The 57671-nt window shown below is 61.2% G+C and carries 48 protein-coding genes and 1 pseudogene (1 of these 49 running past the window's edge); 23 read left to right on the forward strand and 26 right to left on the reverse strand.

The window, feature by feature from the left end:
* On the forward strand, positions 1–209 hold a 209-nt coding region (locus R2R70_RS06005), incomplete at its 5' end, for a hypothetical protein (RefSeq protein ID WP_410977578.1).
* 212 nt (positions 210–421) lie between these two features.
* On the opposite strand, the gene R2R70_RS06010 is transcribed toward R2R70_RS06005, so the two are convergent.
* The 3 genes from R2R70_RS06010 to rihA form a co-directional block, all read right to left on the reverse strand.
* A complete protein-coding gene (locus tag R2R70_RS06010) occupies positions 422–649 on the reverse strand; it encodes a glutaredoxin family protein (protein ID WP_077376078.1) in 228 nt (75 codons plus the stop codon).
* Positions 650–820: 171 nt separating this feature from the next.
* Positions 821–2536: a GMC oxidoreductase gene (locus R2R70_RS06015; RefSeq protein ID WP_410977579.1), complete on the reverse strand. Its 1716-nt coding sequence runs from the start codon at positions 2534–2536 to the stop codon at positions 821–823.
* Between the two features lie 118 nt (positions 2537–2654).
* Entirely contained in the window at positions 2655–3596 is a 942-nt protein-coding gene (rihA, locus tag R2R70_RS06020) for a pyrimidine-specific ribonucleoside hydrolase RihA (protein WP_410977580.1), read from the reverse strand.
* 516 nt (positions 3597–4112) lie between these two features.
* On the opposite strand from rihA, the gene R2R70_RS06025 reads away from it, so the two are divergent.
* From R2R70_RS06025 to R2R70_RS06035, 3 genes are all read left to right on the forward strand, one after another.
* Positions 4113–5414, forward strand: a complete 1302-nt coding sequence (locus R2R70_RS06025; RefSeq protein ID WP_303568094.1) for an MFS transporter — start codon at positions 4113–4115, stop codon at positions 5412–5414.
* A gap of 1 nt (position 5415) precedes the next feature.
* On the forward strand, positions 5416–7941 hold the full coding sequence (locus R2R70_RS06030; RefSeq protein ID WP_410977581.1) for a glycoside hydrolase family 3 C-terminal domain-containing protein: 2526 nt from the start codon (positions 5416–5418) through the stop codon (positions 7939–7941).
* Between the two features lie 65 nt (positions 7942–8006).
* Positions 8007–8660 carry a TetR/AcrR family transcriptional regulator gene (locus R2R70_RS06035; RefSeq protein ID WP_303568092.1) on the forward strand — a complete coding sequence of 218 codons (654 nt, stop codon included), beginning with the start codon at positions 8007–8009 and terminating at the stop codon, positions 8658–8660.
* A gap of 44 nt (positions 8661–8704) precedes the next feature.
* Here the strand turns inward: R2R70_RS06035 and R2R70_RS06040 are convergent, their stop codons facing one another.
* The 6 genes from R2R70_RS06040 to R2R70_RS06065 form a co-directional block, all read right to left on the reverse strand.
* Positions 8705–9355 (reverse strand): DsbA family oxidoreductase, encoded by a 651-nt coding sequence (locus R2R70_RS06040; protein WP_410977582.1) that lies wholly within the window; start codon positions 9353–9355, stop codon positions 8705–8707.
* 223 nt (positions 9356–9578) lie between these two features.
* Positions 9579–10595: a homocysteine S-methyltransferase gene (gene mmuM, locus R2R70_RS06045; protein WP_410977583.1), complete on the reverse strand. Its 1017-nt coding sequence runs from the start codon at positions 10593–10595 to the stop codon at positions 9579–9581.
* Entirely contained in the window at positions 10585–12009 is a 1425-nt protein-coding gene (locus tag R2R70_RS06050) for an amino acid permease (RefSeq protein WP_410977584.1), read from the reverse strand. Before R2R70_RS06050 ends, mmuM begins: the two co-directional genes overlap by 11 nt.
* A complete protein-coding gene (locus tag R2R70_RS06055; protein WP_410977585.1) occupies positions 12002–12148 on the reverse strand; it encodes a hypothetical protein in 147 nt (48 codons plus the stop codon). Before R2R70_RS06055 ends, R2R70_RS06050 begins: the two co-directional genes overlap by 8 nt.
* Positions 12149–12503: 355 nt before the next feature.
* Positions 12504–13775 carry a 4-aminobutyrate--2-oxoglutarate transaminase gene (gene gabT / locus R2R70_RS06060; protein ID WP_410977586.1) on the reverse strand — a complete coding sequence of 424 codons (1272 nt, stop codon included), beginning with the start codon at positions 13773–13775 and terminating at the stop codon, positions 12504–12506.
* A 104-nt stretch (positions 13776–13879) separates the two neighbouring features.
* Positions 13880–15373, reverse strand: a complete 1494-nt coding sequence (locus R2R70_RS06065; RefSeq protein ID WP_317292026.1) for an NAD-dependent succinate-semialdehyde dehydrogenase — start codon at positions 15371–15373, stop codon at positions 13880–13882.
* Positions 15374–15613: 240 nt separating this feature from the next.
* Here R2R70_RS06065 and R2R70_RS06070 point away from each other — a divergent pair, with 240 nt between their 5' ends.
* The gene (locus R2R70_RS06070; RefSeq protein WP_410977587.1) at positions 15614–17170 is read left to right on the forward strand and encodes a PLP-dependent aminotransferase family protein; all 1557 of its coding nucleotides are present in this window, start codon (positions 15614–15616) and stop codon (positions 17168–17170) included.
* A 52-nt stretch (positions 17171–17222) separates the two neighbouring features.
* Here the strand turns inward: R2R70_RS06070 and R2R70_RS06075 are convergent, their stop codons facing one another.
* The 4 genes from R2R70_RS06075 to R2R70_RS06090 all read right to left on the reverse strand — a co-directional run bounded on the left by R2R70_RS06075 (position 17223) and on the right by R2R70_RS06090 (position 21255).
* The gene (locus R2R70_RS06075; protein WP_339927117.1) at positions 17223–18308 is read right to left on the reverse strand and encodes a hypothetical protein; all 1086 of its coding nucleotides are present in this window, start codon (positions 18306–18308) and stop codon (positions 17223–17225) included.
* A gap of 213 nt (positions 18309–18521) precedes the next feature.
* A complete protein-coding gene (locus R2R70_RS06080) occupies positions 18522–19544 on the reverse strand; it encodes a patatin-like phospholipase family protein (protein ID WP_107334707.1) in 1023 nt (340 codons plus the stop codon).
* Positions 19545–19846: 302 nt separating this feature from the next.
* The gene (locus R2R70_RS06085; RefSeq protein WP_107334708.1) at positions 19847–20701 is read right to left on the reverse strand and encodes an SDR family oxidoreductase; all 855 of its coding nucleotides are present in this window, start codon (positions 20699–20701) and stop codon (positions 19847–19849) included.
* A 200-nt stretch (positions 20702–20901) separates the two neighbouring features.
* Complete coding sequence (locus R2R70_RS06090) at positions 20902–21255, reverse strand: hypothetical protein (RefSeq protein WP_410977588.1); 354 nt, start codon at positions 21253–21255, stop codon at positions 20902–20904.
* 443 nt (positions 21256–21698) lie between these two features.
* Between R2R70_RS06090 and R2R70_RS06095 the strand changes: the two are divergent.
* A pseudogene (locus tag R2R70_RS06095) lies at positions 21699–22379 on the forward strand (spermidine synthase); the annotation flags it as partial.
* A gap of 356 nt (positions 22380–22735) precedes the next feature.
* Here the strand turns inward: R2R70_RS06095 and R2R70_RS06100 are convergent.
* Entirely contained in the window at positions 22736–23176 is a 441-nt protein-coding gene (locus tag R2R70_RS06100; RefSeq protein WP_107334709.1) for a hemerythrin domain-containing protein, read from the reverse strand.
* 266 nt (positions 23177–23442) lie between these two features.
* Here R2R70_RS06100 and R2R70_RS06105 point away from each other — a divergent pair, with 266 nt between their 5' ends.
* The 4 genes from R2R70_RS06105 (at position 23443) to R2R70_RS06120 (ending at position 28482) form a co-directional block, all read left to right on the forward strand.
* Entirely contained in the window at positions 23443–25881 is a 2439-nt protein-coding gene (locus tag R2R70_RS06105; RefSeq protein ID WP_410977589.1) for an FdhF/YdeP family oxidoreductase, read from the forward strand.
* A 489-nt stretch (positions 25882–26370) separates the two neighbouring features.
* Positions 26371–27675 carry a cytosine permease gene (codB, locus tag R2R70_RS06110; RefSeq protein WP_410977590.1) on the forward strand — a complete coding sequence of 435 codons (1305 nt, stop codon included), beginning with the start codon at positions 26371–26373 and terminating at the stop codon, positions 27673–27675.
* Between the two features lie 169 nt (positions 27676–27844).
* Positions 27845–28138 (forward strand): type II toxin-antitoxin system RelE/ParE family toxin, encoded by a 294-nt coding sequence (locus R2R70_RS06115; protein ID WP_248378087.1) that lies wholly within the window; start codon positions 27845–27847, stop codon positions 28136–28138.
* Between the two features lie 14 nt (positions 28139–28152).
* Entirely contained in the window at positions 28153–28482 is a 330-nt protein-coding gene (locus R2R70_RS06120; RefSeq protein ID WP_348470936.1) for a HigA family addiction module antitoxin, read from the forward strand.
* A gap of 144 nt (positions 28483–28626) precedes the next feature.
* Here the strand turns inward: R2R70_RS06120 and R2R70_RS06125 are convergent, their stop codons facing one another.
* The 4 genes from R2R70_RS06125 to R2R70_RS06140 all read right to left on the reverse strand — a co-directional run bounded on the left by R2R70_RS06125 (position 28627) and on the right by R2R70_RS06140 (position 32299).
* Positions 28627–29619 (reverse strand): DMT family transporter, encoded by a 993-nt coding sequence (locus tag R2R70_RS06125; RefSeq protein ID WP_410977591.1) that lies wholly within the window; start codon positions 29617–29619, stop codon positions 28627–28629.
* A gap of 120 nt (positions 29620–29739) precedes the next feature.
* Entirely contained in the window at positions 29740–30840 is a 1101-nt protein-coding gene (locus tag R2R70_RS06130) for a DMT family transporter (protein ID WP_410977592.1), read from the reverse strand.
* Between the two features lie 198 nt (positions 30841–31038).
* On the reverse strand, positions 31039–31773 hold the full coding sequence (locus R2R70_RS06135) for an AraC family transcriptional regulator (protein ID WP_348470932.1): 735 nt from the start codon (positions 31771–31773) through the stop codon (positions 31039–31041).
* Positions 31774–31837: 64 nt separating this feature from the next.
* Positions 31838–32299, reverse strand: a complete 462-nt coding sequence (locus R2R70_RS06140) for a carboxypeptidase regulatory-like domain-containing protein (RefSeq protein ID WP_234368172.1) — start codon at positions 32297–32299, stop codon at positions 31838–31840.
* 586 nt (positions 32300–32885) lie between these two features.
* Here R2R70_RS06140 and R2R70_RS06145 point away from each other — a divergent pair.
* From R2R70_RS06145 to R2R70_RS06160, 4 genes are all read left to right on the forward strand, one after another.
* Complete coding sequence (locus tag R2R70_RS06145; protein WP_131432111.1) at positions 32886–33434, forward strand: sugar dehydrogenase complex small subunit; 549 nt, start codon at positions 32886–32888, stop codon at positions 33432–33434.
* A 179-nt stretch (positions 33435–33613) separates the two neighbouring features.
* Positions 33614–35227, forward strand: a complete 1614-nt coding sequence (locus tag R2R70_RS06150) for a GMC family oxidoreductase (RefSeq protein WP_348470929.1) — start codon at positions 33614–33616, stop codon at positions 35225–35227.
* Positions 35228–35229: 2 nt separating this feature from the next.
* Positions 35230–36759, forward strand: coding sequence for a c-type cytochrome (locus R2R70_RS06155; RefSeq protein ID WP_410977593.1), 1530 nt, complete (start codon positions 35230–35232; stop codon positions 36757–36759).
* A gap of 389 nt (positions 36760–37148) precedes the next feature.
* Positions 37149–37682 carry a hypothetical protein gene (locus R2R70_RS06160; protein ID WP_054556587.1) on the forward strand — a complete coding sequence of 178 codons (534 nt, stop codon included), beginning with the start codon at positions 37149–37151 and terminating at the stop codon, positions 37680–37682.
* Positions 37683–37815: 133 nt separating this feature from the next.
* On the opposite strand, the gene R2R70_RS06165 is transcribed toward R2R70_RS06160, so the two are convergent.
* The 8 genes from R2R70_RS06165 to rbsD all read right to left on the reverse strand — a co-directional run bounded on the left by R2R70_RS06165 (position 37816) and on the right by rbsD (position 47563).
* Positions 37816–38862, reverse strand: a complete 1047-nt coding sequence (locus tag R2R70_RS06165) for a hypothetical protein (protein WP_410977594.1) — start codon at positions 38860–38862, stop codon at positions 37816–37818.
* A gap of 344 nt (positions 38863–39206) precedes the next feature.
* Positions 39207–40418: a dicarboxylate/amino acid:cation symporter gene (locus R2R70_RS06170; RefSeq protein ID WP_348470922.1), complete on the reverse strand. Its 1212-nt coding sequence runs from the start codon at positions 40416–40418 to the stop codon at positions 39207–39209.
* A gap of 310 nt (positions 40419–40728) precedes the next feature.
* Positions 40729–41871 (reverse strand): MFS transporter, encoded by a 1143-nt coding sequence (locus tag R2R70_RS06175; protein WP_410977595.1) that lies wholly within the window; start codon positions 41869–41871, stop codon positions 40729–40731.
* A 362-nt stretch (positions 41872–42233) separates the two neighbouring features.
* Positions 42234–43259, reverse strand: a complete 1026-nt coding sequence (locus R2R70_RS06180) for a LacI family DNA-binding transcriptional regulator (RefSeq protein ID WP_410977596.1) — start codon at positions 43257–43259, stop codon at positions 42234–42236.
* Positions 43260–43427: 168 nt separating this feature from the next.
* Positions 43428–44330 carry a ribose ABC transporter substrate-binding protein RbsB gene (gene rbsB, locus R2R70_RS06185; protein WP_054556592.1) on the reverse strand — a complete coding sequence of 301 codons (903 nt, stop codon included), beginning with the start codon at positions 44328–44330 and terminating at the stop codon, positions 43428–43430.
* Between the two features lie 145 nt (positions 44331–44475).
* On the reverse strand, positions 44476–45453 hold the full coding sequence (gene rbsC, locus R2R70_RS06190) for a ribose ABC transporter permease (RefSeq protein WP_107334720.1): 978 nt from the start codon (positions 45451–45453) through the stop codon (positions 44476–44478).
* Positions 45453–47084, reverse strand: coding sequence for a sugar ABC transporter ATP-binding protein (locus R2R70_RS06195; protein ID WP_410977597.1), 1632 nt, complete (start codon positions 47082–47084; stop codon positions 45453–45455). Before R2R70_RS06195 ends, rbsC begins: the two co-directional genes overlap by 1 nt.
* Positions 47084–47563, reverse strand: coding sequence for a D-ribose pyranase (gene rbsD, locus R2R70_RS06200; protein ID WP_410977598.1), 480 nt, complete (start codon positions 47561–47563; stop codon positions 47084–47086). Before rbsD ends, R2R70_RS06195 begins: the two co-directional genes overlap by 1 nt.
* Before the next feature lie 385 nt (positions 47564–47948).
* Between rbsD and fliD the strand changes: the two genes are divergently transcribed.
* The 9 genes from fliD to cheA form a co-directional block, all read left to right on the forward strand.
* Entirely contained in the window at positions 47949–49391 is a 1443-nt protein-coding gene (gene fliD, locus R2R70_RS06205; RefSeq protein WP_410977599.1) for a flagellar filament capping protein FliD, read from the forward strand.
* Positions 49392–49564: 173 nt separating this feature from the next.
* Positions 49565–49966, forward strand: a complete 402-nt coding sequence (gene fliS / locus R2R70_RS06210; RefSeq protein WP_410977600.1) for a flagellar export chaperone FliS — start codon at positions 49565–49567, stop codon at positions 49964–49966.
* A gap of 2 nt (positions 49967–49968) precedes the next feature.
* On the forward strand, positions 49969–50334 hold the full coding sequence (locus R2R70_RS06215) for a flagellar protein FliT (protein ID WP_192838854.1): 366 nt from the start codon (positions 49969–49971) through the stop codon (positions 50332–50334).
* 192 nt (positions 50335–50526) lie between these two features.
* Positions 50527–52455: a hypothetical protein gene (locus tag R2R70_RS06220; protein WP_410977601.1), complete on the forward strand. Its 1929-nt coding sequence runs from the start codon at positions 50527–50529 to the stop codon at positions 52453–52455.
* Between the two features lie 926 nt (positions 52456–53381).
* The gene (flhD, locus tag R2R70_RS06225; protein WP_054556599.1) at positions 53382–53714 is read left to right on the forward strand and encodes a flagellar transcriptional regulator FlhD; all 333 of its coding nucleotides are present in this window, start codon (positions 53382–53384) and stop codon (positions 53712–53714) included.
* A complete protein-coding gene (gene flhC, locus R2R70_RS06230) occupies positions 53711–54277 on the forward strand; it encodes a flagellar transcriptional regulator FlhC (protein WP_054556600.1) in 567 nt (188 codons plus the stop codon). The genes flhD and flhC overlap by 4 nt, the downstream gene beginning before the upstream one ends.
* A 299-nt stretch (positions 54278–54576) precedes the next feature.
* Complete coding sequence (motA, locus tag R2R70_RS06235; protein WP_176677172.1) at positions 54577–55446, forward strand: flagellar motor stator protein MotA; 870 nt, start codon at positions 54577–54579, stop codon at positions 55444–55446.
* A 161-nt stretch (positions 55447–55607) separates the two neighbouring features.
* Positions 55608–56582: a flagellar motor protein MotB gene (gene motB / locus R2R70_RS06240; protein ID WP_303592414.1), complete on the forward strand. Its 975-nt coding sequence runs from the start codon at positions 55608–55610 to the stop codon at positions 56580–56582.
* Positions 56583–56664: 82 nt separating this feature from the next.
* Positions 56665–57671: the 5' portion of a chemotaxis protein CheA gene (gene cheA / locus R2R70_RS06245; RefSeq protein WP_410977602.1), read on the forward strand. The gene runs 1285 nt beyond the window's last position; the window shows 1007 of its 2292 coding nt (coding positions 1–1007); the start codon lies at positions 56665–56667; its stop codon lies beyond the right edge, outside the window.

Below are 57671 nucleotides of genomic sequence, written 5' to 3' on the forward strand. Positions count from 1 at the left end.
TGCTGAGTTCTGAGTATGACATGAGCGCAATACCTTACAGGGAAACTCAGGTGTTGCACTCAGAATCTGCGGCCAAGACCTATTGGAAGGAGATGATAGAAATTTGGGATGAGATTTTACCAGAAGTAAGAAGAATTAGTAGATATGAGTCCCCATTTGGAATGATGAGTTTTACTAGCACTTTTCGTGATATGATCGAAAGTAATTAATAGCATTTTTTCGATTTTATGATAGCTGAATTTAGGTTTAGTTATAACTTGCTGCTAGCAATTAAGTATTGAAGAATGTTGCATATCATATTGATTTATGACAGAGGCATGACAACCATTTCTGCGATAATGGTTGTCATGATCATGTGGTAAGAATGCACAGGGATGCCAAAGTATATCTTGCGTTGCTGTCGTTATAGATGATGACTCACTCAACCCTTATACAACTGATTGAAGCCCTTCACGCTGAACCCCTTCAGGAATTGATCGCCAATCTTCAGGACAGGCACGCTGCGAAAGCCGGTCTTGGCGAATTCCTTCTGTCCCGCAGGGGATCGGACATCCACCAGGCGGAAGCCGATCTTCTGCTGCTCGAGATACTGCTTGGCTGTCTGGCAGTGCGGGCAGTTCGCCATGGTGAAGAGTGACACCCGTTTCATTGCTGTTGCTCCCGTGTTGATCGATCTCGCGTGTTGTAGGCACCTGGCCTGAGATGCTGGTGGGCAATGATACCAGCCGTCGCTTTCTCTCTATACCAGCACTTCCTGCGCCAGCACCTTTTGCACCAGTACTTCCTGCACCAGCACTTTCCACACCGGGCCTTGTGAAGGTCAGTCCTTGCGCGGGATATGGCTCATTGCATGTTCCGCCAGGGCGGTGATGGTCAGGCTGGGATTGACGCCCAGATTGGCGGCGAGCATCGAGCTGTCACAGATCAGCATGTTGCGGTAATGGAAGACGCGGTTTTGCCCATCGCAGACGCCGTCCTCGGGGGAGGCCGCCATGGCCGCGCCGCCCATGCAGTGCGCTGTGGTGGGGATGTTGAAGAGTATTTCGGGGATGCTGCTGCCGGGGATGGCGCCGATGGCCTTTGCACCACGCGTGACGAAATCATTCGCCTCGGGGATGAAGGTCGGGATGCGCTTGCCCTCGGTGACCAGCGCCTTGCGCAGCGGCCAGTACCACAGGCGTTTGAGCTTCATGTTGAGGTGGCCATCTGCCGTCTGCATGCACAGAAAGATGATCGTCTCCTTCGCGAAGCCCCACGGCAGCTGGAATTTCAGCGCCCGCCGCGGATTGGCCGCCACCACCTTCGCCATCGCTCCCAGCCACGAGAAGGGCCGTGTCCAGCCGGGCTTGCCCCTGGCCATCGCGGTGAACAGCAGCCCCATGAAATCGGAGCCCGCCGGATAGCGCGTGGCTTCGATATGGGTGTGCTCATCGATATGAATGCCGGAGCCGATGGCGATGCCCTTGGACATGTCATCGTGACTGTCTGGCATGCGACAGCTGATCAACGACTCCGCATTGGTGCGCACCCGCTTGCCCAGCGCGTTCGAGATATTCGGCAATGAGCCCCTGTCCCTGAGGTGGAACAGCAACTCCTGGGTGCCGAGCGACGAGCCTGCGAAGACGATGGACTGGCAGGTGACGCGGCGCTTGCCCAGCCCGAGATAGAGCCCGGCGAAGGTGGAGGGCACCGTCGTCACCGCATAGCCATCGGCCCCATCCGCCTTGCCATTGAGCGGCACGACATCGATCACCTTGGTCTCGGCGTGTACCTGGGCACCGTGCTTCTCGGCCAGATACAGATAGTTCTTGTCGAGACTGTTCTTGGCGCCGTGCCGGCAGCCCATCATGCAGCCACCGCAGCCGATGCAGCTGTGTCTTTCGGGGCCTTCGCCAGCGAAGTAGGGGTCTGCATGCGCGCTACCGGCGGCTGACGTGGCGCTTTCTCCCTCGGGGCCGAAGAAGATGCCGACCTCGGTGGGGTACCAGGTGTCTTCGCAGCCGGCGACCGCCGCCATGCGTTTCAGGTGGTGATCCGCTGGCGCGATGATCCGATTGGTCGTCACGCCGAGCATCTGCTTCGCCGTGGCGTAGTGCGCCGGCATCACCGCATGCCAGTCATTGAGCCCCGCCCACTGGCCGTTGTCCCACACCCTGTCGGGCGGCACCAGCAGCGTCTGCGCATAGGTGATGGAGCCGCCGCCCACCGCGTTGCCATGCAGCACGATGACATGGCGGAAAAAGCTCATGGTGAAGAAGCCGCGCAGCCCTAGCATCGGCCGCCACAACCAGCGGCTCAGCCGCCAGTTGGAGCGCGGCATGTTGTCCGGTGTCCAGCGCTTGCCCTGTTCCATGACCGCCACGCGATAGCCTTTCTCGGTCAGGCGATGCGCGCACACCGAGCCGCCAAAGCCCGAGCCCACGATGAGGTAGTCATGATCGTGCGTATGGCTGTGTTTAAGGCTGTGCTTATGGCCGTGCTTATGGCCGTGTGTCTGCTGCGCGGTGTCACTGGCATGGCGATCGGTCTCTGACATGGCGGCTCTCTTCAGGGAAGCGCTGCTCTCAGCAGGAAAGAGCGCCTCGCACGGCGCTGGCTGGGCGACTGCCTTCTGGATGCTGGTGAGCGGGCTAGCGAGGGGGCTAGCGAGGGGGCTAGCGAGGGAAATGCAGCGCCAGCTGCCGGACGATCAGGTCGACGAAGCCCTGGCGCTCGATATCGAACAGCACTCTGGCGTTGTGCGGCTTGCCGGTGAGCTGATAGCGGTCCACCACCGTCATGCCCTGGGTGTGCTCGCCCTGTGTCTCGACCCCGACCCAGCAATCGACAGCGGTGAACAGCTCAGGCTTCAGCAGCCAGGCGATGGTGCAGGGGTCATGCAATGGCGCACCGCTGAAGCCCCACTTGGGGTCACGGTGGTAGATCATGAAGAAGTCGAGCAACTCGGCGACACACTGGGCGACGGGATTGTCGATGGCGCGGATGCGCTCGATGTCCTCATCCATGATCTGCGCCTGATGGGTAACGTCCAGCCCGCACATCACGATGGGCAGGCCGGACTTGAACACCATGTCGGCGGCTTCGGGGTCGACGAAGATGTTGAACTCGGCGGCGGGCGTCCAGTTGCCGACACCGGCCGCGCCGCCCATCAGCACGATGCTGTCGATGCGCGAGTGCAGCTCAGGATAGGCTGAGAGAAACAGCGCGATGTTGGTCAGCGGGCCGGAGGGCACCAGCGTGACCTTCTGCTCACAGGCGCGGACCTTCTCGGCCATCAGCTCGATGGCGCTCTGTGTGACAGGGGCAAAGCCGGGGTTCGGCAGTTCAGGGCCATCCAGGCCACTTTCGCCATGCACGTTGTCGGCGATGATCAGCTCGCGCGCCAATGGCTTGGGCGCACCGCCCGCCACCGGGACATCGTGGCGGCCCAGCAGGGTGAGCACCCGCAGCGCATTGTTGAGCGTCTTGTCGGGCGTCTGATTGCCGGCGCTGGTGGTGACGGCCAGTACATCGAGCGCATCTGAGCTAAGGGCCAGAATCAGCGAGATGGCATCGTCGTGGCCGGGATCACAATCGAGAATGATGGGGCGCGGCATGCGGCAGTCCTTGTCGTGAGTCGTCTTGTTGTCGTGGCTTGCCTCTATAAGCTTTTCCTTTATGCCTGAACGCAAAACGACACGCCATCCTTGCGAAGGGCGTGTCGTTTCGCGTTGCGGGGGATGCTGATGATGTCAGCCAGTACCTGTTGTTACCCGACATCCTTGGCGCCGTGGAGGTAGAAAAATCGCGCAGCATTTTTTCAAGAGGATCTCTTGCCCGAGAGTGAGTCATGAAAGCCGTGAGAGGTTGTGGATGTCGAGCACCATTCAGAGGCTGAGAACCTGAAGAGTGCAGAGTTATCAGTTTATTATCTTTATTAAATATATAGATAGATCATTTCACGTTTATTCTTCGGTTTGATGTTTGTCAATAGTTTCCCCGCGCTGTCATGTCTTAAGTCGTAAAGACGTTAGGAGTAAATACTTTTTGTTAATAGTTACTGTTAACTATTCGCTGCTAATGTTGCTTTACCAGCCTGGTGCCGCTGTGATTTCTCACATAGGAGCAAGGAAATGGCTTACAGCAACAATAATATCTATGTCCCCAGTCGTAACCAGAGTCGTTCTCTAGTCAAAGATGATGCCACTGCCATAATACCCAAGGGCGCAATATTCATAGCAGCTTTGGGATTTGCACAATTCTGCCTGTTCGTTGCGTTATTGGGTCCTGTCATGGTGTCAATGGTCTTGAAGGCAGAAACACTCTCTGGCGATTCGCTGGCAATTACCAATATCGTCGGAAATGTACTCGGGGTAGGTGCTATAGCAGCACTGATAGGCAATGTATTGTTTGGTTATCTTTCAGATCGTACCCGGTCAAGGTATGGACGTAGACGCCCTTGGATCGTGGGCGGTGTGCTTTTCATGGCGTTATCTCTTTATATGATAAGCCTGGCGGATAGCGTAGCTGTATTATTGATCGCATGGTTTTGTGCTCAGTTGGGGGCGAATGCCGCATTTGGGCCTTTCATCGCAACGCTATCCGATCAATTGCCACGAACACAGTATGGTAAAGCGTCTGCTGTGATAGGCATTGCACAGAATGTCGGTGTGCTCGCCGCCACCTGGTTGGCCAGCAAGCTGTCGGGAGACATGTTCTTGCTGTTCATGGTGCCGGCTTTCATCGGGGTTGCTGGAATGTTGGGGTATGCCCTGATATTGAAAGATCCACCCAGTGAAGAACCGGCGACAGAATTTCAACTCAAGAATTTGCTAAAAGCGTTCTGGGTCAACCCTGTCAAGCACTCCGATTTTGGCTATGCCTGGCTTTCCCGTTTCCTCGTTATCTTCTCTACCTTTCTTTTTACGACCTATCGATTGCCGTACGTCATAGAACACTTCAGTTCAGAAAGCAATGCCGTGGATATAGTGTTCAATGGAGTATTGGCTTATACCATTTGCCTGGTCATTTGTGGCTATCTGGCAGGCAAGATATCAGACAGATTGGGGAAGCGGAAAGTCTTTGTCTTTGCGTCTCTCGTTATCTTCTCGATAGGCACGTATTCATTGATCCATCTTGATTCCATAACGCAGTTTTATATTGCCGAAGCCTTGTTAGGTGCAGCCTTTGGTATTTATACCAGTGTCGATATGGCACTTGTATTGGAGGTGCTGCCTAATCCAGATCGGTGTGGCAAAGACTTGGGTGTATTCAACATAGCAGGGGTGTTGCCTCAGTCATTGGCTCCTCTGACCGGCGCAATACTATTGAATATGACCTCAGGAGATCCGAATTATCATCTTCTGCTGATCGTGGCTGGTGTCTCCGGTTTATTGGGGGCTATTACAATACTTCCGATTAAAAAGGTGAAATGATATGAATTCCAGTGTCCTGGTTGATAAAACTTCCCTCAAGTATGCGGACAAGATAAAAAAGCTGTCACTTGCGGAAAAAGTCGAGCTATTGAGCGGCAAGTCAGCATTCACACTGCACGGCAATGCCTCAATAGGCTTGCAGCCGCTGGTATTTTCAGATGGACCGACAGGTGTGCGCGGGCTGAAGGCTCTCAATGGCGACAAGGTCGCACTGTTGCCCAATGCTACCTTGATCGCGAGTGCGTGGGATGATGATGTTGCAAGAGAAGTCGGCGAGATCCTCTCCGAGGAAGCGTGGCGTCAAGGGGTCGATGTGGTGCTTGGGCCTACCATCAATTTGCATCGAACGCCTTTGGGCGGAAGACTTTTTGAAGCCTATTCTGAAGATCCCTACCTGACAGGAAGGACCGCCACCGCCTATGTGCAAGGTATGCAGGACAATGGGACTGGCGCGTGTCTGAAACATCTTGTCGCCAATGAATCAGAAACTCTGCGCAATTTCGTGAACTCGGTCGTTGACGAATCCACCCTTCGGGAGTTGTATCTTCTCCCCTTTGAAATGGTGGTAAAAGATGCCAATGCCTGGTCAATCATGTCTGGTTACAACGATGTCAATGGCTTGCCGGCATCGTCTCAGGACAAGATCAAGAATACCATCGTGAAAGGTGAGTGGCGGTGGGACGGATTGATAATGAGTGATTGGTATGCGACCAAATCAACTGTTGCTTCCGTCAATGGCGGATTGGATCTAGTGATGCCAGGCCCTGGTGGTCCCTGGAAGCAACGGCTGATATCCGCCGTGGAAAGCGGGGCTGTGCTTGAAAGCACCGTGGATGAGCATGTCAGTCGATTGTTGTTGCTGGCTGATCGAGCGGGCAAGTTGGACTCTGATACCAGAATCGGCCCTCTTGACTCATGTCTCGCTCCTGATTCTGATCAAAGAAGACAACAATTGCGCCGTATCGCGTCTCGTGGCATGACGCTGCTTTACAATAATGATGTGTTGCCGCTCAACAATGCCCTGTCGAAAGCCGACAAGAAGATATCTTTGATAGGGCGACATGCCATCGATACGGTTTGCATGGGAGGAGGGTCTGCCAAGGTCAATCCCCCTCACCAGATATCTCTGGCTGATGCGCTAGCTCAGCAGCTTGAAACTGAACCTGCAATCGTCGATGGGGTGGAGGTTCGTGAGCGACCCTTGCCTGCTGATACACAGTACATTTCTGACCCTCAGAGTGGGCAGCCGGGGATGCGTGTCGTTTTTCTGGACGAAAATGATGAGGTGATGAGGTCCTGGTCAGAAGACAGCGCTGCGATTACGCTGGAACGCGAAGATGGCGTGAAAGAATTTCCGCATAGAATCATCTTTGAAGCCCGGTTATCGAATACATGTTCTGACTGGGAGGTGGGAGGTATCGGTGCAGGTTCATGGAGCATCACGATTGATGATGAATCTTATTCTGAAAATCTCTCATACAAGAGTTTTGACCCTGGTGAATCTGTCATATGTCCTGCGTCTACCACACGTCTTTATACCCAGGTTGGCGGAAAGATTCTCAAAGCAACTCTGGAACTCAATGTCATCGATTGGCGTCATGAACTGGAACAGAAACTAAACATCTCCATTCCTGATGAAAGTCACATGTTTGAAATGACGTCTCAAGGACTGTTTGCACTGGCGGCAACTCCAAGAAGGCATACTGATGACGAGGCCCTGATCGCTGCCGAAGAGAGTGCGAGAGCGACAGATGTTGCTATCGTCATGGTGGGGCTTACGGATGAGGCGGAGACAGAAGGTACCGACAAGGAAACACTTTCGCTACCAGGACGACAGAATGAAATGGTCGCTCGTGTCGCCAATGTTGCCAAGAAGACCATTGTCATCGTCAATGCAGCCACCCCTGTCTTGATGCCATGGGCAGATGATGTTGATGCCATCCTGATTGCCGGCTTGCCAGGCCAGGAGGGTGGACATGCGATAGCAGATGTTATCGTCGGCCGCAGTGAACCTACGGGCAGGCTCGTGACTTGCTACCCCATTGAGGATGGGGCATCTCCCGCGTGGTCAGTGCAACCCGATGACAACTTGAATCTGGTATATGAGGAGAAATCCTGTATAGGTTATCGTGGCTATGACAAGGAAATTTCGCCAGCCCCCCTGTACTGGTTTGGCAGTGGATTGGGATATGGCGTATGGAACTACGAAAAAGTGAAGTTATGTTCTTATATTCCCGGCAGTGAATGTGTCCTGAAGGTAACGCTATCGAATACAGGTGCCATGGATTCTCGGGAAACGGTGCAGGTCTACTTCAGACCAGAAGATAATGATCAACCAATACGCCTGGTGGGTTATCAAGGCGTGGATGTGTCAGCGGGCCATCAAGAGACTGTTTCCATAAAATGTGATCCCCGTTTATTCAATTCCTGGGATGCATCAACTGGTCAGTGGAATATACTGGCACAAGGAGAACTGATCATTGCACGTGGACTGGGAGACAAGCGGCTGAAGATTGCATTGACTTGAGAAACTAAGTAAGTTGAAAAGGAGGTAGCCACAGCTACCTCCTTTTCATAACAAGAGTTTACAAGATGAATTCTTCCGTGAATGGTCGCAGAACCGTCGGACGACCGCGCAATACCGATAGCGACGCTCGACGTGAAAGGATTCTGGAAGTCGCAACTGATATATTCTCACGCGATGGATATAGAAGTACTGCCATGACGACGATCGCCAGAGGGGCTGGCTTGAGTCAGACAGGCCTGTTACATCATTTTCCCAACAAGAATGCATTGTTGAACGCAGTCATGACGCGTCGCGATTCTCTTGACTGGCTAAAGATTGATCTGGCTGGCACTCGTGCACGCGGATGGGACTATATCGAAAATCTTGTTTCCCTAGTGGAAAACAACCAGGAAAACAAGAGTATCGTGAAGCTTTTCACCACGCTTTCCGGTGAGGCAGTGGATATTGATCATCCTGCCAATCAGTGGCTACTGGAACATCATCAGTCCTTCTCTGATGCGATATGTCAGGCCTTGAAGGAAGCCATGAGCGATGGAGTTATCGATGCCAATGCCCCTGTTGAATCCATTGCCAGAACCATCATGGCAGTCATGGATGGACTGCAGATTCAATGGCTCTCGAATGCAGACTATACAGACATGTCTCACGACTTTTCCCTGTATATCGACACCGTCCGCCAACAATGGCAGGCGCCTTGCAAGGCAGAACAAGACACATGAACACACCTGCAACAGGCGTGTTTTCCTGACGTATCATTCTTCTCTCATGCCTGCTGGGCACGCGCCTCATTGAGCATCTGCACCAGCACTTCCACCGGCTGCGCGCCGGGCACGTAGTACTGGCCGACAATGGTGCTGGGCACCGACTGGATACCGGCGTTGCGCAGCGCCTCCTGCTGGGCGGCGACTTCCTGCTCGCCCGCGTCGGAATCAAGGAAGGCCAGCGCCTGTTCGATGCTCAGATCGTCATCGTGCTGGCTTGCGATCTCGGCCAGCACCTGGCGGTCACCCACGTCCTTGCCATCGTGGAAGTAGGCGCTGAACAGGGCTTCCAGCAGCGGGCGCTCCGCCAGACCCTTGGATTGCTGGCGCCAGACGATGCGCTGGGCATCGGTGGAGTTGGGCGTGCGCTCCATCAGGGCATGGCGGAAGGTGACGCCACTCTGCGCGCCGGCCTGGGCCACCTGGGCATCCAGTTCCGCGCCGCGCTCGACACTGCCGAACTTCTGCGCGCGGTAGTCGGCCCGCAGCATGCCTTCACGTGGCACCCACGGATTGAGCTGGAAGGGCAGGTAGTTCACACGCACCTCATCCTTGAAGTCGAGTTGCGCGATGGCGTCATCGAGATGGCGCTTGCCGATCCAGCACCAGGGGCAGACCACGTCGTAGGCGACCTGGATATCGAGCTGTGCCATGGGATTCTCCTGCTGATCTCTCATGCGCTCTTTACTACAACGTAAAGGCCACGGTGAGAGCATGTCGAAATGATTTTGAGCAATCGCTCATCAGTGTCCTGCCATCCTAGCGATTTGGGGCGTGGGACGCTACCGAAAACGCCCTGTCCGATCATGTGTCATGACCGGACAGGGCGTTCGTGTTCAGTGCTGTGTAATTACTGCACCGGGCTCAGCAACTCAATCAACTCAGTGCCTTGCGCAGATCCGACAGGGCGCGGATGTCGTCCGGGCCGGTGCGGCAGCAGCCCCCGATGGCCGTGGCGCCGGCGGCCAGCCAGCGCGGTGTCCAGCCGGCGAGGTCATGGTCGTGGTCATAACCATGTTCAGAGCCATGCTCAGAGCCGTGGCCATCGGCATCTGAGACGGCGCAGGCGGCAGACCAGGTCTTGGTGACTGGGTCATAGACCTCGCCGGAGTTCGGGTAGATGACGATGTCCTTGTCCGTCTCGCCGCGAATCTCGCGCACCAGCGATTCGATGTGCTCAAGCGCGGTGCAGTTGACGCCGATGGCGACCACCTGCTTGCAGTCGGCGATGACGCGCACGGCATCACGGATCGGCGTGCCGTCGCTCAATTCGGTCGCGTTGCGCGCGCTGAAGGCGACCCAGGCACGCGCCGTCGGGAAGTCATCGCGCAGCAGGTCACACACGGCCAGTGCTTCCTCGGCGCAGGGGAGTGTCTCGACGGCGAGCACGTCCGGCTTGGCATCGAGCAGCGTGGCGAGGCGGGCACGGTGGAAGTCGCGCAGGCCGGCGCGGTCCAGCACGTAGCCACCACGGTATTCGCTGCCATCGGCGAGCCAGGCGCCATAGGGGCCGACGGAGGCCGCGACCAGCGGTGGGCAGTCCAGGCGCTCTGGGTGCGCTGCCAGATAGTCGCTGCGGGCCTGCGCCGCCAGGGTCACGGAGCGCTGGATCAGCGCGCTGGCCTGGGTCTCGCTCAGGCTGCGTGCCATCAGGCCTTCGAGCGTTGCCTGGTAGCTGGCCGTGGTGGCGACATCGGCACCGGCCTCGAAGTAGGCGCGGTGGACATCGACGATCGCCTGCGGATCATCGGCGAGCACCTTGGCCGACCACAGCGAGTCGTTGAGATCGAACCCGGCGCGCTCAAGCTCGGTGGCCAGGGCGCCGTCAACGATCATGAAGGGCTGGCGCGCGGTGATGGCGTTCAACGGGTTGCGGGTGGCATCAGCGGGCATCGAGGGCCTCCTGCGGGGTCGGGTTTGCAGAATTCGCGGCGTCACCAGACGTGCGATGGGTCAGATAGTGCACCAGATAGCACAGCGCCACGAAGGGCACGCCGAAGTAGAGCGCGATGCGCTGGTTGGGATCGAAAGCGATACCGATGCAGGCCAGCGCGCAGAACAGGAAGGCGGCAATCGGCACGACGGGATACAGCGGCGCGCGGTAGGTCAGCTCGCTGGCGCTATGGCCGGCCTTCAGCCACTGGCGGCGGAAGCTGAACTGACTGGCGGCGATCGCCATCCACACCAGTACCACGGCAAGCCCGGAAATCGACACCAGCGCCAGATAGAGGGTGTCCTCGGCATACACGCTGGAGAGCAGCGACAGCAGGCCGCCGAGCATGGTGATCAGCAGTGCGGGCACCGGAATGCCGCGCTTATTGACGCGACTGAACACGCGCGGCAGCGTCTTCTGGTCCGCCAGGGTCCACAGCATGCGCGAGGCGGCGTAGAGGCCGGAATTGGCCGCTGACAGCAGCGCGGTGATGATCACGAAGTTCATGATATCCGCCGCGTAGGGAATGCCGGTGAGCTGGAAGACCGCCACGAAGGGGCTTTCCTTGAGGCCGGCGCTGTCCTGCGGCAACAGGGCGGCGATGACGATGATGGTGCCGATGAAGAAGATGATCAGGCGCCACAGAGTCGCGCGGATCGCCAGGGGCACGTTCCTCTCGGGGTTCTCGCTTTCGCCGGCGGCGATGCCGATCAGCTCGGTGCCGGAGAAGGCGAAGCTGACGGCCAGCAGCGTCATCAGAATCGGCATCACGCCGTGATCGAACACGCCTTCCTGCAGGATACGCGTGACGCCCGGGGCCTCGACATTACCCGCCAGGGGCGTGAAGCCGAACATGGCGGCGGCGCCCACCGCGATGAAGACGATCACCGCGGCGACCTTGATCAGTGACAGCCAGAATTCGGATTCGGCGAAGAAGCGCGCCGAGACGATGTTCATGCCGAACACGATCAGCGAGAAGATGCCGCACCAGATCCACGGTTCGACGCCGGGGAACCAGCGCCCCATGAACACGGCGGAGGCGGTGAATTCCGAGCCCAGCGCCACGGCCCAGGTCAGCCAGTAGAGCCAGGCCACGGTATAGCCGGTGGCAGGGCCCAGATAGCGGCTGGCATGGGCGCTGAAGGCGCCGGGTTCCGGGTGATGCACGGCCAGTTCGCCGAGGCACATCATCACCAGATAGACCACCAGGCCGCCGATCAGATAGGCGAGTACTGCACCCGCAGGCCCCGCCTGCTGGATGGTATAGCCGGAGCTGAGAAACAGGCCGGTGCCGATGACACCGCCCAATGACAACATCACCAGATGGCGCTGCTGCATGCTGCGTTTGAAGTCGGTGGCGTTGCTGTCAGACATGGTGGGTGTCACTCGTGGAGCTGATGATCTGACTGTCGCTCAGGCTGGTGACCAGACTGTCGATCATACTGGTGATCAAAGCGTGCTCGTGCAGGCCGCGCTCGTACAGGCAGGGCGGATGGATGGACACATGTGGCATGGCAGAAACCGGCTGGAGGTGGGAGGGGAAACAGGCCGGATATGATAAATGAGCGATAAAGTCTATCCCAACGAATCATCAAGCCGATTGGCTATATATTTAGATGGGCAACTAACGGTGAGGTGCGCGATTGGTGGTTGAAGAACCCCGCAGTGGCAGGGCTTGGCGCGATAATTCATCTCATGCCTTATGGAATGGTCGTGCTGCATATCGCCAGCCTTTTCACAATGATGTCGTTGCCATCTGTCGTGTCATATTGTGCGATGGCAGATTGCAGAAAACGCAAAACGGCCACCCGAAGGTGGCCGCTGTTTTTCTGCATGCCTGCGCTATACGTTCTGCGCCAGGCAAGCGATCAGGCGAGGCTTTCCAGCGCCTGCTCGATGATGGCGAGACCTTCCTCGAGCACTTCCGGCTCGACGGTCAGCGGCACCAGGATACGGATGGTGTTGGAGTAGAAGCCACAGGACAGCAGGATCAGCCCCAGCTCCTTGGCCTTGGCACATACGGCGGCGGTCGCGGCGGCGTCCGGCTGGCCATTGGCATCCACCAGCTCGAAGGCGGCCATGGAGCCCTGGTTGCGCGGGTGAGCGACATGCGCAAAGCGCTCTTCCCACTTGGCGAAGCGCGCGGCCAGCAGCTCGCCCATCTGGGTGCTGCGCTCGAGGATGTTCTCTTCACGGATGACGTCGATGACGGCCAGCGCCGCGGCGCAGGACAGGGCGTTACCGCCGTAGGTGCCGCCCAGTGAGCCCGGGCCGGAGGCATCCATCACCTCGGCGGTACCGACCACTGCAGACAGCGGCATGCCGTTGGCCAGGCTCTTGGCCATGGTCATGATGTCGGCTTCGACACCGCTGTGCTCCATCGCGAACAGCTTGCCGGTACGCGCGAAGCCGGACTGGACTTCATCGGCGATCAGCAGGATGCCGTGCTCGTCACACAGTTCACGCAGCGCGGTCAGGAAGCTCGGCGAGGCGATATAGAAGCCGCCTTCGCCCTGCACCGGCTCCAGAATGATGGCTGCGGTACGGCTGGCCGGGATGTCGGTCTTGAACAGGGTGCGGATGGCGTTCAGGGACTGCTCTTCGCTGATGCCGTGCTTCTCGTTCGGGTAGGGCGCGCGGTAGACGTCACCCGGCATCGGGCCGAAATCACCCTTGTACGGTACGACCTTGCCGGTGAGGGCCATGGTCATCATGGTGCGGCCGTGGAAGGCGCCGTCGAAGGTGATGACGCCGCTGCGGCCAGTGGCGGCACGCGCGATCTTGATGGCGTTCTCGACCGCTTCCGCGCCGGAGTTCATCAGCAGTGCCTTGCGCTTGGGGCCACGCACCGGCGTCAGTTCACACAGCTTCTGGCTCAGTTCGACGTACAGCGGGTGGGACATCACGCCAGCGGCGGTGTGCATCAGCTTGTCGAGCTGCGCCTTGACGGCAGCGACGATCTTCGGGTGACGGTGGCCCAGGTTGAGCACGCCGATACCGCCGGCGAAGTCGATCCAGCGGGTGCCATCCGCGTCCCAGATTTCCGCGTTCAGTGCGGTGTCGGCTGACTGCGGGGTGGCGGTGGCGGCACCACGTGCAACGTACTTCTTCTTGAGAGTTTCGAGTTGAGCGTTATTCATCTTGTTCTCCGTACGGATTTCATCGGCATGCGCTGTGCACGCCTGTCACTGTTCGGGGCCCGCACGCCGTGGCGTGCGGGAATCTTGTCGAGAGTTGCCGCGCCTCAGAGGCCGCCGATGCAGACGTACTTGAGCTCGGTGAACTCTTCCAGACCGTGGTGTGAGCCTTCGCGACCCAGACCGGATTCCTTGATGCCACCGAAGGGCGCGAGTTCGGTGGAGATCAGGCCTTCATTGACGCCGACCATGCCGTATTCCAGCGCTTCCAGCGTGTGCCAGATGCGGCGGTAATCGTTGGCGTAGAAATAGGCGGCCAGACCGAACGGGGTGTCGTTGGCCATCGCGATGGCTTCCTCGTCCTTGCCAAAGCGGAACACCGGCGCCAGCGGGCCGAAGGTTTCCTCATCCGCGACGACCATGTCGGTAGTGACATCGGCCAGCACGGTCGGCTCGAAGAAGCTGTGACCGAGAGCGTGCTTCTTGCCGCCAGTGACCAGGCGCGCGCCCTTGTTGACGGCATCATCGACGTGGCTCTGCACCTTGTTGACCGCCGCATCGTTGATCAGCGGGCCGATGGTGTTGCCTTCGACCAGGCCATCACCGACCTGCATGCTCTCGACACGTGCCGCGAGCTTCTCGACGAAGGCGTCGTAGACACCGTCCTGAACCAGGAAGCGGTTGGTGCACACGCAGGTCTGGCCGGCGTTGCGGAACTTGGAGGCGATGGCGCCATCGACGGCCGCATCCAGGTCGGCATCATCGAAGACGATGAACGGTGCGTTGCCGCCCAGCTCCATCGCGGTCTTCTTGACGGTGGAGGCACACTGCGCCATCAACGTCTTGCCCACCGGGGTGGAGCCGGTGAAGGACACCTTGCGGATGCGCGGGTCGGTGGTCAGCACTTCCCCGATGGCGATCGGCTTCATGGCGGTGACGACACTGATCAGGCCCTTGGGCAGGCCGGCTTCCAGCGCCAGGTCCGCCAATGCCAGTGCGGTCAGCGGCGTGGCTTCGGCCGGCTTGATGACCACCGCACAACCTGCGGCGATCGCCGGGGCGCACTTGCGGGTGATCATCGCCAGCGGGAAGTTCCACGGCGTGATCGCGGCCACCACGCCGATCGGCTCGCGCAGCACCATCAGGCGCTTGTCGGCGCCGTGGGACGGCAGGGTCTCACCGGCCATGCGCTTGGCTTCTTCGGCGAAGAATTCGATGAAGGAGGCACCGTAGGTCACCTCGCCACGCGACTCCGCCATCGGCTTGCCCTGTTCCAGCGTCATCAGCTGGGCGAGGTCTTCACGGTGCGCCAGCACCAGATCGAACCAGCGACGCAGCAGTGCGGAACGCTCCTTCACCGGCACCTTCTTCCAGGCGTTGCCGGCGATCTCGGCTGCGGCGACGGCGTCACGGGTGTCATCGGCGCTGACCTCGGCGACACGCGCCAGCTGCTCGCCGGTGGCTGGATTGGTCACGTTGAAGGTGGTGCCGGTCTCGCGGTGCTCGGTACCGATGAGCGCCGGGACGAAGACGTCGCTGCTGGTTTCCGAATTGACGTAGCGCTTCAGGAAGTCGCTGATCGGGAGGGCGGAACGGGACATGTGAAGCTCCTGCTGCTGGCGATGGTCGTTGGACACGAATACGGGGCTGCGGGGTTGGTCGCGCTACCCGCCTGACTGATGAAACACACGCTACCAGCGCCATGCACGATGGCGAATAGACCAATTTTGCGTTTGACTGGACCAATCGGCAGGGGCTGCGGATAATCAGGGCTGAATGGGCGCTGCGCGCCGCCTGTCAGGCGAGTAGCTGGCGGGGGGTGGACAACCTCGGGAAGCTGCGTGACAGCACTACGACAACGGGAGACCGGGATGGAAATGGCCGCGCTTGAGCCGCTGATCGAATGTTATCGCCGCCAGTCCGAGACGCTGGGCAAGCAGGTACGGCTGGAGCAGGCGTTGCTCGAGGTGATTCGTGAGCAATGGCCACTGGGCGCGCGGCTGCCGCCGCATCGCAAGCTGTGCGAGGCGCTGGGGGTGGCGCGCAATACGCTGGCCTTGGCGATCAAGTCGCTGATCGAGGAGGGCTATCTGCACACCGGCCAGGGGCAGGGCACCTGGACGCGTCGCCCGCATGCGCGCAGGGCAAGTACTGGATCGGGGGAGTCAGGGGCGGCGGAGTCAGGGCCGGGCGCGACGGGGGCAGCACCGGCACCGCTGCCGTTGTCGGCGCGGGCCCGCAAGGTGCTGGGCGGGCAAGGGGCGAGTCTGATCCAGAGTGGCGCCTTCGTGCCGGGTATCCCGGACATCGCGCGCTTTCCGATGCGTAAGTGGCGTCAGCTGTATGCCAGCGTGACGGTGCCGCACAACGCGCTGCTGCTGTCCTACTCCAGCGGCGGCTATGGTCCGCTCAAGCGTGAGATCCGCGATTTTCTGCGTCGTTGGCGCAATATCGATTGTGATACCCAGCAGATCATCATCACCGAGGGCACCCACCACGGCATCGAGCTGTGCGCGCTGGCGCTGGCGGATGCTGGGCAGCGGGTGGTGATGGAGTCACCCTGCTATTGGGGCGCGCGCAATGTCTTCCTGGCCGCAGGCCTCGAGACCCGGCAGATTCCCTGGCGGCCGGTGGGCGATACGACGAGTGATACGACAAGTGAGGCAGGACACGATCTCACCTCGCTTGGCGAGGGACCGGTGCAGATCGCCTACTTCACCGGCTCGCATCACTATCCGCTGAGTGTGCCCACCTCGCGGCGTGACAAGCAGAGACTGTGCGAGGCCTGTCAGCCCGCCTATATCCTCGAGGATGATTACGAGTTCAGTGGTGATGATCACGGTGAGCTGCTGTTTGATCCCGATTCCGGCAATCGCCTGCTGGTGGGATCGTTCTCCAAGCTGATGTTCCCCGGGCTGCGGCTGGGCTATCTGGTGGTGCCGCGCGCGCTGGCCGGGCCGATGAATCGCCTGCGCAGCGAGGTGTTCCGTGAGGGGCGCATGCTGGATCAGGCGGTGCTGGCGCAGTTCATCGCCGATGGTGATCTGGACGCCTGGTATCAGCGCATCCAGCGAGATTATCTCGGCCGACAGCAGGTGGTGCATGACCAGCTGTGTCAGGTGAAGGGCGTGATCAGCGTCTCGCCGCCGTCGCGCGGCATCAGTCTGTGCGTGCAGTTCGCCCCCGAGATCGACGACCAGCGCGTCGCGCAGCTGATGGTCAAGGAGCATCTGATCGTGCGGCCACTGAGCATGGTCTGCAGCAGCGAGGATTCACGACGCGGGCTGGTACTGGGGGTCGGCATGCTGGCGGGTGAGAGTCTGGTCAGCGAGGTGGCGCGCCTGAGACGCACGTTGGAGAGCATTCTGAGCATGCGGGATATTCGTCGCCACAACTGAAAACGCCTTCGCTGGCAGGGCGAAGGCGTGGTATCGACACCGGTTGCGTGCGTTATTTTGCCTGCTGCATGCGCTCGGTCAGCTTGCGGAATTCCTCGCGCATGGCGCTGTTCTCGAAGCTGGTGGCGACCGGTACCTGCAGGCCGGCGAGGGTGTCGAAGGTCTTGACGCCCTGGCGGATCAGGTCGGCGACGTGGGCGCTGAGCTTGACGGTGCGATAGGTATTGGTCGCCACTGCAAGCTCGCGCTGACTCTTGGTCAGAGAGGTCGTGACGCGGTCGCGCTGCTCGGTCACCAGCGAGCGATACAGGTTGATCGTCTTGAGCGTCAGCGCATTGGCGCGGATGTTGTTCTCCAGACTCTCGCGTGATCCGCCTTGCTTGATCAACGTACGGGCTTCGCGCGTGGTGGCCTCGGCTTCGTCGGCGAAGCCTTGCAGTTGCGGCAATACCTCGTCATTCACGCGCGTGATGAAGTCCTGCTGCATGGTCACGATCATGCGGTGAAGCATGACGACCATGCCGTAATAGCGCCGCGCGTAGTCGAGGTTCTCGCCGCTGTCGCGGGTCAGCTCGGCGAGCTGCTGGGCCACCGACTTGATGCTGGCGAAGACGACACTCATGGTCAGCACATCATCGCCGACCACCGAGGACAGCCACACTTGGACCTGGTCCGGCGTCAGGGTGATGCCGATCTCCTCGAGTCGCGCGGCCAGCTTGCCTTCCAGCGTGGTCAGCTCGCCTTGATAGGCGGCGATGTTCTTCTCATGCGCGGCGATCAGCAGATCATAATCGCCGCGCGTGCTGGCGGTGAATTCGCGCAGGGTATCGGTGGGCGTGAGGCGCGTCAGCGTCGAGACATCAGTGTCCGGCGCGAGGATGCGCTTTTCCTTCAACTCGGAAATCTCGCGGCGCGATTCGCGAATCTTGTCCTCGACCTGGCGATAGGTGCTGCGCAGTGTCGAGAGTTGTGGCACGTCGAGGGCCTGCATGGCTTCCTCGATCATCTCGTCCATATCGCTGCGCGCAGACGCTTGATCGCGGCTGATCCAGGCCTCTTCCGGCAAGGTATCCATTTCATCGAAATAGCTGACCGCCTTCTTCAGGGTGGCGAAGGCTTCCGGCTGGTCAAAGCGCATATCATCGTCTGACTGCGCTGTAGTGGGTACGAGAATCGCCAGAGATAAAGTGAGAGTTACCAGCATTCGCCATGTTGAGGTGGCGGGGCGAATGCGAGTGTCTTGCGGTGTGCCATGTGTCATTAAATAAACTCGGGTCAGCGTGAAGCACGGCAGCGCAGAGTAGCAAAATCGCTGACAGACGTCTCCGAGTGCAATGTGTGAAAGGTTTGGTCAGTGCGGTTGATAGGCTTGCGGCCGGCCGGTGAGGGGATCGATGCGATCAAGCGACGGCCCTTGATAGCGGTCGGTGATCAGGGCCACCACGGCGTCACCGTATTGCTCGAACCAGAAATCGCCCATGGCCTTCAGATGCCTGATGTTGGTGGTGCTGATGTCGTCCATCGCGTCATCAGGTGCCTTGAGCATGCCGGGTTGTGGGCGCATCTCGGCATTGACGCGGATGTAGCTGCCCGGCGGCGAGATGGTGATGGCCTGATAGCCGACCACCTTCTCATCGGAGAGCACGTCGATGAGGCTGCCTTCCAGTACCCACTGCACTGCGCCCCAGTGCTGGGAGTCCGGGCCATTGATCTTGCGCGTGCGAGTTCCAGTGCCGATCGACAGCACGCGACGCGGCTCATGCGGCCACAGGCGACAGGCTTCGGCGATGGCGCACATGGTGGGGTTGTTGGCGATGACGCCGCCATCGATCAGCCAGGTCTGCTCGTTGTCCGGCCCGAGCTTCATGTCACGGGTCGGGAAGTAGGTGGGCGCCGCGCTGGAGGCGTCCGCGACCTGCCAGGCCAGCAGCTTGTGATGCTCGCGCTTGCTCGACTTCAAGACATGCGGGCGGCGTCTCTCTATCCCGTAGGTGACGACAAGTACCTGCTTGCCAGCGGGGACATCCCTGAGCTTGGCCTGACCGAGGTGCTTCTTGAGCATCGTGCTCTTGCCCTTGGCCTCGTACTTGGGCGCATTGATGCCATCGAGTTCGAACCAGCCGCGGTTGTCGGCGAAGATCTGCCTGGCACTGGTCGCGCTGTAGAGCCCGCTTATGTCCTCGAGGCTCATGTTGGTGGTGGCCAGCGCCAGCGCGATCAGGCTGCCGGTACTGGTGCCCGCATAGAAATCGACCCGCTCACGCAGACTGGTCTGGTGGTCATTTCTGAGTGTCGCGTCGACACGCATCAGAAACTGCGCGGTGGCCGCCCCGCGTATGCCGCCGCCATCCAGTGAAAGAATCAGCTTGGACATGCTTGTCTCCTGCAGAGCGGATAACGCTCAGTCCTGTCCACAGACAACGACTGTGGTTGCTACCAGAATAGAGAGGCCACTGGTTTTCAGCCGACTGAAATGACTGATACGGACAAACAGCAGGCCCTGATACTGGCAGGGAGAGCAGAGGTGATGTGAACGCGGATCAAGCGCTGAGGCGCGGCGCGTCTTCCATGAGCAGACCTCTATGCGAAACAGGCCGCCCAAGATGGGGCGGCCTGTTTCGTATCGAGCATGTCGCATCACACCGGCTTGCTCAGGTGTGTGCTGAAGGTCTGCGATCAGGTGTTGAGCACGACGCCACCATTTAGGTGAATCGTCTGGCCTGTCATGTAGCTTGAGTCTTCGCTGGCCAGATAGACGTAGGCCGGGCCCATTTCGCTGGGCTGGCCGGGGCGTTCCATCGGTACCTGCTGGCCGAAGTTGGCGACCTTCTCATCCTCGAAGCTGGCGGGGATCAAGGGGGTCCACACCGGCCCGGGGGCGACGGCATTGACGCGAATGCCGCGGTCCATCAACGTGCCGGACAGTGAACGTACCAGTCCCTGGATGGCGCCCTTGGTGGCGCTGTAATCGATCAGGCTGTCATTGCCCTTGAAGGCGTTGACGGACGAGGTGGCGATGATGGAATCGCCTTTGGAGAGGTGCGGCACGGCGGCCTTGATCATGTAGAAGTGACTGAACAGATTGGTCTTGAAGGTGCGCTCGATCTGCTCGTCATCGATCTCGGTCACGTCATCCCAGTCGTACTGCTCAGCGGCATTGTTGACCAGAATATTGAGCTGTCCGAATTCCTCCATCGCGCCCTCGACGACCTTGCGGCAGAAGGTCGGGTCGCCGATATCCCCAGCGATGCGGCGTCCGCGTCTGCCTTCGGCTTCGATCAGGCGGATGGTCTCCTGGGCATCGACTTCTTCACTGCCCAGGTGCGTGATCAGACAATCGGCACCCTCGCGTGCGAAGTGCACGGCGGCGGCGCGACCGATACCGCTGTCACCACCGGTGATGACTGCCACCTTGCCCAGCAGCTTGCCGCTGCCGCGATAGCTCTCGCGGATGTATTCGGGCTTGGGGTCCATGCGATGTTCATCGCCCGGTTGATGGTTCTGATGCTGTGGGGGCTGTTGCTGAGTCATGCCGTCACCTCCGGTTCGTTGATCGTGAATGCGCTGATGCGCGTTCAGACGCTGAACGTCTCCCCACAGATCTGTGGACGATCGTGGCGGATTAAACCCCCTTGATCATGATTTTCTTGTTTAGCGATATAAAAACGCCCAGCCCCGTGTGAACGGAGCTGGGCGTCAGAATGTCTCGTCATCGGCAAGCCTGACGGTTGTCAGGAGGCGATATCCTCATGCTTGTCATGCATGGTGGCTGGCGTACTGGCGCCCGCTGCTATGGCCTGCGCAAGCGGAACACGCGGCTCGCTTTCCTCGGTCTGTTCTATTCCGTGCAGGCTCGGCAGATTGGCAGGATCATGCCCGGGGCCGGTTTCGAGGCTGGGCAGTGCCTTGCGAATGATGCTGGCGCACAGGGCACGGTGTGCATGCAGTGTCAGACCTTCCCGTTCGAGGAATTGTAGCAGCCGAGTGGCTGAGACCAACGCCACGATGGGATGGAGATCGCGAAAGTGTTCCTCGACCTGGCTGGCACTGATCGTCGCGAGTCGCTCCGGGTGGGTATGCGGCATCGAAATATCCTCTTTTCGGGTTCCGATGAGTCGGAATCTTGGGTGCTACTTCAGGTGTCACGCTGCCTCGACGGCGGTGGGGCTTGCCCATCTGCCGGCGTGACCGCTGCGCTTTCCTTGGCCCAGCGGTCATTGGTCTTGCGGTGACAGCTCGTACTGAGAGTGTTCGTGCTGAGAGTCTTTGCTTTACGACGGTGTTGCGTTCTTCAAAAGCTAGTATTAGAGAATTCGCGAATATCTTCCAGCCTTGATGCGCGCATGCTCTCATTTTTATCGTGCTTTCGCGAAACTTCATGCCTTCGCGCAGGCGGATACCTGCCACGGGGTTCTGACTGTTAGACTAACGCTTCCCCATGTCGTACAGATGTCCGTCATGTTGAATATAGTCAGGATGGCCACGAAGCCACCTGACAGATGATCATTTTTCCTTCTATGGATGTGCCATGAAACGCTTTGTGCTGCTCGATACCGCGCCGATCCCCGGCACGACGGATTCGTTGTGTCTGTTCGAGTATGGCGAGGACTTCGTCATCAAGATCGAGAGCGGCAAGGGCGGGCAGCTGATGAATACCCGCATGCATGGCTCGGAAGATGCGCTGGCAGAGATTCCGGCCGGTCTGCTCAAGAGTCGCGGCACGGCCTCGGCGCCGCAGCGTGTATTGATCGGCGGGCTGGGGATGGGCTTCACGCTGGCCGCCGCACTCAAGCACTTCAAGGCCGATGCCGAGGTGGTCGTCGCCGAGCTGGTGCCGGGAGTGGTGGCCTGGAATGACGGCCCGCTGGGGGCCAAGGCGGGCTACCCGATTCGGGATCCGCGCACGACAGTCGAGAATCGCGATGTGGCCGAGGTGCTGCGTGAAGCGCCCGGCGGCTTCGATGCCATCATGCTGGATGTGGACAATGGCCCGGAAGGCCTGACCGCGGATGACAACGACTGGCTCTACAGTGCAGAGGGGCTGGCGGTGTGTGCCAAGGCATTGCGACCGGCAGGCATTCTGGCGGTGTGGTCGGCCACGGCCGATGCGCGCTTCTCACAACGCCTGTCGCGGGCCGGGTTCAAGGCCGAGGCACGTCAGGTCTACGCGCATGGCACCTCGGGGGCCAAGCATACCATCTGGATCGCGCGTTACGTGGGGCGTGCGGAGAAGCCTGATGACAAGACGAAGGCCGGGAAAGGCAATGGCAAGCGCTCAGGCAGCCCGAGCAGAAAGCCGGCATCGAAGGGTGCCGCACGGCCGCCGCGCCGCAAGTAAGCTGAGTGTCTCGTTGCTGATGACGTGATGGATGACTCTTCGCCTCACGCGCTTACACACGCTGTGAGAGACAGTAGCGCCTTCGCCGCAGGGCGAATGCATGACAAAACGGGCTGGCCACATGATGTGGTCAGCCCGTTTTGGTGTGCGTCATCGGCGCTTATCGATAGCGTTCAGCCTGTCACAGCGCCAAGCGCTTTCAACTAGGCCCGATGCTGGATTCTGGCTCAGGCCGCTTCGCGTGCCTTCATGTCCTGGTGATATTCCTCGGCGAGGCGCTTCTTGGTGGCGTCATCGAAGACGCGGCCTGCCAGCTGGAAGACTTCCTGCTCTTCCTCATCCAGGTGGTGGGTCACCAGGTGCTCGAGCTGCTTGGCAGTGGCCAGCCAGCCCGGTGAGCTGTAGTCGGTCGCCTCGAGCTTCTCGACCAGCTCATCGATCTCATGGTGCTCGGCGACACTGTGACGCGCCTTCTCCTGCGTCATGTCGTGCTCCATCATCGGCATGTAGAGCGCGCGCTCCTCAGCGCCGGCGTGATTGGTGAGAGATTCCTTGAGGCGCTTGAACAGGTCATCGCGCGGCTCGCTGTCACCTTCGGTCTGCAGCAGCATCTCCAGCAGGCGGCGCTGTTCGTCGTGGGTCTCGCGCAGGGCTTCAAATACGGTCATGTTCCAGCTCCTCATCATGTCTGGCGTGTTGAGTGGCGGGTCTGCTTGTGTGCGGTCTTGCTCAAGAGCGGTCTTGCTTGTGTCAGGTCTGTACAGCTCTGGTGGCGGATCGGCGGAAGTTCAAGTGCGCAACGCCGATCGGCCTTGAAAAAGCCTTGGCGCGAGGCAAGGAAACAAGGGTGACCCTTGAATTCTTTGCTCGGTGGCGCGTCCGCACGGTGTCTGATCGATGCCAGCTGCCGGCCGCCACCGTCAGGAGCCCCGACATGTCCCAAGACCAGACCACGCCAGTCGATTCCTTCAGCCCCAAGGGGTCCCACGCACCGGCGTTATCGGCGTCGCTGTCCGGCAGTCAGCTGGACCGGCCGCCGGGCGGTGGCTGGCCGTCGATCAAGGCGGTCGAGAAGTTCATCTGGCAGGAGCATCTGCCCATCGAGGGCCATCGCAGCCTGATGAAGATGAACAAGCCCGATGGCTTCTACTGCCCGAGTTGCGCCTGGCCGAATGGCGACAAGCCCAAGGGCGCCAACTTCTGCGAAAACGGTGCCAAGGCGCTGGCGTGGGAGGCGACACGTGAACGTGTCAGTGATGAGCTGTTCGCCAACAACACGCTCAGCGAGCTGCGTGAGTGGTCGGATCACCATCTGGAGAAGGAAGGGCGCTTGACGCGGCCCCTGCGCTACAACGCCCAGACGGACCGCTACGAGATCACCAGCTGGGAAGCGGCCTACGCGGAGATCGGCCAACGCCTCAAGCGCTATGAGGACCCGAACCAGGTCGAGTTCTACACCTCGGGGCGCACCTCCAACGAGGCGGCGTTCCTGTTTTCCCTGTTCGGGCGCATGTACGGCACCAACAACTTCCCGGACTGCTCGAACATGTGCCACGAGACCACCTCGCGGGCGCTGCCGGAGTCCATCGGCATCGGCAAAGCGACGGTCAATCTCGAGGACTTCAAGCAGGCCGATGCCATCTTCATCTTCGGCCAGAACAGCGGTACCAACAGCCCGCGCATGATGGGTGATCTCCACGAGGCGCGTGGCCGAGGGGCCGAGGTGGTCAGCTTCAACCCCCTGCGCGAGCGGGCGCTGGTCAGCTTTGCCGACCCGCAGTCGCCCAAGGACATGCTGAGCGGCAAGGGTGTCGAGATCAGCAGTCAGTATCATCAGCTGCGCATCGGCGGGGACCTCGCTGCCGTGCAGGCGATGTGCAAGTACGTGATCGAGGCCGACGATGCGCTGCGCGAGCGCAATCCGCATGCGGTGGGCTATCTGGATCACGACTTCATCGCCCAGCACACCCACGGTTTTGATGCCTTCGCCGAGCATTGCCGCAAGCTCGAGTGGCAGGACCTGGTCGCCATGTCTGGCCTGTCACGTGAATCGCTGGAACAGGCGGGGCAGACCTATCTGGAGGCCGAGCGCGTGATCTGCTGCTGGGGCATGGGCATCACCCAGCATGCGCGCGGCGGCGACACCATCCAGCAGATCATCAATCTGTTGCTGCTGCGCGGCAATATCGGCAAGCCCGGCGCGGGTGCCTGCCCGATACGCGGCCATTCCAATGTACAGGGCGACCGCACCGTCGGCATCGAGAATCTGCCCAATGACGCGATGCTGGATGCCTTCGATCGGGTCTTCGACATCAAGTGTCCGCGCGAGAACGGCCATGATGTCGCTGAATGCTGCGAGGCGATTCTGCGCGGTGAGGTACGCGCCTTCATCGGCATGGGCGGCAACTTCTTTCGCGCGATTCCCGATCAGAAGCGCGTGGTCGAGAAGGTGCACGAGATGGACATGACGGTGCATATCGCCACCAAGCTCAATCGCAGCCACCTGCACCCCGGCAAGCATGGTTGGGTGCTGCCCACGATCGGCCATAGCGAGCGTGACCTGCAGGCCGGTGCCGATGGCAAGGGCGCGGAGCAGGTCTCCAGCGCCGAGGACGGCATGTGCAACGTTGCGCCGTCGCGTGGCGTGATGGCGCCGGCGGACCCAAGTCTGCACTCCGAGATCGCCATCACCTGTCAGCTGGCCAAGGCGACGTTGCCGCCGCATCCCACCCTGGATTGGGATTGGCTGCAGGCGGATTACGCGCGGATTCGTGATCGTATCGAAGAGGTCTTCCCGCAGATCTTCCCCGACTACAACGCGCGCCTGGCTCAGGGCGGCTTCCATATCCGCATCGCCCCACGCGAGCGCATCTGGCATACCGACTCGGGGCGTGCCAACTTCCTGTTCCCCGAGGGGCTGGGCACGGATGAGGAGGGCCTCGACAAGGTCACCCATGAGACCCTGAACATGGATAGCACCTTCCTGCTCATCACCATGCGCGGTCACGACCAGTTCAATACCACTGTCTATTCAAATGACGACCGCTATCGCGACGTCTATGGCACGCGGATGGTGGTGATGATCAGCCCGCAGGATCTCGAGACGCTGGGGCTGAGCGAGGGTCAGCGCGTGACGCTGGAAACGGTCAGCGAAGACGGCGTCGAGCGCAGCATGGCAGGCTTCAAGCTCAAGGAATACGACATCCCGACGGGCTGTCTGGCAGCGTACTATCCGGAAACCAATGACCTGATTCCGCTGGATCACCGCGATGCGCGCAGCAACACGCCCGCCTCGAAATCGGTGCCGGTCCGGTTGCGCCTGATGGACAGCGAAGAGGTCAACGCCAGCGAAGGGGTGCTGGCGAGCAGCTGAAGGGCTTCAGCATGAACCGCTAAACAAGGAAAGGCTGAAAAAATTTGCATCCTGTACTTGGCGTCAGGTTTTGATGTCAGTGAAGGATGGCGGGAGCCACGCCACGCGCTGCACTGAAAGAGTGCGCCGCGTGGCGTTCTGGTGTCTGGCGCTCAAGATGATGCCAACGTCGGCGTACCTGATGGGTTCGTAGGTGCTGCGCTGGACTTGTCGCAAAATCATTTCTGGAGGCAGTCTTGCGCCCAACCGCGCCTGTTGGCAGGCCGGATCCTGACGCCTGTGTCAGCTTCATGGCACAGGCGGCGAGCTGGCGTCTTGCACGGTTTGAGGATGGGTGGCGTGAATCTTGCGTGGTGGTAGGGTAGCGACCGCCGCTCTGACCTCCGCCCTGCCCGCCACCTTGCCCGCAGGGGGCGGTGGCCGGCGTTCAGGCAGGCTGACACCACCACAAGACTCGACGACTCACGACCGAGCTCCAGGAAGGCACTCATGGCAGAACACTCCTCACCTCATTCCGCAGACCAGGCAACGATGGCAGGCGAATCCGGCAATGATTATCCCTTGAGCGAAGTGCCCGCCTCGGCACGACGGGGACTGCTCTCCACCTCGATGGTGTTGCTCGGCTTCACCTTCTTTACCGCCACCATGTGGGCGGGTGGGTCATTGGGTGCCGCGTTCGCGCTCAATGAACTGCTGTGGATCATCGTGATCGGCAATCTGCTGCTCGGCGGTTACGCCGCCGCCCTGACCTATATCGCCTGCAAGAGTGGCCTCAACTCGGTATTGATGGGCCGGCTGTGCTTTGGCGAGAAGGGCAGCCGCCTGTCTGACTTCGTGCTCGGGTTCACCCAGATCGGCTGGTACGCCTGGGGCACCGCGACCATCGCCATCGTGCTGGTCAAGACGCTCGGCTTGCCGGAGTGGCTGACCACGCCGCTGATGGTCATCTTCGGTTTCGCCTTCTGTCTGACGGCGATGATCGGTTATCGCGGGCTGGACATGCTCTCGCGCATCGCCGTGCCGGCCATGCTGCTGTTCATCCTGTTCAGTCTCTACACCGGCATGGTCGATGTCGGTGGCGTGGCAGGCCTTGCGGCACTGACGCCGACGGATTCCATGAGCTGGACGGCCGCCATTACCGCGGTGATCGGCACCTTCATCAGTGGCGCCACCCAGGCGACCAACTGGAGCCGCTTCGCGCGCTCGCCGAAGATTGCCGTCATTGCCACCTTGGCGGCCTTCTTCGTCGGCAATGGCCTGATGGTGCTCACCGGCGCGCTCGGCGCGATGATCTACCAGCAGGCCGATATCGTCGATGTGATGATCGCCCAGGGGCTGGTCAGCCTCGCCGTCCTGATGCTGTTCCTCAATATCTGGACCACCCAGGACAACACCATCTACAACTTCGCGATCGCCGGCTGCAATCTGCTGCGCACCCCACATCGTCAGCGTGTCACCCTGGGCGGCGCGGCCATCGGCACAGTGCTGGCGGTACTCGGCATGTATGAGTGGCTGATTCCGTTCCTGATTCTGCTCGGCACCTTCATCCCGCCGATCGGCGGCGTGATCATGGCCAACTTCTGGCTCGGTCACAAAGGGCAGTATCCGCGCCTCGCCGAGATGCCCAAGGTCGATTATCACTGGCCGGGCCTCGCCGCCTACGCCATCGCCTGCCTGTGCGCCTGGAGCTCACCCTTCATGCCGCCCGTCGTGGGTGTCGTGGTCGCCTTCGTCGTCTATGGCGGACTGATCAAGCTTGCCAAGGTCGAGCTGGCCAACAAGACGGCGGCATGAGTCGTTGAGTGTCTGATGTGAAGGGCAGAGGAATATGAAACGCCCAACGAGTCCTGGACTCGTTGGGCGTTTTTCATGGGGGGAGAAGCGTCTGGGGAGAGCCACTTCAGGGTAGAGTCACTTGATGCACAATATGGTTGTGCATAGAATAGGGGGAAAAGGTGCTGCCATGGCGGTGGAATTCAGGGATGTGTGGCTCGAGAGCTTCTACGAGCAAGATGTTGGCCACCGCAAGATACCTGCGGCGCTCTCCAGTTCGCTCTATCGCAAGTTGCAGATTCTCGATGCCGCAAGTCAGGAGTCTGATCTGAGGATTCCACCGGGCAATCGATTCGAGCATCTGCAGGGCAATCTCGCAGGTTATTGCTCGATTCGTGTCAACAAGCAGTATCGACTCATCTTCCGATGGGAGGCAGGGATTGCCCATCAAACATATCTAGACCCGCATGCTTACAAGGGCTAGAGGAGGTAGCAGTGATGAGAAACACCCAGCGGCGCCCACTGACGGTAGGAGAGATGTTGACGGCAGAGTTTCTGGAGCCGATGAACATCGACATCCGCACCCTGGCCGAGGCGATGGGAGTGCACAGAAATACCCTGAGCCGTATCGTGCATGACAAGGGGACCTTGACGGCCCCGATGGCCATCAAGCTGGCGGCTGCGTTAGGCAATACGCCGGAGTTCTGGCTCAACATCCAGCATGCCGTGGAGCTTTGGGATGTGCGTCATCGTGCCTATGCGCAGGATGCCAAGGGCGTACGCCGGATAACTCCGCACGTTGATGCCGCCGAGCTTGCCTCGCACTGACGTCGTGCGCTCTTCACGGCGAGTGATTGAGATGGCGTGAGCCCGTGAGTACATGCCCGGCAATGCAAAGCCCCAGCCTGAAACTCAGGCTGGGGCTTTGTGCTTTTCGCATTCGGTAACACCTCGTCGTGCCGCTCGGTTAGATCAGGCGGTGGATGGCTTCACCTGAATCACCAAGCAGACGGCGATAAGCGCCATGCCCAGCCAGCCGAGCGGAGCGATATGTTCCCCGACGATGGTGACGGCGAGCAGGGCGGCGACCAGCGGTTCGAGCAATGTGAGCAGGGTGGCCTTGCTGGCGGCGACGGTCTTCAGGCCGTAGCCGAAGGCGATATAGCCGAGGAACATCGGCACCAGCGCCATGTAGAGCGCGACTGCCGTATTGCCGGGGGTGGCGAACAGGCGCGGGTCGGCCACCAGCATGCTGAGGCCCAGGCCTGCGATCAACGCGATACCGGCGACGCCGAACAGGCTGCCCATGGCGGCGCGGGCGTGGGTGCCGTGGTCCATCATGCGCCGGGCGATCAGCGAATAGGCGGCGTAGGTCGTGCCGGCGATGATGCCCAGCACGATACCGCCCAGACGTTGCCAGTCAGCGTCAGGCACGCTCCCTGACCCTGTCGCCATCGGGTCACCGCCGGCGCTGACGGCGGCAATGTCTCCGCCATGAGTGGCCGTTTCGCCCATCGCCATCATCACTACACCGGCAATGCCCAGCGCGAGGCTGATATACCAGCTCAGCGTGAGTCGGTGATGGCCGAACAGGCGCTCCAGAATCGCCGCGGCCAGTGGCGCCGTGGCGATGGTGATCACCGTGCCGATGGCGACGCCGGCCAGATGCATCGAGGAGTAGAAGGCCAGCGGGTAGATGATGACGCACACGGCGCCGAGCAATACCCAGCGCTTCTGCGCCAGCAACAGGCCCAGGCAGCCCATGATATTGGGCCGCGCGATCACAGCCTGTAGCAAGCCGCCGACGCCCATGGCGAAGGCGCCGGTCGCCAGCGGACTGACATCCTGATTGAAGTGGGCCACCGTGCCGGTGGTGCCCCACAGCAGCGCGGCAAACAGAACGGCGAGGCTACCCATGTCGGCCGACCTTGAAGAGGCAGCGATATCGGAGCGAGTGGTTGTCATGGTGATGTCCTTGCGTGTCTTGCCAATCCCGTGGCCGTTTTCAGTCTCCGCATAAGCGCTGGCGAAAGTGTGCTGAAACCACTTTCGGTCAAGTGAGCTGCCGCGACAGCTGGCTACTGCTCAGGGCGCGCAATGTGACTTGCCCTCAATTTCATCAATGCCGTCGCGTGTGTCGCCGTGTGTATCAACTTGAGCGTCGCAGGCCGTGTCGGGCGTCGTCCAGGCCGCGAGGTCTGCCTGCGGGCTGGCCATCGACGCCTGCGTTGCCTGCGGACGCAATTGCAGCATCAGGCAGGTCATGATCAGCACCATGCCGATGGCCCCCATCAGCGTGAACTGCTCGCCGACCACGATGACGGCCAACAGGCCCGCCACCAGTGGCTCGAACATGGTCAGTACCGTCACCCGGCTGATGGGCACGCTGGCGAGCCCGCGCCCGAAGATGAGGCTGGCCAGCAGCATCGGGATCATTGCCATGTAGATGGCGACCGCCGAATTCACCGGCGTGGCGAACAGGCGCGGATCGAGGAACAGGCAGCTGATGGCCAGGCCGATCAACAGCAGGACGCCGGCACAGCCGAACATCGCCCCCATGGCTGCACGACGATGCACGCCCAGCAGCATCATGCGTCTGGCAAGCAGCGAATAGGTGGCGTAGCTCGCGCCGGCCAGCACGCCCAGCCCGATACCGATGAGCTTGCGGCTCTCGCTGGCAACGCCGCTGGCAGTGGCGTGCGCCGCTGTGTCTGCCAGGCGTGTCTCGCCCATGGCCATCAACCCCACGCCGGCCATGCCCAGCATCAGCGCCGCGCACCAGTGCGCACTGACGCGCTTGCGATCCAGCACATATTCCAGCACCGCTGCCGCCAACGGCGCCGTGGCGATGGTGATCACGGTGCCCATCGCCACGCCGGTGTATTCCATGGCCGAATAGAAGGCCAGTGGGTAGACGATGATGAACAGCGCCGCCCACAGCACGAGATGCTTGTGGACCAGCAGGGCGGCCAGCTCCTCATGGAGGATTCGTCGCGACAGCACGGCCTGCAGAATGCCGCCAAAGCCCATGGCGAAGGCGCCGGTGGCCAACGGGCTGACATCCTGATTGAAGTGGGCGGCGGTGCCGGTCGTGCCCCATAGCAGGGCAGCCGTGAGGACGGAGAGATTGCCGATCTGGCGTTCCAGCGCTGGGCGGAAGGGCGTCCGGGAGAAGGAGTGCTGCATGGTGGATGGCTCGCAATGAAGTGTGTCTCGGTGTGCACGAGATTACGCCTCATCGCGAGAATATATTGTGCTGAAACTACGCTCTAATCTGCCAGGAAAAGCAAAACGTCATATACCGGCAGCGTGCGGTGATTGACTGCTGGGTTCGGGTGCTCAATCGGTTGTTCAGATGATCGAGTCAGTCGGTCATTCAGTCATTCAGTCATTCGGGGGAGTGAGGCTCGAATACTGACGCGTCATCTCGCGTGGCGACTGGCCGAAGTAGCGGGAAAAGCGCCGCGAGAAGGCGGAAAGGTTCTGATAGCCGACGGCCTCGGCGACCTGTTGGACGCTGAGATCGGTATGGATCAACTGCGCCCGCGCGCGCTCCATGCGTCTGGCGGTCAGGTACTGCTTGACGCTGACGCCCAGATTGTCGCGGAACACCTTGTGGAACTGGGTCGGACTCAGATGCGCCAGCTCGGCCAGTGATGCCACGTCGTGGGGCTGGGCCAGCTGCGCGTTCATGACATCGAGCACTCTGAGCAGACGACGATCGACGCGTTGATCACAGGTCTGCTTCTCCAGCAGGCCGAGAAAAAGCGCGATGGAGAGCTGATCGATGTACTTGTCGACCTCACCCTGCAGCTGCGCTTCGAGAAACAGCAGGTAGTTCATCAGCAGGGTGCTGATCGAGAACACCACGCGTTGCGACGCCGCGAGATTGTCGGGCAGGTAGTCCAGATCGGCGACGATGAAACGCGCGGCGTCCTTGGCATGAAACAGGTGCGATTCCCCGGGGCGAATGATGACGCACTCGCCGGTGACCACGGTGCCGTGATGGCTGCCGACCTGGATATCGAGATGGCCGCGGATCGGCAGCACCAGCTGGTGGTGGTCGTGGTCATGACTCGTGGCCTGCGGGGTATAGGCGCGCAGCGAGAGTGTCGTCATGGTGCGGTGGCCATCATCCGACGGTGCAAGGGCAGCAAGCAGAGCAAGAGAAACACGCGGGCTGTCAGCGGCTCAGCTCGATGCTGCGGGTCTGGCCACGGCCGACCTGCACCTGACTGAGAATCAGCGGGCTGCGTGTGCCGTCCGGCAACTGGATGACACCAGCGACATAGAAGGTGCCGGATGGCAGGCCAGTGGCATTGAAGTAGCCATTGCTGTCAGTGCGCACGATGTGGGTATAGGCCTGGGCACGCGGGTCGGCGCGAGACGCCGTCTTGCCCGCCAGCGCCAGTTCCGCGGCTTCGGCGGAGTAAGTGGTGACCGGTGCGATCGAGATGCCCGCCCGGTTGGCGTAGATCGTCTGGCCCTGCCACTCATAGGACATGCGGCCCTTGATCACCGAGGTGCCGGTCTTGTCTAGCTTGGCGTACTCCGCCTCCGGGAAGGCGACGGTGCGCTGGACGCGCTGCTCGCCCTGTTCGGTCTGCGAAGAGCCGAAGTCCGGCAGCGAAATGCTGTCGGCCATGCGCGAGGCGCTTTCACACCCGGCAAGAACGGCGGTACACATGAATAGAGCAAGCGGAGTACGCAAGTGACGAAGCATGGCAAGTCTTCCCTGAAGTCGAGTGATGGGCGGCGCGGGCGTCGGCTCGTGAGCGAGCCAGTCTGGCCACAGCTGCTGCCTTTGCCCCACATCCTACTGCGCCGAGCACAGTCAGGGAACTGCCGGTGAGCGGGAGGCTGGCGCGGGTGACTCTTCCGTCAGGCATCGGCATTCGCGGACATCCGCTGGTAACTCTCGCGGTTTCGACCGACCCTTGTCAGTAGGCCAGCAGCAAGCGTTTGTCCGTGAGCGGGCTGGGTTGCGCAAAGCATGCCTCTGGAGTTGCTTAAACAGGAACTCCCTGTTCATTATACGTTTGTCTATAACGTGATGGCGCTTGTTACCATGCAACTCATCAAACCCTGTGCAAGGGCTGCGCAAGAGCTGTTCAGAACCGCTCAAGGTCTGCTGGTGTGCTGTTCGAGTGCTATTCGGGTGCAGCACACAGGTGGCAATACCGCCTTGTGCACTGGCGTCGGGTGAACCATTTATTGTCCGGGAGGGCCGCATGTCGACATCCCAGAGCGCTACTGATCCTTCACGTCGCCAGCTGTTGAAGCTGGGGCTCGGTGGGGCAGGCATTGCCGTGTTCGGCGGCCTGTCCCTTCAGGCCCTGGCCGAGACGGTCGCTGACGAGCAACAGACGCAGGATGACAGTACCTTCGCGACGTTCATGGTCCTGTCGCGCTGGCTGCTCAGCGACAAGACCCTGGATGAGCGGCTGGGCCAGCGCTACTTCGAGGCGCTGGCGAGAATTCCGGCCGAGGGAGTGCCCGGTGTCGGCAGCTTGCCGGCCCTCAAGACCCGCTTGCTGGCCTTAGGCGAGTCGCGAGAGTACGTGAAACAGGAAGACCTGAGTGACGGCGAGATGGCGCTGGTGCGCCGTCTGCTGCAGGCCTGGATGCTGGGCACGGTCGGCAAGTCGATCAGTGACCCCGCCGCCGAGGTCATTGCCTTCGAGCGCGCTGGCATGTATGCCGGGCCGCGCGATGTGCAGGTGGTGCGTACCTATTGCCCCAATCGCCCGGGGTTCTGGGCAGAGGCACCCAAGGCCTGAGTGGCCACGCTTTTTCCCCAGGCTTGCGCGTGGCGAATAGACGGGCCTTGGGTCCGTCCTTGGTCATCAGCTTCTGACCGGGCGTGGCATCAGTTTCTGACATCGCCTGCGTGCTAGACCTTCCAGGGGCGCCCTGACCGCTCCTGTTGCTGTTCCCAATTTCCCGAGGAGAATCCTGCATGGCCGAGGAATCCCGTTCGTATGATGCCGATGTGATCGTGGTCGGGTCTGGTGTCGCCGGTGCCCTGATCGCACATCGCCTGGCCGAGGCCGGCAAGTCGGTCATCATGCTGGAAGCCGGCCCGCGCATGCAGCGCTGGCAGATCGTCGAGCGCTTCCGCAACCAGGCCAACAAGATGGACTTCATGGGGCCCTATCCTGCCAGCAAGGCAGCGCCCCATCCGATGCTCTACGGCGAGAATGCCGACTATCTGGTGCAGAAGGGCGAGCAGGCCTACGACGCCCAGTACATTCGCGCCGTCGGCGGCACTACCTGGCACTGGGCGGCGTCTTCCTGGCGTTTCCTGCCCAGTGATTTCGTGCTCAAGAGCGAGTATGGCGTCGGGCGCGACTGGCCGATCGGCTATGACGATCTGGAAGACTATTACTTCCGGGCCGAGGTCGCGCTGGGTGTCTGGGGGCCGAATGATGTCGATCTCGGCAGCCCGCGCAGCGCTGAGTATCCGATGGCACCGCTGCCGCTGTCGTGGAACGAGCGGCGGGTCAGCGAGCGCATCAATCCCCACGGCTTTGACATGGTCACCGAGCCGGTGGCGCGCAACAGCCGCCCCTATGATGAGCGCCCGACCTGCTGCGGCAACAACAACTGCATGCCCATCTGCCCGATCGGCGCGATGTATTCCGGCATCATCCATGTCGAGAAGGCCGAACGTGCCGGTGCCAGGTTGATCGACAATGCCATCGTGCATCACCTGGAAAGCGATGCCAGCGGCAAGATTCGCGAGGTACGTTATCTGGACCCCGACGGCAAGCAGCATCGCCTGAGTGCGGCGCGAGTGGTGCTGGCGGCCAATGGCATCGAGACGCCCAAGCTGATGCAGATGTCGGTCAACGCCCATACCCCCGATGGGGTGGGTAACCAGAACGACATGGTCGGCCGGCATCTTATGGACCATCCCGGCACCGGGGTGAGCTTTCTGGCCGATGAGCCGCTGTGGGCCGGGCGTGGCCCTCAGGAGATGACCTCGATCATCACCTGGCGCGACGGCGACTTCCGCAAGGACTTCGCGTCCAAGAAGCTGCACCTGTCCAACATTGCCCGCACGCAGCAGATGACCACGGAGGTGCTGTCGGAAACACCGCTCAGGCTCGGCGCGGATCTGCAGGCGCAGATCGATAACCGCGCCAGCCGCTATGTGCAGTTCGACAGCTTCCACGAGCTGTTGCCAGAGGCTGCCAATCGCATCACGCCGTCAAAAAAACGTGACGCTCTCGGCCTGCCGCGCCCGGAATTCCGTTATGCTATCGATGATTACGTCAAGCGCAGCGCCGCGCATACCCGTGAACAATATGCGCGTATCGCTCAGCTGATGGGAGGCACCGACATCGCGTTCCGTGATGAGTTCTCCAACAACCAGCATATCTGCGGTACGACCCTGATGGGAGACAACCCCAAAGACTCCGTGGTGGATCGCGATTGCCGAGTACATGGCCATGACAACCTGTTTGTCGCCAGCTCCGGCAGCATGCCCACCGTCGGGTCGGTCAATTGCACCCTGACCATCGCGGCGTTGTCTCTGCGTATTGCCGATCTGCTCGAACAGGAAATATAAGCATGGTCCCGCACGTCCGTACTGCTGGCACCCGTGATGCCATTGATGAGAAAGGTCGCGGTGCCCGCCCGATCCTTCGTCCCGCACGCCTGACCCGTGCCGTCCGCCTGGCCGCCATTGCGGGCACCAGCGCCTTGTTGCTTAGCGCCTGTGGTAGCGGCGAGGACGAGCACGCCAGCCAGGTGGAAGCCGACAAGGCCGCCACCAATGACCCCGCGCTGATCGAGAAGGGTCTGTACATGGCGCGCGCCAGCGATTGCGCGGCCTGTCACAGCACCGAGGACGGCGATGAATATGCCGGTGGCCTCGGCTTCGAGACCCCGGTGGGCGAGATCTACGCCACCAACATCACCCCGGACACCGAGCACGGCATCGGCAACTACACCCTCGCGGAGTACACCCGTGTGCTGCGCGAGGGCGAGGCTGCCGATGGTCACAACCTCTATCCGGCGATGCCGTTCCCGTCCTACGCCCGTCTGACGGATGAGGACATCAAGGCGCTCTACGCCTGGAACATGCATGAGGTGACGCCGAGCAGTACGCCCAACCGCGAAAGCGAGATTCCGTTCCCGCTCAACATGCGCTGGCCGATGGCGCTGTGGGAAGAGATCTTCTCGCCGCTGGAGCCGTGGCAGGACCACGAGGACAAGAGCGATGACTGGAACCGCGGTGCCTATCTCGTCCAGGGGCCGGGCCACTGTGGCAGCTGTCACACCGAGCGTGGCTTCGCCTTCCAGGAAACGGCACTGACCGGTGATGAAGAAGGCTATCTCGGCGGGGCGATGATCGAAGGCTGGCGCGCCTTCAACCTCACGCCGGACATGCAGGATGGACTGGGCAGCTGGAGCGAGCAGGATATCCAGACCTATCTGGCGACCGGCAACCTCAAGGGCAAGGCGCAGGCTGGCGGCCCGATGGCGGATGTGGTCGAGCACTCCATGCGTCACATGAGTGAAGATGACCTGCGCGCCATCGCGGTCTATCTGAAGTCGATTCCAGCGGTGGATGGCAAGGGCGAGCAGGGCGAGGCGGTCAATGATGGCGATCGCGAGGCCGAAAGCGAGCCGCAGGTCGCCACGCGCTTCAATCAGGGTGCACCGGCCGATGACGTGCTGTTGCTGCGCGGTCAGCCGCTGGACAAGCGCCCCGATGATGAAGACCTGATCGGTCAGCTGAATGACGCGACTCCGGGCGTGCGTCTGTATCTGGGCCACTGCGCCATGTGTCACGGCGCGGATGGCGCCGGCACCCAGGATGGCTACTACCCGTCGTTGTTCCACAACAGCGTGACCGGCAGTGTCTATCCGGACAATCTGGCCCAGGCGATCCTCAATGGCGTGCAGCGTGAGAACAATGGTCACAGTGTCTTCATGCCGGCCTTCGATGACAGCCTGACCGATGATGAGCTGATCAACCTGATGGACTATCTCGAGAATCGCTTCGGGGAAGGTCATCAGTCCGAGACGCTGGCATCACCCGACACGCGTCGTCAGCAGCTGAGCGACAAGCTCGAGGACTGGCGCAAGCACTGAATCCGGTGCAGGCACTGAGTCCGGTGCAGGCACTGAGTCCGGTGCAGGCGCTGAGGTCTGTGCTGACAGGCCTGCGCAAGCGCTTGGTCGCTGAGTAAAAAGACAGCCCATGAAAGTGGGCTGTCTTTTCCGTGACCTGCCCCATGGCGCCGAGAGTGCGGTTGTCGTGTGCGTTCAGGCCGTCTCATCCCGTGTTCAGTTTCATCCGTGACTGGATCATCCGTGACTGGCGATGTCACACAATTGGGGTAATATTGCCCCATGCAGGACCCCCGATTCACATTCATCCCGCTCGGGTTGCGCTCAAATGCAGCACAAACTGAAGAACTGCGGTAGAATGTGCGCCCAGACTTTAGCTCTTTATCAATTATTCGAGGCAACATAGCAGTATGACCGACGCTAATCTTGACGACCAGCTTGCATCCCTGTTTCAGGAGCAGGACACCAAGCAGGACCAGAACGCCCGCATCAAGGAGCTGGAGCGTCAGCTGCGTGAAGCCAGCAAAGAAGCCGACAAGCTCCGTAATGCCCGTGACAAGGCAAAGAAGGAAGTCGAAGACCTGCGCGCTCGCAACGAACGCCTGAGCGAGAAAGCCGCAGCCTCTGACAAGCACCGCAAGCAGGTCGAACACGAGTTCAACCAGAAGCTGGTGCAGTACAAGGCACGTCTGGCACGCGAACAGGCCATCGCCCAGTCTCGCATGATGCCGATGGGCGCAGCCGTCGAGGAAGCGACCGAAGAAGCCGATGCGGCCTCTCTGGAAGACCTCGGCCTCAACGCTGCCGCTATCCGTGCCCTGACTGACGCTGGCTACGACGACGTCGCCAAGGTTCGCAAGGCTCACGCCGATGGCGTGATCTCTGAAGTCAAGGGCATCGGCCCGAAGGCTCAGTCCCAGATCGCTGAAGCCCTCGACGCCTGATCGTTGCCGTTGATCGAAAAAACCCGCCAATCGGCGGGTTTTTTTGTGTCTGTCATTCGCCCTGTGGCGGGCATGACCGCTGGATCTAGTGCTGGGTCTACTGCTGGGTTTACTGCTGGGTTTACTGCTGGGTTTACTGCTGGAGCTCAGGCCAGCTGACCGCTGACTGTTGCCCGCCCAGCCAGTCCTTGAGGGCGGTGCGCATGTCGGCGGTCGGGATAGAGCGTCCGTTCAGCGCATGCACCACCCTGGGCAGGCTCGGTGCCTCACCGGCATCCGCCGGCCAGGCCTGCTTGAGCGTGAAGGCGAGCTTCATCTGCTCCTCACCGTGCAGGCTCTGCTGCATGCGGGCGTGTGCGACGGCCAGCGACTCGAGCTCGGCCTCAAGACTGGCATCCTCGATATCGGCGCGGCTGGCCAGCAGCATGCGCGGCAGGTCGAGCATGTCGGCGCGCGGCAGCCAGTCCTTGGACAGCGGATGCAGCGACACCAGACGCGTCGCGTCATCGCCGTTGAGGAAGGCGGCGTGCATCTTGCGGCTGTTGATCAGCGCCTGGGGCGCATCGCCGACATATTCATCGCCTTCAAGCTCTTCCAGCGAGCGCGGGCTGACCAGCTGCATGCTGGAGCCGACCTTGACCTCGACCCACTGCTTCAAGGCCAGATGCGAGCGTGCATCGTCATCGCTGATCACCACTCGCACCGCACGCGTGGTGTCGTTGAGGAAGCGGATCAGCAGCTCCTGCGGCTCGAACAATTCGGTGTAGCGGATCAGCTCGTCACGCGCGACCAGGCTGACATCGTCGAGATCCGCGCCGTCCAGCACTCGCAGTGACATGCCGCCTTCGGCCAGAGCCTTGAGCATCTGCGGCGTCAGGTAGGCGGCGTCGAGGCTACCGTCGCTCAGCCCTTGCTCCACGGCCTCGTGGCTTGAGAACTGCTTGAGCATCAGCGGGCTGCTCAGTTGCTCATCGAGGGTGCCCTCGGCTTCGAGCATCACGGCGGGACTGACGCTGACACCGCCATCGGCGGGCATGCCGATCTCCAGCGCGCTGGCGTGCTGGGCAAGGGTCAGGCTGGCAGTGGTGAGCGACAGGGTGGCGAACATGCGTGCCAGACGCGGGCGAGATATCGGTAGTGATATCGAAGGACAGAACAGTGCAGGGGGAAGCAGGGACATCTGGCACTCCGGCAACGGTAACAGGGTGATGGCGTACGGCAGCGATGACAGCACTCGCGCGTGGGCGCCAATGGTAGCCGTTTGGCCTGTGGGTGTCAGGCACGGCGCGGCGTCATGTCTCACCTCGCCGCCGGCACGCCATCCTGCGGGGTGATTGAGAGGATTGCCGTGAGGAAGACCGTGGAGATGAGCGTATGGATGACCGTATGGATGACCGCGGGCATGAAAAAGCCCCGTCTCCGAAAGGAGGCGGGGCTTTTGACGACTGTCAGCACAGGTGGCTCAGCTCACTTCTTGCACGGCTCAGAGCATGAGACAGCTCACGGCTCAGCACATAGGGCAGCTCACGGCTGTGAGCGTGCCACCGGTGCTTCACCGGTCGCGGCATCCGACTCGGGAGTAGCCACTACTCCATCGCGGCGCGCGAAGTGATCGACCCACAGCGCGATCACGCCGTCGCCGGTGACGTTGGTGGCGGTACCGAAGCTGTCCTGGGCCAGATACAGCGCGATCATCAGGCCAAGTTCCGCCTCGCCAAAGCCGAGCATGCTGCCCAGCACGCCAAGCGCCGCCATCACCGCGCCACCCGGTGCCCCGGGCGCGGCGATCATGGTCAGGCCCAGCATGATCAAAAACGGAATCACTTCGCCGAGGCTTGCGAGTGCCAGGTTGTGGCTCATCATCATCACGGCGGTGGCGCAGGTGACGATGGTGATGGTGGAACCGGACAGGTGGATGGTGGCGCACAGCGGCACACTGAAGTTGGCCACTTCATCGCTGACGCCATTGGCCTTGGTCTGACGCAGGCTGACCGGGATGGTCGCCGCCGACGACATGGTGCCCAGCGCCGTCAGGTAGGCCGGCAGCATGTTGCGCAGGAGGCCCAGCGGAGAACGACGCTGGATCAGGCCGGTGATCAGGTAGGCCGTGCTCAGCCAGATCCAGTGCATAACGATCGCCAGCACCAGCACCTTCCAGAAGGTATCCAGAGTCGACAGCGCCTTGCCCTCGTAGGCCATCTCGGCAAAGGTGCCGGCGATGAACAGGGGCAGCAGCGGGATGATGACGCGATTGAGGAACACCTCGACCACTTCACGCGATTCGAAGACGGCGCTTTTCAGGGTCGGCAGTTCGCGGCGGCTGATGACCACGCCGAACACGAAGGCCAGCACCAAGGCCGTCATCACCGGCAGTGCCGCGGGGATTTCGAGATCGAGAAAGGGAGTCAGGGCATCGCGGCCTTCAGCGACCGGCGCCATGCCGGACAGCATGCCGGGCAGCAGGTTGCTGGCCACCAGGAAGGCGAAGATGCCGGCCAGAATCGTCGACCCGTAGGCCATGCCGACGGTGCGACCCAGCATGGCGCCGGAATTCTTCGGCAGCGACGCGATGCCGCTCATGACGTAGAACAGGATGATCAACGGGATGGTGAAGTTGATCAGCTGGCCGATGATGACCTTGGCGGTCAGCGCGGCACGTACGAGGGCATCCGGGGCCATCAGGCCGATCAGCAGGCCGGCAATGATGCCGAGGATAAGTTTGACGATGAGCTTCATGTGGATCTCGAGGGTTTGACGGGTTCTTGCCCCGATAACGGGTCGTGAATCGCGTACCACCTCGGCGACGCACCGAAATGGCGCGCAGAGTTTACCTGAATTGCGCCACCATTTCAGGCGCCTGGCCAGCTGCCGTGGCATGGGGTGTGAATGCCCATGACTCGACGTGCTGACCAGGCGCCATCTCAGGCTCTCAGCCGTTCATCGCTTCGCTTTCATCACTTTCGCGCTTTCTCTTTCGCGCCTCGCTTGCCCACCCAGCGCTTCGCTTGCGCTCTCGTTTCACTCTCTTGATCTCACTGTCCTGATCTCACTGTGTTGAAGAGGCCGAGCGACGCTGCTTCACACCATGATGAACCAGTGCCACCGCTGACAGTGCCAGCCCGAACAGTGACATGCCCTGCCAGCCATATACGCTCATCATCTTGACGCCGATGGCGGAACCGGCTGCCGCACCGAGGTAATAGCACAGCATGTAGACGGCGTTCATGCGGCTCTGGGCCTTGGGGTCGATCGAGAACACGCGCACCTGGTTGGGAATCTGGGCCGCGAAGACGCCCAGGTCCAGCAGGATGATGCCGACGATCAGTCCGGCCAGGCTGTCACCCCACGCGGCGAGTACCGCGAAGGACGCCAGCACCATCACCAGGGCGAAGCTGATCAGACGCCCCGCGCCGACACGATTGACCAGTCGGCCCGCCGCCTTGGCACCGAAGATGCCCGCCAGCCCGATGATGCCGAACAGCCCCGCCTGCTGGACGCTGTAGTCAAACGGCGCATCGGTGACGTGAATGGCCAGCGTCGCCCACATGGCATTGAAGGCCGCGAACCACAGCGCGCCGGTCAGCGCGGATTCCCGCAGTAGGGCATGTTGCTTGAACAGCGTGCCCATCGAGGCGATCAGTCTGGGGTAGGCCATCTGCACGGCAGGCGCGCGGCTGGGCAGGTGACGATGCAGCAGCACACCGATGATGACGGTGATGATGGCCGCCACCAGGAAGACGCTGCGCCAGCCCCAGTATCCGCCGATGCTGCCGCTCAGGGTGCGTGACAGCAGTATGCCGATGGTCAGCCCTGTCATCAGGGTGGCGATGTTCTTGCCGCGCGCCTCGGGGGTGGACAGCGAGGCGGTCAGCGGAATCAGCTGCTGGGTGATGTTGGCGCCCAGTCCGGCCACGAAGCTTGCCAGCAACAGCGGCCAGAAACTGGGGGCCAGGAAGATGCCCAGTGAGGCCAGTGCCAGGGTGATGGACAGATTGCGGATCAGCTGGCGTCTGTCCATGGTGTCGCCCAGCGGCGAGATCAGCAGGATGGCGGCGGCATAGCCGAATTGGGTCGCAGAGGGAATCAGGCCGATCGTGCCCTGGCTCACGCCCAGTGAGCGGGCCATCTCCGCCAGCAGCGGCTGGTTGTAGTACAGATTGGCGGCAGTCGCGGCGACCGCGATCGCCATCAGCAGCAACAACCCGCGGCCAATGGCGGGCGTGCTGTCGGCCTCTGGTGTCGATGTCGGCGTGTCAGTGCCTGCCTGGACAGTATCTGATCGCGCAGTGCCCGATGGAGAAGTGCTTGAAGGGGAAGTGCTTGAAGAAGTGCCTGTCACCTGGGTGTCCTCATGTTCGTGCTGCCAGGCGTGGCAGCGGTGATTCACGAGGGGCAGAGTAGGCAGTGTTCACCTATAAGAGAAATGTTGTTGTTTGATATGTTTGATGCTCATCTGGTATATATCCTGAGATCTACCTTGGAGGCGTTAAATCCTGGCTGCGCTCAAGCCTGACTGTGCTCAAACGTGGCTGCGCTCAAACGTAGCTGTGCTTAAACGTGGCCCAGAAGGCACTGGCCTGGCCGCGCGACACTGTCGCGTTCCACCAGCCTCGGGGCCAGTTGGGTCTGGCCCGGGAAGGGAGTGCCTTCCAGACGTGCGATCAGCTGATCGACGGCCGTGGTGCCCAGCGCATAGATCGGCTGGCGGATGGTGGTCAGGGCGGGTGAGAGGTAGGCACTGATCTCGATATCGTCGTAGCCGATGATCGAAAGTTGCTTCGGTACCTCAAGGCCCAGGTCCTGGGCGGCGCGCAGACAGCCCAGCGCCAGCAGGTCATTGAAGGCGAAGATGGCATCGGGTCTGTCGGCCGGATTGGCCAGCAGCAGGTGGGCCGCGCGATGACCGTCGGCCAGCATCAACTGGGTCGCGATCTGCCAGTCCTCGGCGAGCCCCAGACCGGCGGCGTGCAGGGCGTCCAGTGCTCCGCTCAGGCGCTCGCGGGAACGGGCATGATCACGAGGCCCGGTCAGCAGGGCGATGCGCTCGATCCCCTGCGCCAGCAGGTGCTCGATGGCAAGTTTGCCCCCCAGGCGTGAATCGTCATTGACCACCGTCATGTCCCAGCCCGGCTGGGGCTCGGCGTCCATCATCACCGTCGGCAGTGGCAGGGCGCTGAGCGCCTCGAGAAAGCCGGCGCCGTTCTCGGCCGTCATCACTACCAAGCCATCGATGCGTCGGTCCCGCAGCGTCTCGAGATAACTGAGCTGCTTGGCGTCGATATCGTCACTGTTGCACAGGATCAGGCTGTAGCCCGCCTGGTAGCAGCGGTCCTCGACACCGCGGATCACCTCGGCGAAGAAGGGGTTGTGCGCACTGGTGACGATCATCCCCAGGGTGCGACTGCGGTTGGACTTCAGTGCTCGGGCAACACTGTCCGGTCGATAGCCAAGTGTGGCAATCGACTCGCGTACGCGTGCTTCAGTCGCGCTGGCCACCGGGCGGGTGGCATTGACGACATGCGACACCGTGGTTACCGAAACTCCAGCGTGTGCCGCCACATCCTTGAGTCGAATCACTTTTCTATCCCTGGTGGTGAGCCTGATGGTGAAAGTCGAGCGGGCGTCACTGGCCCTGCGAGGCGAGCAAGACACGCCATTGATGGAAAGACGCAAAAAGACGAAAAAACGCCGGCCAGTGGCCGGCGTCCTGTCTTACGATGCAGGCGGCGTGAGCCGTGTGATCGCTTATTCGGTGATCAGCTTGAGCGGCACGGAGATGGTCTTCTCGACGTCTTCGTCCTTGAGCAGCTTGTCGGCGGTATCGACGCCGAGGCTGCCGATCAGCGCCGGTTGCTGGGCGACGGTGGCGTCCATCTTGCCGGCCTGCACGGCCTTGATGCCCTCATCGGTGCCATCGAAGCCGACCAGCAGGATGTCCTTGCCGGTGGCCTGCAGCGCACGCTGGGCACCGAGCGCCATCTCATCGTTCTGGGCAAAGACGGCATTCACGCCCGGATGCGCCTGCAGCAGGTTCTCCATCACGTTCAGGCCCTGGGTGCGGTTGAAGTTGGCCGGCTGAGTGGCCACCAGGCTGAGGCCTGACTGGCCGTCGATGGCCTTCATGAAGCCTTCACCGCGATCACGCGTGGCCGAGGCGCCGGCGACGCCTTCCAGCTGTACGATCTCACCCTTGCCTGCGAGTTTCTCGGCGATGAAATTGCCCGCCAGTTCGCCACCGGCGACGTTGTCGGAGGCGACGTGCGCCGCGACACGACCACCGTTGGCGCTGCGATCCAGTGTCACCACCGGCACATTGCGGCCATTGGCGGTGCGCACGCTGGAGACCACGGCATCGGAATCGGTCGGGTTGATCAGCAGCAGGTCGACGCCGCGGGACAGGGCGTCCTCGACGTTGGACAGCTCACGCGCGGCGTCATCGCCGGAATCCAGTACGATCAGCTCGTGGCCCAGTTCCTCGGCCTTGTCCTTGGCACCCTGCTGGAGGCTGACGAAGAACGGGTTGTTCAGCGTCGAGACCACCAGCGCGATCTTGTCGGCCATGGCGGATTGCACCGGCATCAAGCTCAGGCCTGCGGCAGTGATGGCGGTGGTCAGCGTGGAGGTGAGCAGTTTTCCGTTCTTCTTCATGGCGATGGTCCTTTCGTTGTTGTCGGCGACCCGCTGGAGGGCCCCCGTGGTTGGCGCACGGGGGCGAGGGTCTTCGATGCTGCCGGGAATGAAACCGTGTCGTGTATTACTTACTTGCTCTTCTATTTCTGCGGTACTTGCTCTTCTATTTCTGCGCGCGGCTGTCGATCAGTACCGCGAGCAGTATGACGGCGCCCTTGGCGATCATCTGGTAGTAGCTGGAGACGCCCATGATGTTCAGCGCATTGTTGAGCACGCCGATCACCAGTGCCCCGATCAAGGTGCCGAAGATGCGTCCACGGCCACCCATCAGGCTGGTGCCGCCGATGACGACCGCCGCGATGGCGTCCAGCTCGTAACCGGTGCCGGCATTCGGCTGTGCCGAGCCCAGACGCGCGGCGAGGATGGCACCGGCCAGTGCCGCGAAGGCACCCGCGATGGCATAGACACTGATCTTGATGCGATTGACGTTGATGCCGGACAGGCGCGCGACCTTCTCACCACCGCCGACCGCATATACGTGACGCCCGAAGCGGGTGTGATGCAGCACGCCCCAGCACAGCACGTAGACGAAGAACATCATGTAGATCGGGATCGGCACGCCGAGCCAGTAACCGCCGCCCAGATTCCAGAAGCTGTCGGCGGCTTCGCTGACGCCGATGGAGACCGGGCGGCCATCGGTGTAGACGAGCGTGGCACCGCGCAGCACCGTCATCGCCACCAGCGTGACGATGAAGGCCTGGATGCGACCGAAGGCGACGAACAGGCCGGAAATGGCGCCCAGGCCGGCACCGGCGATGATGGTGCCCGGCACGCTCAGCCAGGGGGAAAGGCCGGCGGCGGTCATCGAGGCCGCAAAGGCGCCGGTCAGCGCCAGTACCGCGCCGACGGACAGATCGATGCCCGCGGTGAGGATGACGAAGGTCACGCCCATGGCGATGATGGCATTGATGCTTGTCTGGCGGAGCACGTTGAGCAGGTTGTCGGACGACAGGAAGTTGTCGGACAGGCCGGCGCTTACGGCGATCAGCAGAGCCAGCGCGATCAGCGCCTTGTTGTCGACCAGCAGGCGCATGACGTCGAGGCGGCGGCCGCTGGCGGCAGAGGAAGAAGGAGTAGACATCAGTTCGGCATCTCGTGGCGGGAAGCGGAGGAATCGGGGGTAGAAGACGGGCGTGCGGTAGAGCGTGATGCAGCGTTTGTCGATGAAGTGCTGGTTTTCGAAGCGCTGTCGCCGCTGAGCGGGCTCTCGAGGCCCGAGGCCGCGGTCATGATCGCTTCCTGAGTCGCGTTCTCACGGCTGAACTCGCCGGAGATGCGCCCATCGGCGACCACCAGAATGCGATCGGCCAGGCCGAGCAGTTCAGGCATTTCGGAGGAGATCAGCAGCACGCACTTGCCCTGGCGCTTTAGCTCATTGATCAGCAGGTAGATCTCGCGCTTGGCGCCGACATCCACGCCACGGGTCGGTTCATCGAGAATCACCAGCTCCGGCGCCGGCATCAGTGCCTTGGCCAGCGACACCTTCTGCTGGTTGCCGCCGGACAGCGTATCGACCGGCTGGTCGGTATTGCTGACCTTGATCTGCATGCTCTTGACGAAGTTTTCGACGGCGGCGGCTTCCTCGCCATGACGAATGCGCCCGAACGCGCCACAGAAACTCGGTAGGGCGCTCAACGACATGTTGCTGGCCACCGAGTGGGCGAGAATCAGGCCCGCCTGCTTGCGGTCTTCCGGCACGTATACCAGACCCGCGGCCAATGCCTCGGCCGGCGAGGAAAATCTCACCGGCTGACCATGCAGCTGCACGCTGCCGGCGCTGATGCGGGTATCGCCGCACAGGGCACGGGCCAGTTCGGTACGCCCGGCGCCCATCAGGCCGCCAAACCCGAGCACTTCTCCGCGGCGGGCAGAGAAGCTGATGCCCTTGACGCCCGGTGCCTCGAGATCCTTCACCTCGAGCATCATCTCGCCATCAGGGCTGGCGGGCGTGTAAGGGTAGCGTTCTGCCAGCTCGCGACCGACCATCAGGCGAATCAGCCCATCTTCATCCAGCTCCGCCGTCGGCCCCTGGTGGATCATCTGGCCATCGCGCAGCACGGCGACTTCATCGCACATGCTGAAGATCTCGTTCAGGCGGTGGGTGATCAGGACCAGCGAGCGGCCTTCGGCGCGCAGTTCCGCGACGACCTCGGCGAGAATCTCGGTCTCGATGTCGGTGAGCGCATCGGTGGGCTCATCCATGATGATGATCTCGGCGTCCAGCGACAGCGCACGCGCGATCTCGACCATCTGCTGCTGACCGATGCTCAGCTCGCTGACGGCGGTGCGGGAATCCAGCGATTGGCGCAGGCGGTCGAGCAGCTGGCGGGCATCGCGATGCAGACGCTTCCAGTCGACGGTGCCCAGCGCGGTGCGCGGCTCACGGCCGAGGAAGATGTTCTCGCCGGCGGACAGGCCCGGCACCAGATTGAGTTCCTGGTGGATGATGGCGATGCGGCTGTCCATCGCCTGACGCGGGGTGGTGAAGACCACTTCCTCGTCACGCAGCCACAGCGTGCCGGCGTCATAGCGATAGACGCCGGAGAGAATCTTCATCAGCGTCGACTTGCCCGCGCCATTCTCGCCGGCCAGCGCATGCACCCGCCCCGCGCGCAGCGTCAGGTCGACACCCTTGAGCACGCTGACCCCGGAGAAGCCCTTGTCGATGCCCTTGAGTGCCATCAGCACCCGTGGTTGTGCATGGCTCTGCATCAGAAGGGCACTCCACAGTGCAGGATCACGTTGGCGTACGGCGTGCACTCGCCCGTGCGCACGATGACGCTCGCCTCGGGCAGCGCCGCCTTGAAGGCTTCATGACTGAGCTGCTGGCGGCCGATCGGTGCGAGTGACAGGCGGTCCAGGGTGTCCAGACGTTCGACGATGGCGTCATGGAAGGAGGGGCTCTTGACCGGCAGTTCCTCGGCCAGGGTCGTGGCCTCGATGCACAGCTCGGCCAGCAGGGCGTCCAGCACCGGCAGCAGGGCGGGCAGGCCGGGAACCACCGCGAGATCGACACAGGGCACGCCCTCGGGAATCGGCAGGCCGGCGTCGGCGATCACCACGGTATGGGTATGGCCGAGACGGGCGAGGTGGCCACTGAGAGGTCCGTTCAAGATGCCGTGTCGTTTCACGTCGCAGTCCTTGGGTAAAGCAGGAATGAGTCGATCCAGTGTCTGAATCCGCTGGTTCACAATGGCGCCAATTATGAACCGCAAACGTTTGCGGTGCGGTAAGCGATACGTCGTAGGCGCTGTAGGGTGACTACCTTTCTGTAGTCTGAGGTCCAATACGGGGTGTGCTCGTGAGGTGGTCAAAAGGGAAGGCGATCGAAAGGAAGGTGATCGAAAGAAGGTGATCGAAAGAAGGTGATCGAAAGAAGGTGATCGAAAGAAGGTGATCGAAAGAAGAAGGCGCTCACACAAGAAAACGTCTGCACAAGAAAGCCCTCAAGTTCACGAAGCCTGTGCCGATAGCCACAACACTCAGACAGACAAATACGCCCGGTATGCGTGCTTTTTCGCCTGATGGCGACTCAGCGGGCATGTGAAAATACCTTCACCCTATCGAGAGGTGCATATGGCGACGATTTCATCGCTGGGGATTGGCTCTGGGCTCGACCTCAACAGTCTGCTGACGGATCTGGAGACGGCAGAGCGTCAGAAGCTCACACCGATCGAGACCCAGCAGGCAAGTTACGAGGCCGAGTTGTCGGCCTGGGGCACGATTCAAAGTCGCCTGGAATCCCTGGATACCGCCGCCGCGGCGCTGGCCGATGCCGAGACCTATACCGGCATGACCACCACTGCCAGTGGCTCGGGCGTCAGCGCCACGGCAACCTCGGAAGTGAGTGCTGGCAGTTATTCGGTGGCTGTCACCCAGCTGGCGCAGGCGCAGAGTCTGGCGACGACGGGGCAGGCCAGCCGCGATGAAGCCATCGGTGATGGCACCGCGACCACGCTGACGCTGTCATTGGGCACGCTGGCCAGTGACGGCAGCTATGCGGCGGATGCCGAGCGCAGCGCCAGCATCGTCATCGACGAGAGCAACAACACGCTGGAAGGCATTCGCGATGCCATCAATGAGGCGGGTCTCGGGGTCACGGCCTCGATCGTCAATGATGGCTCCGACACGCCGTATCGCCTGGTGATGACCTCGGACGAGACGGGCAACGAGGCGGTGATGAGCCTCTCGACCAGCGGCGAGGTGGCAGAGCTCGATAGCCTGCTCAGCCATGACCCAGCAAGCAGTGACCCGGCCGCCGGCGGGATGGAGGAAGTCGTCGCGGCGCGCAATGCCGAGTTCAGCGTCAACGGCATCAGCATGCAAGCCACCTCCAATGTCATCGATGATGCCGTGGATGGCTTGACCCTGACGCTGAGCGAGACGAACACGACTGCGAGCGTGGTCACCGTCAAGGAGAACGCCGAGTCGGTAAGCAAGGCGATGGAAACCTTCGTCAATGCCTACAACGATCTTCAGGACACCATCGACAATTACACCGCCTTCAATGCTGATGAAGGGACAGCGGGGGAATTGCTGGGCGATTCGACGCTGCGCACCATCGAGAGTCGTCTGACCTCGGCGCTGAATTTCACCAGTGAGGGCGATTTCTATGCGCTCTCCTCGCTGGGAGTGAGTCGTACCAACGATGGCAAGCTCGAATTCGACAGCGCCGTGATCGAGGCCGCCGACAGTGAGCAGTTGGCGACAATGTCGGGGTTCTTCATCTCCGATGATGAGGCGGGCACCAGCGGTTTCGCCAGCCAGATGTCCAGTCTGCTGGAAGAGGTGGTCGGGGAAGACGGCACGCTGGAAAGCACCACGGAAGGCATCGAGGGGTCGCTGGAGAGTCTCGCCAGTCAGTATGAGCAGACCGAAGACACCATCGAGGCCACCATCGAGCGTTATCGGGAGCAGTTCACGGAACTCGACATCCTGGTGGCCAACCTGACATCCACCAGTGACTACCTGACCAGTCAGCTGGAAACGCTGGAAAATAGCTGGGACATGACGGGCTGATCGGTGGCTGATGCTCTGAGACACTGGTCACTGACTCAGGTCTAGGCCATCCGCCATGCGCTTGCGAGATTCGATGCGTCCGGCAATGCCCGCTGTCGAGACGGCATGCCGACGACGGCTCCATATCTGACAGAGATACTGACAAACGCCATGAACAAGGGAACCCAATCACCATGAGTCGCTATCGTGGCGCCAATGCCTATGCCCGTGTCGGTGTGGAATCCGGTGTGCTTTCCGCCAGCCCACACCAGTTGATCGTGATGTTGTTCGAGGGAGCAGACCGCGCGCTGGCGGCGGCGCGTCTGCAGATGGAGGCCGGCGACGTGGCCGCCAAGGGACAGTCGCTTGCCAAGGCGACCAGCATCGTTACCGAAGGTCTGCGTGCCTGTCTGGATCATGAGCAGGGCAATGAGGTCGCGACCAATCTTGATCGCATGTATGACTACATCGCGCGCCTGATCATGCAGGCCAACCTGGGCAACAGCCCGGAAAAGCTCGAAGAGGCGCGTCGCCTGCTCAACGAGCTGGGAGACGCCTGGCGTCAGATTGCCGTACACGACAAGGGAATGGGCTGACCATGGACAGCAATGCACTGCTCGCCGATGACACCTTCCAGCAATGCGATGAGCTGCTGGAGCAGATGAATGCCATGCTGCGTTCAGCACGCCTGGGTGATTGGCCCGCGGTACTCGGCGGGCAGGCCAGCTATATCGAGAAGATGCAGCAGCTGCGCATGCCGCGAGGTGGCAACGCCGAGACGCGCAGGGCGCTGGAACAACGTCTGCGCACGCTGACCACGCTGGAATCAGAGCTGACCGTCCAGCTCAAGGCGCGCCAGAGCCAGTTGCAGGAAGTGCTCGGGGATGTGGGTACGCGCCGCAAGCTGGCACGCAGCTATGGCCAGGGCAATTATGGCCAGGGCAGCTACGGTCAGAATAGCTGAGGCCACAGTAGCCAAGGCCAGAACAGCCAAGATCAGAATAGCTGAGGCCAGAACAACCAAGACTAGGCAAGTTACGATCAGGGCGGCCAGGCTCAGCAGAGCAAGGCTTGATCGGGCGCGGGGAGAGCCGAGCCTCCAAGGCTTCGCGCATGACTCCCTGACGGCCTCCCCGGGCAATGAGGATTGCACGACATGAGCGGCATCAATCCCTTGATCGATAGTCTGCTCCATCAGGTGTTGGGGAGGGCGGCACAACGCCCGCCGCCGGCGGACTCCGGTGTCATCTTCCCGACCTCCGCTCTCCAGTCGCGCCAGGGGCTGGGGGCGGAAGATGGCAAGGGCAGTGGCGGCCAGAATAGCGCCATTCCGCTCTTCCAGACGGGAACTGGTACAGGCTCAGGCGCAAGGCCTGCGGCCCCGTCATTGAATGCCAGCGCAGCGTTGCTGACAGCCTCGCAAGCCTCCACTTCTCCCACTGGCGCCCTCGCGTCAGCTTCTTCCTCCCTCCCACCGTCCGGTGCTTCCGTCGAGCTGACGACGCAGACACAGACGATGTCGCGTTTGCTCGATGCTCTGTCACAGCTGGTAGCCAGTGGCTCGCCGTCCGCGCGGGTCGGGTTGGCGCTGCCGGAGGGGCAGTCGCTGGTGTCTCTGCTGGCGCGCGGCCAGCCCTTGCCCGGTCTTCTGGCGCCCATGGCGTTGTCCAGCGCATCACTTCTCAGTCTGTCGGCGGCCTTGAGCCAGCAGATTCTCCAGAGCGGGCTCTTCTACGAGGCGGACCTGCTCGCCTGGGTCGAGAATCGACTGGGATTGGCCGACCTCGCCGGTCATCCGCAGCTTGCCAATGCCAGATTGGAGGCTCTGTTGGCCTGGCGGCAATGGCCGGTGCTGGCGGAGGCGCACTTCATCCCCTGGGAGGCGGCACGCGAGGAAGCCTTTGTCTGGCGCATGCGAGACATGCGAGCAGAGCTGCGCCGTGAGTCGCGCCCGGGCATGGCTCGCCCGAGCAGTGACATGCTCTTGCCGCCGGGTGGTATTGACGCGGCTAGACAAGGCGCCAGTGCTCATGAAGCCAGTGCGCTGGGTGCCTATCGCGCCAACATGCAATTGGGCGTCGCTCAACCTGCCGCCTCTGATGTGTCTCGCCAGGCGATTGGCACAGACGCCCTTGCCAGCGGGCTGGTACAGCAACAGCTGTTGTTGATTCTGGGGCAGCCCTTCCATTGGCAGGGCCTGTTGATGCCCGGCCTGCATGTCTTCTTCAGCCTCTATTTCCCGGGGCCGCCTTATCGGCATCGCTCGCGGGATGAGGAGGAGCGACGTACAGCGCCATTGGCCGTGATGCCCGTGGCTGCGCATGACGCCACACCTGACAGTCGCCGCAGTGATCACGGCGAGGCTCAACAGTGGAAGATGTCGCTGACCTTGGTGGCAGGCGACAGCGATGGCGAGGAGGGCATCGATCGCAAACCACAGGTGACTTCCGAGCAGGAAAAACTTGCCGCGAAGGACAATGCGGAGCAGGGCGAAGGGCAGATGCAAGCGCCCGGTAGTGTGGAAAGTGTGGAAAGTGCGGAAAGTGAGGGTGGTGAGAAAAGCAGGAGCAGTGAGAGCGGTGATACTGCCGCGCGGGCAACGCTTGCAGTGAAGCTGACCTGGTATCAGCTCGCTGCGCCTGTGGCGTTGGTGGTCGAGATCGAGCGACTGACGCAACCCTCCAGCAACTCAGGCGAGCGTGATACGGCCTTGCGCGAGCTGCAGCATGCGCTCGCGCAAGGTCTGGCCGGGATGGCGCCCAGGGTGCACGTACGCCCCGTCGATGCAGTGCCTGATCATGAGGCGCCCGCGTCTTCTGATGGCACATCTGTCGATGCCCCTCGGGCCACGGCAGAGCAAGCGACGGATTTCATGCATACCCAGGGTGAGAGGCTGGGGCAGCGCATCCAGCAGCGGGCCAACTCGCTGGGTCTGAGCGTGCATGAAATGCCCGAGCTGGTCGAAATGCTGGCCACTGGCCTGCCGGCACGCAAGGAATTGCCTACAGCCTTGATGCAGGTCGTCGTCAAGATCGCCGAGCTATGGGCCGAGAGGCATCGCTCACAGAAGGCACCTTCTGAGTAAAATCCTCGAATGTCCCGCCCTGCAGGATGATGTTTCATCCTTGTACGATTCTTGCTCATTGAGTTTTGGCGAATGTTTTTATGGCATGCCACTGCATGGCGACTGTGGAGGTGTGAAGTGACACTTCAGGCGTCACGCCACAGGCCTGGATATCGAGAAATATAATTTATTTATAATATTTAAATAAAGCGTCACTCAGGCGAACTGCTTGCGTGGAAGCGGTATTGAAACTCCGCCGAGGGTCGCTCTGTAAATGCAGCTCGATCCTGCATGTTGTTTGTGCCAGAACCCTCATATGCAGTGTTTTATTGTGTTGAAGCGGCGAGAGAAGCCCTTTTGGGTGAGCCGCTGGCGGGTCCTTTCACAGCGTTGAAATAGCAGATAGCCCATTCTGGACAAGTGCTGACATTGTGTTATTCCTCGCCTTTACGCAGGGGTAACTTGCTGCCTGTTGGCGGCCCGTTCGGGGCAATTGCTCGATATTGTACAAGGCATGCCCCGGGTGGCGGGAAAGGGTCAGGGCTGCCTTTCACGAAAATGCAACACACTGTGCGCACCATCCGCTTGCTATTGCTTTGTATGACAAAACTGGTGCATCGTGATTATGCAAGTCGTCTTGAAGACAAGATTGAGGGCTTTTCTGGTACGGCTTGCTGCATTTCGGCGGCTTGATGCAGATTTCGTGCATGTGACGTAGTGGTATGTAAAAAAATGTTGATGAAGAGTCTGGTTCATTACGTGATTAAGTATTAGAATCGCCATCTCAAAGAAGGTGGCTCACTTGGTCATGAAGCCACTAGTCCGCATGGCGCCACTGGTCCGGCGCCGTGAGTATTTCGTTACATCACATCAAAACCATAAGGGATGACGGTCGAGTGCCAGGGTTGGCGGTAGCTCGGGACGATCAGACCACTCAGGGAATCATGATGTCCTCACTGCTCAATGATATACAGAGTGTCAATCTGTCGTATCTTCTGCTTGTGCAGCGCTTGTTGGTCGAAGATACGGAAATGGCGCTGGTACGCCTGGGTCTCGATCAAGAGATGGCGGATCTATTGTCTGGCATGAGTGTCAGTCAGCTGGTGTCGTTGTCGTCCTGCAATCAACTGCTGTGCGAGCTGGCGTTGGATGATGCCTCGCAGCTCAAGGGGGTATTGCAGGGTGGACGCGACCAGGATTTCAGCGCGATGCACACTGCCATGCTGCTGAATGCGCGTCAGAACGATGCTGGACTTCGCCAGGGGGGAATCAGCGGATGACCCAGAAAAGTCTCGTCGATGAACTGCAACAGCTGCAGTTGGCAGTAGAGTTGATCGAACTGGGGGCCCGCCTGCAGGTGCTCGAGACGGAAACGGAGATCAGCCGCGCGCGTCTGGTCAAGCTGTACAAGGAAGTTCGGGGTGTCTCGCCGCCCAAGGGCATGCTGCCGTTTTCCACCGACTGGTTCATGACCTGGCAGCCCAATCTGCATGCATCGCTGTTCCACGGTTTCTACCGTCGGCTCAAGGCGCAGGGCGCGTCGCGTATGAACGCCTTCGTCAAGGCATATCGCTTCTACCTGGAGCATGTCGGCGAAGACGAGCCGGTGCTGGCGCTCACGCGCGCCTGGACGCTGGTGCGCTTCTTCGAAAGTGATCTGCTGGAAGTGGCTAGCTGCAAGACCTGCAGTGGTCATTTCGTGGTGCACGCCCACACGCCATCACACGATTACGTGTGTGGCATCTGTCAGCCGCCATCGCGTGCCGGCAAGACGGCCGCCCGTCGCAAGGCCCGTGAAGAGCTGGCACTGGAGCAGTCGGCAGCCGTCGCCAGCCTCGGCTGATAGCTGTCTCGTGTCAGTGAAGGCGCCAGGATGGTGCCAGGCGAACGAGCAAGACGAGCGTGCAAAGACCAGAAGGCTTGCCCATCCCCGGGCAGGCCTTCTTGCGTTGTGCAGCAGTGATCTGACGTCTGTCTCTGTGCCGACTGTTCGACCATGACTGTTTCGACCATAACTGTTTCGACCATGGCTCATTCGACAACGACTGCCTCAACGAATATTCCGCCGTGACCCTAAAGACATGCTCAGCGACGCCGATAGTCAGATTCATGCGACGTTGACCGAATGCCAAGGGGGTTATTGTGTTGTTGTTCATAGGCTATCTAGTGGTCATCGGGTCCACCCTGGGCGGGTATCTGATGGTGGGCGGGCACCTGGCGGTGCTGATGCAGCCCGCGGAATTGCTCATCATCTGTGGCTCTGCCGTCGGCGCCTTTCTGGCCGGCAACAACGGCAAGGCCATCAAGGCCACCGGCAAGGCATTCTCGAAGTTGAAGCGCACGCGTGGCTACAACAAGTCCCTGTACATGGAAGTCATCGGGCTGCTGTATCTGCTGCTGTCGCGTGCCCGTCAGCAGGGCATGCTGGCGATCGAGCAGGACATCGACAATCCGCAGGAAAGCGCCTTGTTCGCCGAGTATCCACGCCTGCTCTCCGACCCCATTCTGATGAATTTCATCACCGACTACCTGCGCCTGATGGTCAGCGGCAACATGGACCCCTTCGAGCTCGAGTCGCTGATGGAACACGAGATCGAGACCTTCAAGCACGAAACCGAGATTCCGGTGCATTCCCTCTCGGCGGTGGCCGATGGCCTGCCGGCCTTCGGGATCGTCGCCGCCGTGATGGGGGTGGTGCATGCGCTGGCCTCGGCGGACCAGGGCGCCGCCCAGCTGGGCGTGTTGATCGCCAATGCCATGGTCGGCACCTTCCTCGGCATCCTGCTGGCCTATGGCTTCGTCACGCCGGTCGCCAACAAGATCCAGCACGAGGTGCACGAGGCCGTGAAGATGATGCAGTGCATTCGCGTCATCCTGATGGCCTCGCTCAATGGCTATGCCCCGCAGGTCGCGGTGGAATTCGGCCGCAAGGCGTTGTTCACCGCCGAGCGTCCCAGCTTCAATGAGCTGGAAGAGCATGTACGCGAGATCAAGAACAAGGGTGCGGGCTGATATGGCGTTGCTGTCTCTCGCCAGTTCGTCAGTCGCAAGTGCATCACTCACAAGTGCGGCAGTCTCAAGCGCGCCCGTCACCTGCGTGTCAGTGACAGAGGTGTCGCTGGCTGTCGTGGTCGAGGCAGTGGGTGTCTCTGGACTGAAGCTCGGAGGTCTCGATGAGTGAAGAGCGCAGACCCATCGTCATCAAGCGGCCGCGTATCGTCAAAGGACATCATGGCGGTGGTTGGAAGATCGCCTACGCCGACTTCATGACCGCGATGATGGCCTTCTTCCTGGTGATGTGGGTGATCTCGAATGCCTCGGATGACGACCTGCGGGAAATTTCCGACTACTTCGGTGCACCGCTGGAAGTCTCGCTGCTGGGGGGCGATCGCAATTCGGCCTCCAGCAGTGCCATTCCCGGTGGCGGCTTCATGGCTGAGCAGACCCAGGGCGAGAAGGGCGCTGATCTGCAACGCCTGCAGCGCCAGGCGCTGGCCGATGATTCCCGCATGGCCGCCATTCGCGACGAGATCGATACCACCATGACGCAGCGCATGGCCGATGACGCGGACCTGGCCGAACTGCGTGAGCAGCTGCAGATCGAGCTGACCTCCGAAGGCTTGCGCATCCAGATCACCGATAGCGATCAGCACCCGATGTTCGCGTTGGGCAGCAAGCAACCCTCGCCACAACTGTCGCAGCTGCTTGGCTTGCTGGCGCCGATTCTCAAGCGGCTGCCCAATCATCTGAGCATCACCGGGCATACCGACAATCGTCCCTTCGTCGGCGAAGGCGGCTACGGCAACTGGGAACTCTCCACCGATCGCGCCAATGCCGCGCGCCGCGTGCTGGGCAACAGTGGGCTGCCCTATGAGCGCATCGTACGCGTGGTAGGCATGGGCTCGCGCATCAGCCTCGATAGCCAGAACCCCGAGGCCGCCATCAATCGTCGCATCAGCCTGATGGTGCTCAGCCAGTCGGCCTATCGCGATATCACCGACAGCAACGGCGTCAATCCAAAGCCCGCCGAGGACATCAACAGCCTGCGCGAGCGTCTCGAGCAGCTGGCAAGCCCGGTACGCGTGACGAATCCCGTCGCTGGCAGTCCTGTCACCGACAGCCCCGTCGCCTCCGGGCTGGACAGCTGAGTGCGCTCAAGGCGCCTCATGTCAGAACTTATGCGGCGCCGCTTCCCGTGTGATAGCGCAATGACAGCCAGCGAGAACATGCATGGATATCAGTGAGTTTTACGACACCTTCTTCGAGGAGGCGCAGGAGCTGCTGGCCGAGATGGAGCGCCTGCTGCTGGCGCTGGATGTCGAGGCGCCGGATGCCGAGCAGCTCAACGCCATCTTTCGTGCGGCCCATTCCATCAAGGGCGGTGCCGCGACCTTCGGTTTCACGGTCCTGCAGGACACCACCCATCACCTCGAGAACCTGCTGGACCGTGCCCGCCGAGGCGAGTTGCGGTTGAGCATTCAGCATATCGATCGCTTTCTGGAGACAAAGGACATGCTCGACGACCAGTTGGCGGCCTATCGCAATGCCCAGTCCCCCGACCCCGAGGCCTACGCGCATATCGTCGCGGTGCTCAAGCAGCTGGGCGAGGAGTCGTCGGTGATGGATGCCTCGAGCGAACCAGTGCCATCTGATATTGATGACCCGAGCCTACCAGGGCCGTCAGGCGAAGCGTCTGCGCCAGTCGGCAGCGATATGGCCACGCCGTCTACGCTCGAGTCACAGCCCAGCGCCGACGCAAGTTTGCCGTTGCTCTCGGTCACTCTGATGTTCGTCGCCGACCGCGAGCGTGAACTGCTGATCGAAGAGCTGGCCAACCTCGGAGAGGTCATCTCCAGCAGCGGTGACGAGCAGGTATGTTGCGTCATCGTGAGTACCACGGTCAGCGCCGCGGATATCGAAGCGGTACTGTGCTTCGTCATCGAGCCGGAGCAGATTCTTATCGAGCCCGCGACACCTGCTCCACCAGCGGAGGTTGATGGCGTAGCTGATGGCGTAGTGGGCGGCGTAGCGGATGGGCTGGTTGAAGCGCTGACTGAAAAGCAGGCCGAGGACGTCGCCGACGGCATGGCTGACGACGCAGCAAACGAACTTGCTGGCATGCAGCCAGCGCCCGCTGAAGCGACAGTCGACACAGGCTCTTCGGCAGGTATCTCTACCGCTGGCGCGGCAGAGTCGTCGTCCACTGGCGCGGCAGGGCCATCTGCCGCTACCCCAGC

It is taken from the genome of Cobetia sp. SIMBA_158 (assembly GCF_046566945.1).
Lineage (GTDB): Bacteria > Pseudomonadota > Gammaproteobacteria > Pseudomonadales > Halomonadaceae > Cobetia > Cobetia amphilecti.

Excerpts from the sequence above, each read along its gene's own strand:
- R2R70_RS06025 (WP_303568094.1), top strand. The coding sequence starts at position 4,113 with ATGGCTTACAGCAACAATAATATCTATGTCCCCAGTCGTAACCAGAGT.
- R2R70_RS06195 (WP_410977597.1), bottom strand. The coding sequence starts at position 47,084 with ATGCAGAGCCATGCACAACCACGGGTGCTGATGGCACTCAAGGGCATC.
- R2R70_RS06120 (WP_348470936.1), top strand. The coding sequence starts at position 28,153 with ATGAGAAACACCCAGCGGCGCCCACTGACGGTAGGAGAGATGTTGACG.
- R2R70_RS06050 (WP_410977584.1), bottom strand. The coding sequence starts at position 12,009 with ATGTCTGACAGCAACGCCACCGACTTCAAACGCAGCATGCAGCAGCGC.
- R2R70_RS06220 (WP_410977601.1), top strand. The coding sequence starts at position 50,527 with ATGAGCGGCATCAATCCCTTGATCGATAGTCTGCTCCATCAGGTGTTG.
- R2R70_RS06100 (WP_107334709.1), bottom strand. The coding sequence starts at position 23,176 with ATGACCGTATTTGAAGCCCTGCGCGAGACCCACGACGAACAGCGCCGC.
- R2R70_RS06145 (WP_131432111.1), top strand. The coding sequence starts at position 32,886 with ATGTCGACATCCCAGAGCGCTACTGATCCTTCACGTCGCCAGCTGTTG.
- R2R70_RS06135 (WP_348470932.1), bottom strand. The coding sequence starts at position 31,773 with ATGACGACACTCTCGCTGCGCGCCTATACCCCGCAGGCCACGAGTCAT.
- R2R70_RS06035 (WP_303568092.1), top strand. The coding sequence starts at position 8,007 with ATGAATTCTTCCGTGAATGGTCGCAGAACCGTCGGACGACCGCGCAAT.
- flhC (WP_054556600.1), top strand. The coding sequence starts at position 53,711 with ATGACCCAGAAAAGTCTCGTCGATGAACTGCAACAGCTGCAGTTGGCA.
- R2R70_RS06165 (WP_410977594.1), bottom strand. The coding sequence starts at position 38,862 with ATGTCCCTGCTTCCCCCTGCACTGTTCTGTCCTTCGATATCACTACCG.
- R2R70_RS06160 (WP_054556587.1), top strand. The coding sequence starts at position 37,149 with ATGACCGACGCTAATCTTGACGACCAGCTTGCATCCCTGTTTCAGGAG.
- R2R70_RS06015 (WP_410977579.1), bottom strand. The coding sequence starts at position 2,536 with ATGTCAGAGACCGATCGCCATGCCAGTGACACCGCGCAGCAGACACAC.
- R2R70_RS06010 (WP_077376078.1), bottom strand. The coding sequence starts at position 649 with ATGAAACGGGTGTCACTCTTCACCATGGCGAACTGCCCGCACTGCCAG.
- R2R70_RS06080 (WP_107334707.1), bottom strand. The coding sequence starts at position 19,544 with ATGTCCAAGCTGATTCTTTCACTGGATGGCGGCGGCATACGCGGGGCG.
- gabT (WP_410977586.1), bottom strand. The coding sequence starts at position 13,775 with ATGAATAACGCTCAACTCGAAACTCTCAAGAAGAAGTACGTTGCACGT.
- R2R70_RS06215 (WP_192838854.1), top strand. The coding sequence starts at position 49,969 with ATGGACAGCAATGCACTGCTCGCCGATGACACCTTCCAGCAATGCGAT.
- R2R70_RS06155 (WP_410977593.1), top strand. The coding sequence starts at position 35,230 with ATGGTCCCGCACGTCCGTACTGCTGGCACCCGTGATGCCATTGATGAG.
- rbsB (WP_054556592.1), bottom strand. The coding sequence starts at position 44,330 with ATGAAGAAGAACGGAAAACTGCTCACCTCCACGCTGACCACCGCCATC.
- R2R70_RS06090 (WP_410977588.1), bottom strand. The coding sequence starts at position 21,255 with ATGCCGCATACCCACCCGGAGCGACTCGCGACGATCAGTGCCAGCCAG.
- R2R70_RS06065 (WP_317292026.1), bottom strand. The coding sequence starts at position 15,373 with ATGTCCCGTTCCGCCCTCCCGATCAGCGACTTCCTGAAGCGCTACGTC.
- R2R70_RS06115 (WP_248378087.1), top strand. The coding sequence starts at position 27,845 with ATGGCGGTGGAATTCAGGGATGTGTGGCTCGAGAGCTTCTACGAGCAA.
- R2R70_RS06125 (WP_410977591.1), bottom strand. The coding sequence starts at position 29,619 with ATGACAACCACTCGCTCCGATATCGCTGCCTCTTCAAGGTCGGCCGAC.
- R2R70_RS06055 (WP_410977585.1), bottom strand. The coding sequence starts at position 12,148 with ATGCCACATGTGTCCATCCATCCGCCCTGCCTGTACGAGCGCGGCCTG.
- R2R70_RS06140 (WP_234368172.1), bottom strand. The coding sequence starts at position 32,299 with ATGGCCGACAGCATTTCGCTGCCGGACTTCGGCTCTTCGCAGACCGAA.
- flhD (WP_054556599.1), top strand. The coding sequence starts at position 53,382 with ATGTCCTCACTGCTCAATGATATACAGAGTGTCAATCTGTCGTATCTT.
- rbsC (WP_107334720.1), bottom strand. The coding sequence starts at position 45,453 with ATGTCTACTCCTTCTTCCTCTGCCGCCAGCGGCCGCCGCCTCGACGTC.
- R2R70_RS06040 (WP_410977582.1), bottom strand. The coding sequence starts at position 9,355 with ATGGCACAGCTCGATATCCAGGTCGCCTACGACGTGGTCTGCCCCTGG.
- R2R70_RS06150 (WP_348470929.1), top strand. The coding sequence starts at position 33,614 with ATGGCCGAGGAATCCCGTTCGTATGATGCCGATGTGATCGTGGTCGGG.
- R2R70_RS06105 (WP_410977589.1), top strand. The coding sequence starts at position 23,443 with ATGTCCCAAGACCAGACCACGCCAGTCGATTCCTTCAGCCCCAAGGGG.
- R2R70_RS06130 (WP_410977592.1), bottom strand. The coding sequence starts at position 30,840 with ATGCAGCACTCCTTCTCCCGGACGCCCTTCCGCCCAGCGCTGGAACGC.
- R2R70_RS06030 (WP_410977581.1), top strand. The coding sequence starts at position 5,416 with ATGAATTCCAGTGTCCTGGTTGATAAAACTTCCCTCAAGTATGCGGAC.
- mmuM (WP_410977583.1), bottom strand. The coding sequence starts at position 10,595 with ATGCCCGCTGATGCCACCCGCAACCCGTTGAACGCCATCACCGCGCGC.
- motB (WP_303592414.1), top strand. The coding sequence starts at position 55,608 with ATGAGTGAAGAGCGCAGACCCATCGTCATCAAGCGGCCGCGTATCGTC.
- R2R70_RS06175 (WP_410977595.1), bottom strand. The coding sequence starts at position 41,871 with ATGGCGATCGCGGTCGCCGCGACTGCCGCCAATCTGTACTACAACCAG.
- fliD (WP_410977599.1), top strand. The coding sequence starts at position 47,949 with ATGGCGACGATTTCATCGCTGGGGATTGGCTCTGGGCTCGACCTCAAC.
- fliS (WP_410977600.1), top strand. The coding sequence starts at position 49,565 with ATGAGTCGCTATCGTGGCGCCAATGCCTATGCCCGTGTCGGTGTGGAA.
- R2R70_RS06170 (WP_348470922.1), bottom strand. The coding sequence starts at position 40,418 with ATGAAGCTCATCGTCAAACTTATCCTCGGCATCATTGCCGGCCTGCTG.
- R2R70_RS06085 (WP_107334708.1), bottom strand. The coding sequence starts at position 20,701 with ATGACTCAGCAACAGCCCCCACAGCATCAGAACCATCAACCGGGCGAT.
- codB (WP_410977590.1), top strand. The coding sequence starts at position 26,371 with ATGGCAGAACACTCCTCACCTCATTCCGCAGACCAGGCAACGATGGCA.
- rihA (WP_410977580.1), bottom strand. The coding sequence starts at position 3,596 with ATGCCGCGCCCCATCATTCTCGATTGTGATCCCGGCCACGACGATGCC.
- R2R70_RS06075 (WP_339927117.1), bottom strand. The coding sequence starts at position 18,308 with ATGCGCTTTGACCAGCCGGAAGCCTTCGCCACCCTGAAGAAGGCGGTC.